Raw genomic sequence first — 57671 nt, 5'->3', positions numbered from 1 at the left:
GCCGTCGAGGATCACGTAGTCCACGCCCAGGTCCAGGGCGGCGTCGAGATCGGCCTCGACGTGCTGGGCGGACATCTTGACCCCGACCGGGATCCCTCCCGACCGTTCGCGGACCCGGTCGACGACGGCGCGGGCGTCGAGCAGGGTCGTCCAGTCGGTGAACCGGGCCGGCGACACGGCGGCGGCGCCCTCCGGCAGGCCGCGGACCTGCGCGATCCGGCCGACGACCTTGTGCCCGGGGAGGTGCCCGCCGGTGCCGGTCTTGGCCCCCTGGCCGAGCTTGAGGTGCAGCGCCTGCACCCGGTCCAGGCAGGCCTCGGCCCAGCCGAATCGGCCCGACGCCAGCTCGTAGAGGTAGCGCGTGCACTCGGCCTGCTCCTCGGGCAGCATCCCGCCCTCGCCGGAGCAGATGGCCGTCCCGGCGCCCTCGGCACCGCGGGCCAGGGCGGTCTTCGCCTCCGCGGAGAGCGCGCCGAAGCTCATGTCCGACACGAAGACCGGGATCCCCAGCCGCAGCGGGCGCGCCGCGGCGGGACCGAGGGTGACGGCGGTGTCCACCGGCTCGTGGTCGAGCCGCGGGAAGCGGTGCAGCTGCGCGGTGAGGATCTGCAGGTCGTCCCAGGAGGGCAGCTCGGGGCGGGGCACGCCCATCGCGGCCACCTGCCCGTGCGGCCCGGACAGCCCGTGGGCGGCGAGCCGGTGGATCTCGGTGACGTAGGGCTCCTCGGCGGTGTCCTGGTGGGGGTCGTCGAAGAGCCGGTCGTAGGTGGAGGCGACCCGCCGCTCCGGCCGCAACGCCCGGTAGTCCGCGAGCTCGGCCTTGTCCACCAGCACCTCGTCGTCGACGACGTGGCAGGTGAACGTGTAGAGCCGCTCGGCCGGGTTGTAGGCGGAGACACCGGTGTCCAGCCGGTAGTCCCAGCCGTGCACCCCGCAGACCAGGTTGGCGCCCTCGACCCGCCCGTCCGCGAGCAGGGCGCCGCGGTGCGGGCAACGGCCCTCGAAGACGTGCGCCCGGCCGTCGCGCCGCACGACGACGAGGTCGATCCCGTCCGCCTCGGCGTGTGCCGGCTCGTCCTCGGCCAGCCCGTCCCAACGGATGATCGGCAGGAAGTTCGTGTCCATGTAACGCTCCCGGCTCGGTCCGACACAGGTGAGAGCACAGAGCCCGCCGGACGGGCGGGCGTTACACGGTCGACGGAACGGGTGGGGAGACGGCATGGACGGGACGGCCGAGCGGTGGACGGCGACCCGGCGGGCGCTGCACGCGGTCGCCGAGTCGGTGATCGCGGGGCCGCAGTACCGGTCGGCGGGCACGGTCCGGCTGCGGGTGACCCCGGGCGGGTTCGGCGGCGCCGTCGCCGACCTGCGGGTCGAGGGGGCGGACCTGGTGTGGGCGGACGGCCGGGTCCCCCTGAGCGGGACGTGCCGGCAGCTCGCCGATGCGGCCGGGGTGCAGGTCGGGCCGCCGGAGGGGGTCTACGCCGACGGCGCCGGCGTGGGCCCGGACGAGGCGTTCGTCGTCGACCCGGCGGCCGCCGCGGACCTGGCGGACTGGTTCGCGCGCGGGGACGCCGCACTGCGTCGGTTCGGCGACCCCGTGCTCTGGCCGGAGCACTTCGATCTCGGGGTGACGGTCGACCGGATCAACTACGGGATCTCCCCCGGCGATGCGGCGCACCCGGCCCCGTACGCCTACGTGGGGCCCTGGGAACCGCGGACGGGGCCGTTCTGGAACGCCCGGTTCGGCGCCCTGCGGGCGGCCTCGGAACTGCCGGACGCCGAGGCGCTCGCGGCCTTCCTGGCCGCGGGCCGGGCGGCGGCGGAGCAGGACCCGGTGGCGGCCGGCTGACGCCGGGCACGCCACGTGCCGCCGGCGTCCGCCGGGCCCCGGTTCAGCCTGTTCAGCCTGGTCAGCTCTGCCGGACGAGGTCCGCGAAGAGCGCGTGCACCCGGCCGTCGCCGGTAAGCTCGGGGTGGAAGGCGGTGGCGATCACCGCGCCCTGCCGGACCGCGACCGGGCGGCCCGCGGCGGCGCCGGGGTCCTCGCCGAAGCTGGTGACGGCCGGGACCGCGGCGAGCACCTCGACGTCGTCGCCGGTCTTCTCGACCCAGGGCGCCCGGATGAAGACGGCCCGGACCGGGCCGCCGTCGACGCCGGTGAACGCCAGGTCGGTCTCGAAGGAGTCGACCTGGCGGCCGAAGGCGTTGCGGCGCACCACGACGTCGAGCCCCCCGAGCTGCTTCTGGTCCGGCCGGCCGTCGAGCACCTGGCCGGCGAGCAGGATCATGCCGGCGCAGGAGCCGTAGGCGGGCATGCCGTCCGCGATGCGGTCGCGCAGCGGGTCGAGCAGCTCGAAGACCTCGAGGAGCCGGCTCATCGTGGTCGACTCGCCGCCCGGGATGACCAGGCCGTCGACCGCGGCCAGCTCCGCGGGGCGGCGGACCGGCACGGCCTTCGCACCGGTCGCCTCGAGGGCGGCGGTGTGCTCGCGGACGTCGCCCTGGAGGGCCAGGACGCCGATCGTCGGGGAGGCTCCGGTCACTGCTCGATCACCACGTCTACCAGGGTAGACGCCGACGCACCGGACCTCCGCGGAGCGGGCCCGGAGGTGCCGCGACTCACGGCGACCTCCCTCGCGCTGCCGGAACCCCCGACTCGCGCAAGCGCACAGCGCGACTCGCCGAAGCCCACAGCCCGACTCGCGGATGCCCACAGCCCGACTCGCGCAAGCTCACAGCGCGACTCGCGGAAGCCCACAGCGCGACTCGCGCAAGCTCACAGCGCGACTCGCGGAAGCCCACAGCGCGACTCGCGGCTACCGGCCCGCGGCGACCTCGCCCGCGCGGGCGGCCTCCTGGGCGGCGTGCCGGACCGCCTCGGCGACCGCGGGGGCGACGGACGGGTCGAACACGCTGGGCACGATGAACGACGCATTGGGCTCGTGCACCACGTCCGCGATCGCGGCCGAGGCGGCCAGCAGCATCCGGTCGGTGATGTCGTGGGCCTGGGCGTCGAGCAGTCCGCGGAACACCCCGGGGAAGGCCAGCACGTTGTTGATCTGGTTCGGGTAGTCCGAGCGGCCCGTGGCGACGACGGCCGCGTGGTGCATCGCGACCGACGGGTCGATCTCCGGGTCCGGGTTGGCCAGTGCGAACACGATCGCGTCGTCGGCCATCGTCGCGAGCTCGTCGGCCCCGAACAGGTTCGGCGCCGAGACCCCGATGAACACGTCCGCGCCCACGAGCGCGTCGGCCAGCGAGCCGCGCCTGCCCCGGTGGTTGGTCTGCGCGGCGATCGAGGCCAGGTTCTCGTCGAGCCCGGGCCGCTCGGGGTGGACGATCCCGTCGATGTCGACGGCGAGCACGTCGCCGGGCTTCTCCGACTGCAGCAGCCGGATGATGGCCGAGCCCGCGGCGCCCACCCCGCACACCACGATCGTGCAGTCGGTCATCTTCTTGCCGACCACGCGCAGGGCGTTGCGCAGCGCGCCGAGCACCACGACGGCGGTGCCGTGCTGGTCGTCGTGGAAGACCGGGATGTCGAGCATCTCGCGCAGCCGGCGCTCGATCTCGAAGCAGCGCGGCGCGGCGATGTCCTCCAGGTTGATCCCGCCGTACGCCGGCGCGATCACCTGCACGGTGCGGATGATCTCCTCGGTGTCCTGGGTGTCGAGCGCGACCGGCCAGGCGTCGACCCCGGCGAAGCGCTTGAACAACGCCGCCTTGCCCTCCATGACCGGCATCGCCGCGGCCGCGCCGAGGTTGCCCAGCCCCAGCACCGCCGAGCCGTCGGTGACCACGGCGACGGTGTTGCGCTTGATCGTGAGCCGGCGCGCGTCGGACGGGTTGGCCGCGATCGCCTGGCAGACGCGGGCGACGCCGGGGGTGTAGGCACGGGAGAGGTCGTCGCGGTTGCGCAGCGCGACCTTCGACTGCACCTCGAGCTTCCCGCCGAGGTGGATCAGGAACGTCCGGTCCGACACCTTGCGCACGTGCACGCCGGACACCGCGCCGAGGGCCTCGGTGATCTCGTCGGCGTGCTCGGAGTTGAGGGCGTTGCACGAGATGTCGACGACGATCGTGGCCGTCCGGGCTTCGACGACGTCGAAGGCGGTCACGACCCCGCCGACGTTGCCGACCGCCACGGCCAGATCTCCGGCGGCGCTGGCGGAGGCCGGGGCCTCGACGCGGACGGTGATGGCGTATCCGGGACCGGGAATGGGCACGGCCACGGACCCTACTCGCGCCCTCCGCGCGACCTCGATCGCTCGCCTCCGGATTGGGCAAGGCTTGAGGCGGACCCTGTGCGCGGGGTTGTGCCCGCGCGGTGAGGGGAGTGGAATCGCCTGTGACCCGCAGCACATCGGAGTGCACCCCAGCGGAGGTGGTCGCAGTGACCGTCAGATCGGACCCCAAGGCCGGCCAGCGCGGAGCGTCAGACGGGATCGGGGCGCCGGTCACCGATCCCTCGCTCATCCGGAACGTCGCCCTCGTCGGGCCGTCCGGATCGGGGAAGACGACGCTGGTGGAGGCGTTGCTCGCGCACACCGGCGTGATCCCCCGGCAGGGCAGCGTGCTCGACGGGACGACCGTGTGCGACCACGACCCCGCCGCGGTCCGCCAGCACCGCTCGGTCACCCTCGCCGTCGCCCCGCTGCGGCACGGCGAACACAAGATCAACCTCATCGACACGCCCGGGTACGGCGACTTCGTCGGGGAGCTGCGCGCCGGCCTGCGGGCCGCGGACGCCGCACTCTTCGTGGTGCCGGCCATCGCGGGCGCGGACGGCGAGGGCATCGACGCCGGGACGATCGCGCTGTGGGAGGAGTGCGCCGCGGTCGGGATGCCGCGGGCCCTCGTCGTCGCGCGGTGCGACCAGGCGCGGGCGGACGTCGAGGCGACCCAGATCGCGTGCCAGGAGGCGTTCGGCGGGGTCGCGCCGCTCTACCTCCCCATCGAGGACGGCTTGTACGGCCTGCTCAGCCAGACCCCCGAGGGCGCGGCGCCGGCCGGGGCGGAGGAGGCCCGGGCCAGGCTGATCGAGGGGATCATCGAGCAGTCCGAGGACGAGACGCTCATGGACCGCTACCTCGGCGGCGAGGAGATCGACACCGCGGCCCTGATCGAGGACCTGGAGACGGCCGTCGTGCGCGGGGCCTTCCACCCCGTCGTGCCGGTCTGCGCGGCCAGCGGGGTGGGGCTCGACGCCCTGCTCGAGGTGCTGTCCCGCGGGTTCCCCTCGCCGCTGGAGCGACCACTGCCGGCCGTCACGACGATCGACGGCGGCCCGCACGACCCGCTCACCGCCGACCCCGAGGGCCCGCTGGCCGCGGAGGTGGTCCGGACCTCGGCCGACGCGTACGTCGGTCGTGTGTCGCTGGTGCGGGTGTTCTCCGGGACGCTCCGGCCGGACACGTCGGTGCACGTCAGCGGGCACGTCCCCGCGCCCCGCTCGAGCCCGGAGGACGCCGACGGGTTCCCGCCCGGGCACGACTCCGACGACCGGCTCAGCCACCTCTACAGCCCGCTCGGCTCCACCCTGCAGGAGACCGAGGCGTGCGTGGCCGGCGACATCTGCGCGCTCACCAAGCTGTCCGGGGCGGAGACCGGCGACACCGTCTCCGCCGCCGAGCACCCGCTGCTGCTGCGCGCCTGGGACCTGCCGGTACCGTTGCTGCCCGTCGCGGTGGTGGCCAAGGAGCGCAGCGACGAGGACGCGCTGGCACGCACGCTCGGCAAGCTGGTCGCGGCGGACCCCGGGCTGATCCTGGAGCGCAACCCGGAGACCCACCAGACGGTGCTGTGGTGCACCGGCGAGGCGCACGCGGACGTCGTGCTCTCCCGGCTGCGCGAGGCCGGGGCGAACGTGGACACCGAGCCGGTGCGGGTGCCGATGCGGGTCACGCTCGACCACAAGGCGAAGGTGACCGGCCGGCACGTCAAGCAGTCCGGCGGGCACGGGCAGTACGCGATCTGCCACGTCGAGTTCGAGCCGCTCCCCCGCGGGTCCGGCTTCGAGTTCCGGTCGGCGGTGGTCGGCGGAGCGGTGCCGACGCAGTACGTCCCGAGCGTCGAGAAGGGCATCCGAGCCCAGCTCGAGAAGGGCCTGGTCGCACCGTCGGAGGGGCCGGACGCGCCGCCGCACCCGGTCGTCGACGTCCGGGCGACCCTGGTGGACGGCAAGGCGCACAGCGTGGACTCCTCCGACGCGGCGTTCCAGACCGCGGGCGCGCTCGCGCTGCGCGAGGCCGCCGAGGCGTGCGGGGTGACGCTGTTGGAGCAGGTCGACGAGGTCGCGGTCCGGATCCTCGACGACCACCTGGGCGTCGTCCTCGGGGATCTCTCGTCGCGCCGGGGCCGGGTGCTGGGTACCGACCCGGCGGAGACGCCCGGGCGGACCGTGGTGCGGGCCGAGGTGCCGTCCGAGGAGCTGCTGCGCTACGCGGTGGACCTGCGGGCGATGACCTCCGGGACGGCCACCTTCACCCGGGCCTTCGCCCGGTACGGGGAGCGGTAGCGGCCGGCCGTCGCGAGCGGCGCCGGTGGGCGCCGCCCGCGACGGCTCCTGGCGGACCCGGCGGACCGTCGGGGGCCGGTCCGGCCGGGCGTGGCCGTTGCGGGGAGCGGACGGCTGCGGCGAATGCTCTCGGTGACGAGCAGGCCCGGTCAACCCCGGAAATCTCACCGCGTGCAGCGGTAACGACAGGCGGGTGCGCGACGCTCCCGGACGATCACACCCTTTCCGGGTGTTGCGCTGCGTCGTTCGGCGGTCCGGGTTGCGCCGCCCGGCGCTCCGCCTCGAACACGACCATCCGGGCCATCACGCCGAAGACCAGGTCGTGTCCCGGTTTCTGCGCGTACCAGTAGAGGCGCCCCGCGAGCCCGCGCGGACGGAACGTGACCGTCTGCGTGTACCGGCTCGCGCCGCGTCCGGCCGGCTCGACCGTCATCCGCAACCGCGCGACACCCGGCAGCCGCGCCTCCGCCCGGAGCGCGAGCAGCCGCCCCCGCTCGATCTCCTCGACGCGCCACCAGTCGACGGGCGCGCCCGGTTCGAGCCGGGCCGGGCGGCCGCGCCGCAGGCCGACGCCGCCGATCAGCCCGTCGAGCCGCTGCCGCAGCTCCCACGCCCCGGGCACGGTGCGCCAGCCCTCGTCGCCGCCGAGCCCCGCGACGACGGACCAGAGGACCTCGGGGGGTGCGTCGACCTCCTCGACGTGCCGGCCGCTCAGGGCGGGCGGGCCGGAGCCCGCCGGGTCGGTCGCCGCCGACCCCGCGGCCCCCTCCTCGGCCAGCGCCCGCCGCACCGCCTCGCGGTAGCGGGTCGGACCGCCCGGCGGCTCCCCGACCAGGGCCGACAGGTCCGACTCGCGGCAGACGAGGTCGTAGGCCATCGACTCCAGCAGCGGGCCCGCGAGCTCCCGGTCGACCGGGGTCAGCGCCTCGACCGCCCGGGCGCCGAGCCGCGGCGCCGCGACCGGGACCGGGACGGTGAGCGCGCGGGTGAGGCCGGCCTCGCGGGCGTACCCGCGGAGCAGCTCGACGTAGCTGGGCGCGTCCGGGCCACCGACGTCGAACGCCCGGTTCACCTCGGGCGGCAGCCGCAGGCAGGCGGTCAGCCAGTACAGGACGTCGTCGATCGCGATCGGCTGGACGCGGTTCCACGCCTGGTCGGGCAGCGGGAGCACGGGCGGGCCGCCGAGGACGGTCTCGGCGAGGTGGCGGATCATCTCGAAGCTCGCCGACCCGTGGCCGACCACGATCCCGGCCTGCAGCACGGCCGCCGGCACCGGAGCGCCCAGCAGGATCTCGCCGACCTCGCGCCGCGAGCCCAGGTGGGCCGAGTTCCCGGCCGCCGCGGAGGGCTGCAGCCCGCCGAGGTACACGATCCGCCGCACCCCGCCGGCCGCGGCCGCCGCGGCGACCGCGCGGGCCGCGACCCGGTCCCGGTCGGCGAAGTCCGGGCCGTCCATCGAGTGCACGAGGTGGACGACGGCGTCGACGCCCCGGCACGCCTCGCCGGTCGCCGCGGGATCGGCGACGCTCCCCCGCACGACCTCGACCCGGTCGGCGAATCCGGCGCGCGCCAGCCGGTCCGGGGACCGCACGAGGCAACGGACCGGGTGCCCCTCGTCGAGGAGCCGCGGCACCAGCCGGGTGCCCACGTAGCCGGTCGCGCCGATCACCAGAACTCGCACGGGCCGATCGTCCCCGGAACCGCTCGTCCCCGCCCGCCGAGCCCTCCGGCGCCACGATCGGGCGGCCCGGCGCGCCGGGCTCCGTCGATCACACCCCGTCGGGTATGTCTGTTTCATGGTCCCACCACGCACCCTCCACCGCCTCGCCCTGTCCGCGCTCGCCGTGCTGTCGGCCACGCTCGTCGGCTGTTCCTCGCCGTCCCAGGCGCCCTCGACCGAGACCGGCACCCCCGCGGTGCCGACGGCCCAGGCCGCCCCCGCACCGGACGCCGCCGGGGGCCAGGGCGACGCCGAGGCCGACGTCGCGGTCGAGGCCACCTTCGGCACCGAGGGCGAGGCCATCACCTACGACCCCGAGCTCGTTCCGGCCGGGGCCACGGCCCGGGTCACGTCGTCGACGGAGGGCACCAGCTCCACCGTCACCCTCGCCGTCACCGGCCTGGTGCCCGAGCGCACCTACGGCTCGCACGCGCACCAGAAGCCCTGCGGCCCGGCCGCCGCGGACTCCGGCCCGCACTTCCAGCACGTGCCGGACCCGGTGAACCCGAGCGTCGACCCGGCGTACGCCAACCCGCAGAACGAGGTCTGGCTGGACTTCACCACCGACGCGCAGGGCGCCGCCTCGGTCACCGCCAACCAGGCCGAGTGGGCCTTCACCGACCAGGCCGCGCCGCAGTCCGTCGTGATCCACGCGATGCCGACGGCGACCGAGCCCGGCAAGGCCGGCACCGCGGGCGACCGCGTCGGCTGCGTGACGGTGGACTTCGTCTGACCGCGGCACCTCCCCCGAGGTCGACGGGCTACGGCACGCCCAGCGCGCGCAGGCCGGCCGTGGTGCCCGCGGCGAGCACGACGACCAGCAGGAACGGCACCCTGCGCCACGCCGCCACGGCCCCGACCAGCACTCCGGCCGGGCGGGCCCAGCCCGCGAAACCGCCGTCCTCGGTGAAGGTGGCCGTCGCGACCAGCGCCAGCAGCAGAGCGGTCGCCCCGAGGTCAGTGAGCCGGGCGAGCCGCGGCGGCAGCGTGACCCTGTCCCGCAGCAGGATCCCCGCGAGCCGGACGAGGTAGGTGCCGGCGGCGAGGGCCAGCACGGCGGACCAGGTCATCGCTCCGCCTCCGTCCCCCGGGCGAGGACGAGCGCGACGAGCGCGACCAGGACGGGCAGCCCGGCGGGGAGGAAGGGCGTGGCGGCGAGCGCGAGCACGGCCGCGCCCAGGCCCACACGCCGGGCGTCCCGGGCGCGCAGCGAGGGCAGCAGGAGGGCGAGCAGGGCGGCCGGGAACGCGGCGTCGACCCCGAACGACGCCGGGTCCGGCACCGCCGAGCCGGCCAGCAGCCCCACGACGGTCCCGGCGTTCCACCCGACGAACAGCAACGCGCCGCAGGTCCGGTAGGCCGCCCGGGCCCGCGGGCCGCTCCCCCGCGCCCGGGTGAAGGCGACGTTCTCGTCGATCAGGATGTGGGCACCGAGAAGGCGTGCCGCCGTCGTGCGACCCGCGAGGTCGCCGATGGCCAGGCCGAACGGCAGGTGCCGGAGGTTGAGCAGCAGGCCGGCCAGGACGGCCGCGACCGGCGCCCCGCCCGCGGCCACCACCGCGACCGCGAGGAACTGCGACCCGCCCGCGAAGACCAGCACCGACAGGGCGACGGTGAGCAGCGGCGGCACCCCGGCGGCGGCCGCCAGCGCACCGAAGGACATCCCGACCACTGTGATCGCCGCCCCGAGCGCGAGCGCGTCCCGGAGGTCGCCACGCTCCAGCGCCGTTCGCCCTGCCGAACACATGGCCGTTAGGATGAACACCGTCGAGGCGTTCGTCAAACCGGATAGGGAGACCGATGAACCGAACGGACGGGACCCCCCTCGCGGCCATCGCCTCCGCCGTGCGGCGCGAGCGGACGCGCCATGACCTGTCGCTGGGCGAGCTCGCGCGCCGGGCCGGGATCGCCAAGTCCACGCTCTCACAGCTCGAGGCGGGGGCGGGGAACCCGAGCGTCGAGACCCTGTGGGCGATCGCCGTCGTGCTGGAGGTCCCGTTCTCGCGGCTGGTCGACCCGCCCGCCCGGGCGGTGCGGGTGGTGCGGGCCGGGGAGGGCGTGGTCATCCCGAGCGAGCACTCGCCGTTCACGGGAACCCTGCTGGCCGCGTGCCCGCCCGGGGCGCGCCGGGACCTGCACGTGATCACCGCCGAACCCGGTCCGCCGCGCAGCGCGCACGCCCACATCCCGGGCACGACGGAGCACCTGGTCGTCACGGCGGGACGGTGGCTCGCGGGCCCGGAGGGCGAGGAGGTCGAGCTCGGCCGCGGCGACTACGCCTGCTTCCCGGGCGACCGCCCGCACGCCTACCAGGCCCTCGAACCCGGCGCCGCCGCGGTGCTGGTGATGGAGTACGCGTGACCCACCCCCGCGAGTCGCGGGCCCCACCCCCGCGAGTCGCGGGCTCCACCCCCGCGAGTCGCTGGCTCCACCCCCGCGAGTCGCGAGACCCACCCCCGCGAGTCGCGAGACCCAGCACCCCGAGTCGCGAGACCCAGCACCCCGAGTCGCGAGCTCCAGCACTCCGCGTCTCGAGCTCCAGACTCAGGCCGATGGGCCGGCGAGGGAGAGCGCCGCGGCCGCACTGAGCGAAGACCGCTCTCCCGGCGCACTCAGCCGGCGCGGACCGCGCGCGGGACCAGCCCGCGCGGCGGGGCCGGGATGTCGGCGCCGGGGTCCACACCGGCCGGGCCGAACAGCGCGTCCGGGACGCCCTCGGCCAGTCGACCCCGCGGCCCGACCGCCTGCACCGCGGTGGCCGCCGTGTCGACCGCCCCCTCCGTCGCGGCGGAGGGACCCTCCGCGAGACCCTTGGTGGCGTCGACGACAGTACCGGGCGTGGCCGCCGCGCCGCGGGTCGGTGCGCCCCTCGTGCCGGACGTGCCGTCCAGCGCCTCACCCGCGGCGCTCTGCGGGAGATCCTTCCCGCGCTCGACCTCGCGGTCCGCGGCATCGGCGTCGGCATCGGCATCGGCAGCAGCAGCGGCAGAACCATCGGCAACGGCAGCGGGACCGGCAGCAGCGGCAGAACCTTCGGCAGCGGCAGAGCGAGCGGCAGAGCCATCGGCAGCGGCAGAGCGAGCGGCCGCGACATCGGCCGCGGCTGCGGGACCGGCAGCGGAGCCCTTCCCCCGAGCCGTCCCGCCGGTGATGGTGTCCGGTGTGCCGGTCCCGGTGAGGACGCCGTCGTCCATCGGGAATGCCTCGGGCAAGCCGCGCCCTACGCCGTCCTGGCCGGCAGCGTGGGGGCCGGCAGCGTCGTGGCCGGCACCGTCGTCGGGCGCGGCCGGCTCGGTCCCGCCACCCTCGGCGGGCGCGGCCGTCACGGCCGGAGGTGTGCAGTCCGTCCGGGCCGGGGCCGCCGGCGCGGCGAACGCCGCCGCCGAGCCCGCGATCATCACCGTGGCGACGACCCCGCCGATGAACACACAACGCCTCACCCGGCTCCTCCGCCCCTCGAACCCCAGCTGTCACACTGGACCCTAGAACGCGTACGGTCACCAAGCAGCTCTCGTTCACCCACTCGTGGGGCAGAGAAGCGCAACCGGGTGACACCGTGCGTGATCAGCGACCGGGACGAGCCACGCCATCCGGTTCACGCAGCGCGACGAACGGCAACCCACCGGCCCGAGCGTGGCCCCGTCGAGGACGAAACCTCGGCTCCACGAACGGCACCACGGTGAACGGCGGCCAGGGCGGGTACGGCGACCAGCAGGATCCGCGCCGTTCGAGCGCTCCCAGGCGGGTACCACCGGGTGAGCACGGCCATGTACGCCGTGGCGCCCTGGTCGTACAACCAACGCGCCGGGTCGGTGGGCAGGTGCAGCAGCCCCGTCATCCCGGGGCAGTTGGCGCCGACCTGCTCGTACCCGGCGACCGACCACCCTTCGTGCCGCCACCCCGGACCCGGCGACCGGCCCCGAGAACGCCGGACGCCCCGCACGAGGCGGGGCGTCCGGGAGCTGTCAGCTCACCAACCGCGGCCGGCGTAGCGCTGCTCGGCCGGCAGGTCCGCGATGTTGATCCCGACCATCGCCTCGCCCAGCCCCCGCGAGACCTTCGCGATCACGTCCGGGTCGTCGTGGAAGGTGGTCGCCTTGACGATCGCCGCCGCGCGCTGCGCCGGGTCACCGGACTTGAAGATCCCGGAACCGACGAACACGCCTTCGGCGCCGAGCTGCATCATCATCGCCGCATCCGCCGGGGTCGCGATCCCGCCCGCGGTGAACAGCGTGACCGGCAGCTTGCCGGCCTGCGCGATCTCGGCCACCAGCTGCACCGGCGCCCGCAGCTCCTTGGCCGCGATGAACAGCTCCGCCTCGTCCATGGTGCCGAGCCGGCGGATGTCCGCGCGGATCTGGCGCATGTGCCGGGTCGCCTCGACGACGTTGCCGGTGCCGGCCTCACCCTTGGAGCGGATCATCGCCGCGCCCTCGGAGATCCGGCGCAGCGCCTCGCCCAGGTTCGTCGCCCCGCACACGAACGGCACGGTGAACGCCCACTTGTCGATGTGGTGCGCCTCGTCGGCCGGGGTCAGCACCTCGGACTCGTCGACGTAGTCCACACCCAGGGACTGCAGCACCTGCGCCTCGACGAAGTGCCCGATGCGCGCCTTGGCCATCACCGGGATCGACACCGACTCGATGATCCCCTGGATCATGTCCGGGTCGCTCATGCGCGCCACGCCGCCCTGCGCGCGGATGTCCGCCGGCACCCGCTCGAGCGCCATCACGGCCACCGCCCCGGCGTCCTCGGCGATCTTCGCCTGATCCGGCGTGACGACGTCCATGATCACGCCGCCCTTGAGCATCTCGGCCATGCCGCGCTTGACGCGGGCCGTGCCGAGCTCGGTGCTGGCGGTGCCGGCGGCGGTGTCGGTCTGGGCCTGCTCGGACGACACTTTCGGTGCTCCTCCTCGGTACGCTTCCCGGGACCCCGGGATGCCGCCGCCGCTGGTCGGCGGCCCGTCCACCGATGGTACGCGTCGGCACCGGCCGGTCACGCCCTCAGGTGTCGCAGCCCTCAGCGGACCGTCAGCCGACCGGATCGGCCGGGCGCGGCGTCCACCCCACGGTCGTCACCGGCGCCGGGAGCGACTCGGCGATCTCGAAGTAACCGGGCAACGGCGCCGTGCCGTGCAGCCGCAGCCACCGGACGAGCCGGCGTGACCGGAGGTCCAGGGTGTCCCGCACCGCGTCGTTGTGCACCCGCCGCGCGAGGACCACGAGCCGCTCGGCGTCGGCGAGCTCGGCCCGCAGATCCGCGTCGAGCCGCGACCGGTCGACGACGGCGAGGGCCCGGGACAGGGTGTTCTCGACGAGTTCGCGCGCCTCGGTGCCGTCCGCACTGCGCGGCAGCGGGCGGACGGAGCCCGCACCGGCGGCCCGGGCCGCCCCGTCGAGCGTCGCCGGCGCGCCGGGCCCGAGCGCGCGGGTGACCCGGGTCGCGACCTCCGCGCGCCGCGCCAGGGACCGTTCCAGTCCGACCCGGGCCGCGTCCGTCCGCTGGTGCAACCGGTCGAGCCGGCGGCTCCGCGCGACACACAGCACCGTGACGGCCACGACGACGGCCACCACGACGAGCAGGACGACCAGCAGCGGCCACGTCATGCCGCACCTCCGGGGTAGGCGTCCCGGCCGGCGACGACCTGGCGCGGGTCCGCCGCGATCGCGGCCTGGTAGACCTGCAGCACCTGCGCCGCGACGACCGGCCAGTCGAAGGCGGCCGCCCGCACCCGTCCGGCGGCCGACAGCGCCGCCCTGCGCGCCGGGTCCGTGAGCAGGGCGCCCAGGGCGCCGGCCAGCGCGGCCGCGTCCCCCGTGGGCACCAGCACCCCGGCCGGCTCGGGCTCGCCCAGCACCCGGCGGAAGGACTCCAGGTCGCTCGCGACCACCGGTGCGCCCGCGGCCATGGCCTCGGTCAGCACCATGCCGAAGCTCTCCCCGCCGAGGTTGGGCGCGCAGAAGACGTCGACCGAGCGGAGCGCGGCGGCCTTCGTGTCCTCGTCGACCGCGCCGAGCACGTCGAGCCGGTCGGCCACCGGCCCGGCGTCCCGCCGCAGGTCCACGGGGTCCCCCCGGCCGACGACGAGCAGCCGCGTGTCGAGCGTCCGCAGCGCCTCGAGCAGGACCGGCATGCCCTTGCGTGGCTCGGTGAACCGGCCGACGAAGCCCACCGTCGGGGTCCGCGGGTAGCCGGGGAGGTGCGGGCCGGCCGCGAACCGGGCGACGTCGACGCCGTTGGGGATCTCGATCGCGTCGCCACCCAGGTGCTCGACCTGGACGCGGCGGGCCAGCGTCGACACCGCGATCCGGGCGGTGACCTTCTCCATGAGCGGGCGGAGCACCCCGCCGAAGGCGTGCAGCGTGCGGGAGCGCTCGGTGGAGGTGTGGAAGGTGGCGACGATGGGGCCCTCGGCGGCGAGCAGGGCCAGTACGGAGATCGAGAACGTGGTGGGTTCGTGCAGGTGGAGGACGTCGAAGGCGTTCTTCTCCAGCCACCGCCGCGCCCGGGCGTAGGTGACCGGGCCGAAGGTGACCCGCGCGACGGAGCCGTTGTAGGGCACGCCGAGCGCCTTCCCGGCGGAGGTGACGAAGTCCGGGACCGGCGTCTCCTCGTCCGCCGGGGCGAGGACGGAGACCGCGTGCCCCAGCTCGCGCAACGCCCGGGCGAGCTCGACGACGTGCGTCTGGACCCCGCCCGGCACGTCGAGCGAGTAGGGGCACACGATGCCGATCCTCACCGGGCCACGGTCCTCATCCCCGGCTCCCGGGTGTCAGCTCCTGGAGCATGTGCCAGTCCTCGAGGTGCGCCGCGACGTACTCCTCGAAGGCGCGCGCCAGCTCGAGCGTCGCCTTCGGCACCGCGGTGCGGTCGGGGACGGCGATCGCCGGCGAGACCGTGGCGCCCCAGCCGCCCCCGGGTGGGAAGTAGGTGACCGCGGCGTGCAGCTGCGCGCCGGTCAGCGCACAGAGCGACGCCGGGCCCGACGGGAGCCGGATCGTGTCGCCGAAGAAGGGGACGTCGATCCCGGTGCCCGTGAGGTCCCGGTCGGCGATCAGGCAGACCAGCCCGCCCGCCCGCAGCCGCCGGGTCAGCGCGAGGTGCGCGCGGCGGCCGTCGTCCTGCGCGACGATCTCGAAGCCGAGCGACTCCCGGTACTCCACGAACCGCCGGTACACCGGGTCCGGCCGCAGCCGCTCGACGACGGTGGTCATCTCCGCCGGGAGCCCGTGCCGGCGCAGCTCCTCGATCACGTGGACGCCCGCGACGTCCCAGTTCCCCACGTGCGGCAGGGCCAGTACCACCCCGCGGCCCTCCTGCATCGCCGCCACCGCGACGTCGAGCCCGGTCGTCGCCGGGCGCATGCGGGCGTGGATCGCGGCGGGATCGAGGGCCGGGAGCCGGAAGGCCTCGAGCCAGTACCGGGCGTAGCTGCGCATGCCGGCGCAAACGAGCCGGTCCAGCTCGGGCTCGGACGCCTCGGGTCGGACCCGGCGCAGGTTGCGGCGCAGCCGCCGCACCCCCGCTCCCCCGCGCCGCCACGCCAGGTCGGCCCCGGCGCGGAACCCGGCTCCGGCCAGCGGTGCCGGGACGTGCCGCAGCAGCCGCCAGGCCGCCGTGTACCCGAGCTCGGCGGCGTTCACGACGGAGGCTCCGGCGGTGGAGCGTCCGCCTGCGCCCGGGCACTGCGGTACACGAGCACGATCCGCTGCCCCACCGTCCACACGGACGCGGCGGCGAGCCCCCACAGCAGCACGTGCAGCGCGTACGGCACACCGATCCCCTGCAGGAACACCCCGAGCAGGACGACGATCAGCCGCTCGGCCCGTTCGACCAGCCCGCCGTCCGCGCTCAGGCCCGCGCCCTCGGCCCGGGCCTTGACGTAGGAGATCAACTGCGCGGAGACCAGGCAGATCATCGCCGCGATGCCGAGCACGCGCTCCTCGCCGACCCCGAGGCACCACCACGTGACGCCCGCGAAGAGGGCACCGTCGGCGATGCGGTCACAGGTCGAGTCGAGCACCGCGCCGAACGCGGTGCCCCTCCCCCGGGCCCGGGCCATCGCCCCGTCGACCAGGTCGAGCAGCACGAACAGCGTGATCACGAACGGCGCGACGACCAGCTCGCCGCGGGGCAGGAACCACAGCGCCGCCGCCGACGCCCCGACCGTGCCGACGACCGTGACGGTGTCCGGCGTGATCCCACGCCCGACCAGCGCACGACCGATCGGGTCGGTGACCCGGTTGACGTGGACTCGGGCGACGACGTTCAGCATCGGGTGGGGCCGACTCCTGCCGGTCTCGTGCGGCGCCCCGCCGCGGTCGGTGTGCGGAGGGCCAGCCTAGTCCGCGGGGTGCTCACTCCCCGTGTCGGGCTCGCCTGCGTCCACGGTGCCGTCCGTGTCGTCCGCGCTGTCCGTGGGTTCCCACTCCGGCTCCCAGGCTCCGGCGAGCAGCTCGCGGGTCTCGGACAGCAGCTGCGGGATCACCTTCGTCTGCCCGACGACCGCGATGAAGTTCGCGTCGCCGCCCCAGCGGGGCACGACGTGCTGGTGCAGGTGCTCGGCCAGCGAGCCGCCCGCGACCGTGCCCAGGTTGAGCCCGGTGTTGAACGCGTGCGGCGCGGCGACCTTCTTCATCGCGCGGATCGCCCGCTGGGTGAACAGCGTGAGCTCCGCGGACTCGGCGGCCGTGAGGTCCTCGAGGTCGGCGACGTGCCGGTACGGCAGCACCATCAGGTGCCCCGGGTTGTACGGGTGCAGGTTGAGCAGGGCGAACACGCTCCGCCCCCGCGCCACGACCAGCCCCTCGGCGTCGGGCAGCGCCGGGATGCGGCAGAACGGGCAGCCGCCCTCCCCGGCCTCCTTGATGTAGGCCAGCCGATGCGGCGTCCACAGCCTGCGGAACCCGTCCGGTGTGCCGACCCCCTCCATGCCCTCGATCTCCGGGGCTGCGGGCTCGGGCTCGGACACGCCGTCGATCCTAGTCATGACGCCGCGCGGCCCTCGTGCCCGGCGATCGTCGCCGACCACCGGTCACGGTGCGAAGCTCTCCGCCGTCGGGTTGGCGTTGGAGCGGCCGGCGATCCAGCTCGTGATCGCCTCGACCGCACGTGCCACCGGCACGCCGTTGGTCTGCGACCCGTCGCGGAAGCGGAAGCTGACCGCACCGGCCTCGACGTCCCGCGCGCCCGCGAGCAGCAGGAACGGCACCTTCTGCAGGGTGTGCGTGCGGATCTTCTTCTGCATCCGGTCGTCCCCGGAGTCGAGCTCGACCCGCACGCCCTTCGCCCGCAGCTGCGCCACGGCCTCCTCGACGGCCGGGACCTGCTCGTCGGTGACCGGGATCGCGACGACCTGGGTCGGGGCCAGCCACGCCGGGAAGGCGCCCGCGTAGTGCTCCAGCAGCACGCCGAAGAACCGCTCGATCGACCCGAACAGCGCGCGGTGGATCATGACCGGGCGCTTGCGGGAGCCGTCCGGTGCCGTGTACTCGAGGTCGAAGCGGTCCGGCAGCATCAGGTCCACCTGGATGGTGGACATCTGCCAGCTCCGGCCGATGGCGTCCTTGGTCTGGACGCTGATCTTCGGGGCGTAGAAGGCGGCGCCGCCCGGGTCGTCGACGAGGGTCAGGCCGGTGTCCTCGGCGACCTTGCGCAGCACGTTCGTGGCGCGCTCCCAGTCCTCGTCGCTGCCGATCGACTTCTCCGGGTTGCGGGTGGAGAGCTCGAGGTGGAAGTCGTCCAGGCCGTAGTCGCGCAGCAGGCCCAGCACGAAGTCGAGCAGGGAGGCGATCTCGCCCTCCATCTGCTCCTCGGTGCAGTAGATGTGCGCGTCGTCCTGGGTGAAGCCGCGGGCGCGGGTCAGGCCGTGCACCACACCGGACTTCTCGTACCGGTACACCGTCCCGAACTCGAACAGCCGCAGCGGCAGCTCGCGGTAGCTGCGCCCGCGCGCGTCGAAGATCAGGTTGTGCATGGGGCAGTTCATCGGCTTCAGGTAGTAGTCCTGGCCGGGCTTGCGGACCGTCCCGTCGGCGTTCAGCTCCTCGTCGAGGACCATGCCGGGGTACATGCCCTCCTCGTACCACTCGAGGTGGCCGGAGGTGCGGAACAGCTGCCCCTTGGTGATGTGCGGGGTGTTGACGAACTCGTACCCCGCCTCCTCGTGCCGGCGCCGGGAGTAGTCCTCCAGCTCCTTGCGGATCACGCCGCCCTTGGGGTGGAAGACCGCGAGGCCGGAGCCGATCTGGTCCGGGAACGAGAACAGGTCCAGCTCGGCGCCCAGGCGGCGGTGGTCGCGGCGCTCGGCCTCGGCGACCCGCTCCAGATGGGCGTCGAGCGCCTCCTGCGACTCCCACGCGGTGCCGTAGATGCGCTGGAGCTGCGGGTTCTTCTCGCTGCCCCGCCAGTACGCCGCGGCAGACCGGGTGAGGGTGAACGCCGGAATGTACTTCGTGGTGGGCAGGTGCGGGCCGCGGCACAGGTCCGACCAGACCGTCTCGCCGGTGTGGGCGTGGACGTTGTCGTAGATGGTCAGCTCGCCGCTGGCGTCGACCTCCATGACCTCGCTGTCGGCCTCGGTGCCGGTGCCCTTGAGGTCGATCAGCTCGAGCTTGTACGGCTCGTCGGCCAGCTCCTTGCGGGCCTCGTCGAGCGAGTCGAAGCGGCGGCGGGAGAAGCGCTGGCCGGACTTGACGATCTTCTTCATCGCCGACTCGAGCTTCTTCAGGTCCTCCGGCGTGAAGGGCTTCTCCACGTCGAAGTCGTAGTAGAAGCCGTCCGTGATCGGCGGGCCGATGCCGAGCTTGGCCTCCGGGTACAGCTGCTGGACGGCCTGCGCGAGCACGTGCGCCGCGGAGTGCCGGATCACGCTGCGGCCCTCGTCCGAGTCCGCGGTGACCGGGCGGACCTCGGCGTCCGCCTCCGGGGCCCAGGCCAGGTCCCTCAGGTTCCCCTCGGCGTCCTCGACGACGACGATCGCCTGCGGGCCGCTGGTCGGCAGGCCCCCCTCGCGGACGCGGGCCCCGGCCGTCGTCCCGGCCGGCACCAGGATCGGCGCGGACGCGGGCGGGGCGGGTACAGCGGACACGAGGTGCCTCCAGGGAGTGCCGTGCGGGTGGTTCCCCGATGCTAGAGGTCGGGGTCGAGGCGGTTCCGGCTGGCACCCGCGCGGCGCCCGCCCGGGCCCGCCGCACTCCGGCGCAGCTCAGGAACGGTGGGGCAGGCCCACGTGGACGCGGGTCCCCTCCGGCTCCGGCACGGCCCTGCGCAGCGGGGGCGGGCTGCCGGGGGTGACGGGGGTGAACCAGTCCACGGCGCTCAGGTCGGGGCGGTCGGCGAGCCCGGCGAGCTCGGGGCCGGGCAGGGGCGGGCCGCTCACGGACGGGGCCTCGACGGACGCATCCGCAGCCGTCCTCCGGCCGGAGGGCGGTTCGCTTCCCGACGGCCCGCTCGGCGACGGCTCCCGTGGCGTCCCGGCCGGTGCGATCCCACTCGGTGACGCCTCGGCGGCCGGCGTCGGCGGCGGGGTCGCGGACGGGCCGTCGGCGGGGGTGTGCTCGGGACCGTCGCCGGCGGTGACCAGGCCGCCCGGGAAGAGCCCGGCCAGGTCGCTCGCGGTGACCGGCGCGGACAGCCGCCCGTTCGCCGGGCCGGTTCCGTCCGAGGGGTGCCGGGCCGCGGGCCGACCGGGCGGTCCGCCCGGCGACACGGGGCGGGACAGGTGAGCGCCGGACCCGTTCGGAACGGGCGCCGGCCCGGATTCGTTCGGACCCTGCGCCGCAGCGGACCCGTTCGGCCCCTGCGCCGCAGCGGACCCGTTCGGACCCTGCGCCGCAGCGGACCCGTTCGGCCCCTGCGCCGCAGCGGACCCGTTCGGCCCCTGCGCCGCGGCGGACCCGTTCGCGACGGGTGCCGGCCCGGCCCCGTTCAGCCCCTGCGCCGCGGCGGACCCGTTCGCGACGGGTGCCGGCCCGGCTCCGTTCAGCCCCTGCGTCGCGGCGGACCCGTCCGGGACGGGTGCCGGCCCGAACCCGGGCGGAGTGTGGCCCGAGCCGGATCCGTTCCGGCCGTGCACCGGGCCGAAGCCGTTCCGGCCTGGCTTCGGGCCGGATCCCTTCGCACCCGGCGCGGACGCGACCGAGGCGGCCGACCAGGCCGGGACGGGGGCCCCGGCCCGGTCCGCGGGCGGACGCACCTCCGATCCGACCGGGGGCGGACCCGGGACCGGTGCGGCCACGGGGCGCGCGGCGGTGCCCGCCGGGGCGGTGCCCGGTGCAGGCGCGGCAGCCGGGTGAGCGGGAACACCCGGTGCACCCGCGACGCCGGGGGCCGGGACCGCGTCCGCGGCCTCGTGCGGGGGCCGGTGCGCCGATGCCGCGGGCCGCCCCGCCCGCGGGCGGGGCGGCACGAAGGCCGCCGGGTCGACCCGGTCCAGCACGCGCCGGACCTTGCGCAGGTTGCGCTCCGGCGTCAGGACCAGCACCGAGAGCACGAGACCGGGGCCCACCGGGTCCGGCAGCAGCCGGACCAGGTGCAGCACCGCGGACCCCTGCTTGACGACGACCTCTGCCGGCGCGCCGCGCACGACCTGGGCCAGGGCCTGTGCGGCACGCATCACCTCGGCCTGCGCAGCGGCCACCGCCTCGGTGTCGAGCCGGGCGCGGTCGGCCGTCTCGGCGTCGAGCGTCAACCCGCTCTCGACGTCGACGAGGGCGCACGCCAGCACGGACGGCTGGCGCAGGACCTCCTTCGCGGCGGCGCGCAGGACTCCGGGACTACCGGGGATGCTCAGCACGCCACTGTTCTATCGGGACGGTCGCGGACCGCGATCAGCGGTGGGCGTTGGTCTGGAAGTACTGGCTGTCTCCCTGCGGTGCACGGGCGCCGGCGTTGGGGTGCGACATGTAGAACTCCTGCTCGATGACCCGCAGGTCACGGCGGGCCATGGCCAGGTTGGCCTGCGCCCGGTTGAGCACCAGGTAGAAGAACAGCTTCTCGTCCGGCAGACCGCGGATCAGCCGGATCAGGTGGTACTGGTTGTCCAGCGTGATCAGGATGTCCTCGATCTGCTCGCGCAGGCCGAGCTTCTGGGCGACCTCGATCTTGGTCTTGACCACGTCGCTGTTGCCGGGGGCCGCGACCTCGAGGTCGAACTCCGCACTGCCGCCGCGGGAGCCCAGCATCATGCCGCTCTCGTAGTCGACGACGGCGACCGCGAACGCGCCCTTGATGTTGGCGGCCATGTCCAGGGAATGCTCGATGGAGCTCATCGTGTGCCTCCGACCACCGGGTACGGGGAACGGTTTCCGGCGGTCTCGAAAAGGTGGGACGGGGGAGACCCCAGGTTATCGCAGAATCGTTGCCGGGGGCAGCGGGGGCTGTGTTTCCGGACGCTGCTCACAGCGCGGCGCGAAAGGCGGGTCACGGCGACCGCGCGGCACGTACGCCCGTGTCCGGATTCAGCGCAACCGCTTCCGGAGCCCGTCGGCCAACCGGCGCAGCGTGTGCAGGTCCGTGGGCCAGCGCCGCTCCTGCTCGCCGTCCCGGGGCTCCCGCGGGGGCGGGATCACGGTGTCACCCCGGCGGCGTGGCAGGGCGCCGGGCGCCGGGCTCAGCGGGGCGACGTTCGCGTCCTTCGTCGAGTCGGGTTCCTCACGGTCGGACGGCGTGCCCCGACCGATGTCGGGCGACGCACCGGGCGAGGGCCCGTCGGCCGGGCCGTCGTGCTCGGCAGGTCGGTCGGCGGTGCCGGCGCGCTCGGCGGTGCCGGCGCGCTCGGCGGTGCCGGCGCGGTCGGCGGTGCCGGCGCGGGCGGTGGGCGCAGCGTGATCGGGCGGCGCGGCGCGGTCGGCGAGCGCAGCGCGGGCGGCAGGCGCGACGTGGTCGGGCGGCGCGCCGTGGTCGGGGGGCGCGGGGCGGTCGGCGGGCGTGGCGCGATCGGGCGGCGCGGCGCGGTCGGCGGGCGTGGCGCGCCCCTCCGGCTCGGCAGGCTCGGCGCGATCGGCCGATGCAGGGCGGCCATCGGAAGCGGGGCGGCCATCGGAAGCGGGGCGGCCAGTCGAAGCGGGGCGGCTAGTCGAAGCGGGGCGCTCGGTCGAAGCGGGGTGCGCGCCGACCACAGTCCGGTCGGCCGCAGTCCGGTCGGCCGCAGTCCGGTCGGCCGCAGTCCGGTCGGCCGCAGTCCGGTCGGCCGCAGTCCGGTCGGCCGCAGTCCGGTCGGCCGCAGTCCGGTCGGCCGCAGTCCGGTCGACCGCAGTCCGGTCGACCGGCGCGGCCGGGTCGGCCTGGACGCCGTCCGGCCGGACGGTGCGGGACGCAGATCCGGTCGGCTCCCCCGGGTCGCTCGGAGCGGACCGCGGCGCCGGGACGGGACGGGGTCGTCGGGCTCCGGGGGCCGCCGACAGCCGCTCGGTCGGCGGACCCGGACGGAGTTCACCGCCGGATCGCCCGCGCCGCGCTCCGCCGGCACGCCCCGCCGAGCCACTCTCCGAGCCGCTCGTCCGGCCGCTCTGCGACGCCTCCCGCAACACCTCGGCAGCCCCGGCGGGATCGGGCGGCAGGGGTGGCCGGGCCCGGTGCGCCGCCGCGAAGAACTCCGCCGCCAGGGACGGGGTCGGGGCCCTGACCAGCCCGTCGTCTCGATCCCGGGCCGGTGCCCGGCGTGCGGCCGCGGCGCTCGCGGAGGCAGGGGGCGGCTGGTCGGGCGCCGCCGGGTCGGCCTCTGCCGCGCCGTCCGGGGGCGACGGGTCCGGACGACCGGGCGCCGATGCACCGGCGGCGGCCCGCGTCGCCGGGACGGTCGCCACGGCCGGTGCCACCGCTGCGCGCGGCGGCGTCAGGAGGGCCACCGACGGGAGAGCAGCCGCCGGGGACGCCGGCGGCGGGGTGGCCGACGGAGCGGCCGCCGGGGACGTCGACGACGTGGACGACGGAGTGGCCGACGAAGAAGACGTCGACGAGGCGGCCGAGGCGGACGGGACGACCGCTGGAGCGGCCGAGGAAGTCGCCGACGGCGCGGACGGGGCCGACGGCGCGGACGGGGCCGACGGGGCGGACGGGGCGGACGGGGCGGCCGACGAGATCGCCGACGGGGATGCCGATGGGCATCTCGGCGAGGGAGCGGGTCGGACGGGGGTCGACGGAGCGCCGGCCGGGCGCGTGACGGGTGCGGCCGCGGAGCGTCCGTTCGGCCGCGCAGCCCTCGGCGCGCCACCCGCGGCCGGCGTCGACGGTCGGGGCGCGGCGCCGGGGAGCGCCGCCGGCACGGCGCTGCGCCCCGCCGTGGGCATCGCGCCGAACCCGCCCTGGCCCTGCCCGCGCGGGCTCGGGCCACGCCCCCGGGTAAGACCCTCCACCTCGCGGAGCGCGGAGGCGAGGTTGGCGCGGGCCCGCACGAGCCGCAGGTACAGCACGCCCGTCGAGCCGTCGCCGAGCGGGAGCCCAGCGAGCACCTGCACGACCCGACTGCCGGTCACGACGACCGTTCGCAGCGCCCCTGCCTGCGCACCGCCGACGCCCGCGGCGCTGTCGAAGGCGTCGACGATCTCGTCCGCAGGAAGCGCGGGATCGACATTCCCGACGGCCGCGAGAATGAGCCGGGAATCGCGCTCCAGAACGCAGCCGTACGAGACCCCGGACATTTTTCCCAGGATATCGGTCACATTGTCCGGAACGGGCACGAGAAAGTGTCTCACACGCTGAGAGAACCATTGCTCCCGCACCTTCTCGGCCCATTCCGACAGGGCCGGGTGATCAACGCGCCTCGGCCGTACGGCGCAGCGGGGAGGACGGCCGTTCGCGTAGGACGCCCGCTCGTGGGTGCGCGTCCCGTCCGGGACGGCCGCATCCTGCCGGAGGCCGCGCACGGGCGGCGCCGACCCCGACCACCCGGCATCCACGGCTGGGCCCGACAGGCGCACAGCAGGCCGCCACCCGGCCCGACCGGTGCTCAGTGACGTCGCACACTCGTCCGCACCTCGGGCCAGGCGGGGGCTCGGCGCATCCCGCGCCCGCGTCGGCGTGCGGGGGACCGGAACGGGCGCGGACCCTGGGGCAGGAGCGGATGGCGGCCCTCATCGGCCCCCGACCCTCATCGGCCCCGACCCTCATCGGCCCCTGAGCCACCCGGCACCCTCGCCGGCCCCTGAGCCACCCGGCACCCTCGCCGGCCCCGACCTTCCTCGAGCTCGATCCTCCTCGACCTCGACCCTCCTCGGGCCTCACCGTCCGCCCTGACCGACGCGGCCCAGACCCTCCGCACCCCCGCCTGCTCAGGCGGTCGGCGCCGTCGCCCTCGCGTGGACCGCGGTGAGGAAGCGGTGCACGGCCCGCACCGTGTACGCCGTGCGCGCGGTGGGGAGGCCGTCGAAGCCGTGTTGGGCGTGCGGCAGCTCCGCGTAGCAGACCGGCTGCCCGGACACCTCCTGCAGCCGTGCGACCAGCCGGCGCGACTGCCCCACCCCGGCGACCGTGTCCGTGTCGCCGTGCACCACGAGGAAGGGCGGCGCGCCGGGCCCGGCGCGGTGCACCGGCGACGCGGCGCGGTACGTCGCCTCGTCCTCGGCGTAGCTCGTTCCGATCACCTTGCCCTCGAGCAGCTTCCACAGGCCCTGGTCGTCGACGGTGAAGTCGTGCACGCCGTACAACGGCACGGCGGCCTGCACGGCGGTGTCGACCTCCTCGAACCCCGGCTGGTAGGCCGGGTCGTTCGCGGTCAGCGCGGTGAGCGCGGCCAGGTGCCCGCCCGCGGAGCCACCGGTGACGGCGACGAAACCGGGATCGCCGCCGAACCCGGCGACGTGCTCGCGGATCCAGCCCAACGCCCGCTTGACGTCGACGATCATCGCCGGCCACCGCGCCGCGGGCGCGAGCCGGTAGTCCACCGTGACGCACATCCAGCCGCGCGCGGCGAGGTGCGCCATGAGCGGCACCGCCTCGGTGGTGCGCGAGCCGAGCGTCCAGGCGCCCCCGTGCACCTGCAGCAGCACCGGCGCCGGCCCGCCGTCGCGCAGCAGGTGCAGGTCGCGGCGCGCCCAGACGTCGAGCCGGTGCTCCGGCTCGGGCCCGTAGGCGACGTCGCGGGCCACGACGTAGCGGCCCGCACCCTGCATCCGGTCCCGGATCCGCCGCGCGGCGCCGGGGACCGGGCGGTCCAGCCCGGTGACACCGAGCGGGGCCAGTGCCTCCTGCAGCACGACGGCCGAGCGGCGGGCGTCGGTCCGCAGCCCGGTCAGAGCGGCCACGGCGGCGACGTTCGTCCCGATCGTCGCCAGGGCCGTGGCCCGGCCCGGACGCGAACCCCGCACCAACCCCACCACCCCGCCCACCGCCAGCGCCGCGTGACCCAGAGCCCCGGCGAGGGGCATCTCGGAGGCCGGGGTGCACAGACCCATCTGGGCCACGGAGGTCGGCCAGCGCCGCAGCACCGGGCGGCGGGCCCCCGCCGCCGTCAGAACGCCCATGATCCCCGCCGTCGTGCCGGCACGTCCCATCCGAGCTCCCTCGCTCCCCTGATCCTCGTCGACCCCGTGATCCTCCCGCGAGACCGCCCCCGGATCTCCCCCGCCTCCGCGCTCACCTCCGTCCGGCCCAATCCGACGGCAGGCTCGTCACGCACCGTCGCGGACCGGCCGCACGACACGCGTCCGTGATGCCGTCGTTCGGGTGAGTTCGATCCCCGGCCGCACCGTGCCCGTGGGGTCCCCCGTTGACCTGCAAGACGGTCGTGCGGGGGCCGAACGGTCTCGGCGGGTGCTCCGCACGGCCGAGCCGGCCCGGCCGCCGTCCCGCACGGCCACCGGGTCGGGGCGGACGGCGGACGGCGGACGACGGGAAGGACGAGCGAGTGCCCGGAGGAGGTCATGGACCGGCGCAGCGGGCAGGCCGGCCGCCGCAGCAGCCCCGCGCCCGGACCACCGCACCCGCCCGCCCCGTGCCGGCCGCGGCGCCGGGCGCACCGGCCGCTGCACCGACCCCCGCGCCGACCCCCGCGCCGTCGGCGGCGCACCGGACTCCCCCGCGGCCCGCCTCGCCGACTCCCCGGGCTGCACAACCGCCCACCCAGTCGCCGACCCCGGCGCCCGGCCGACCGCCCGCCCGCCGTGAGGCCCCTGGTCCGCTCGCCGGTCCCCCCGGCTCCGGCCGTCCGACGCCGCCCCCGCCGCGGCGCGCCGCCGGCCCGTCGCGCTCGGTCCCCTCCCGCGGGTCCGAGGGCCCGTCCCGCAGGTCCGAGCACCCGTCCCGCAGGGCCGAGCACCCGTCCCGCGGGGCCGAGCACACGTCCCACGAGGCGGAGCTCCCCTCCGGCGGAAGGACCCGCCCCGGTCCGGTCGACCGCTCCCGCAGCGCCTCCGGGCAGGCGGCCCGCACGGGCGACCGAGGAACGAGCGACGCCGGCGGGGGCAGCCCGACCGATCGCTCCCGCAGCCGCGGGACGGCTGCGCGCAGCGAGTCCGGAGCGGCCCGGACCACGGGCCGGACCACGGGCCGGACCCGGGCCTCGGCCGTCCCGCGATCCCGCAGCCGTCGCTCCCGCGGGCGCACCGGCGTCGGCTGGTGGCAGACCCCGGACCCCAGGAAGGCGACCGCGCCGGGCACCGGGCCGACCCCGGCACCCGAGACCGCCTCGCAGGGCCCGCTCGCGCTGCTGCGCCGCGCCAACGGCAGCTCCGCCCACCGCCGGCCGCTCACGCCCGCCGAGCGCACCGCCCGCCGGCGCCGGCGGATCACGCGGGGCCTCCTCGGCGGGGCGGCCGCGTTCGTCCTGCTGCCCCTGCTGGCGCTCGGGATCGGGTGGCTCGGCTTCTCCGTGCCGACCGTGGACGACGCCGTCAACAACCAGGTCGCCACCATCTCCTACGCCGACGGCTCCGACCTGACGCGGCTCGTGCCCGAACAGGGCAACCGGACGAAGGTGACGGTCGACCAGATCCCGGTGCACGTCCGGGAGGCCGTGCTCGCCGCGGAGGACCGCAGCTTCTACTCCAACCCGGGCTTCGACCTGACCGGGATCCTGCGCGCCGCCTGGAACCAGCTGCAGGGCGGGATCGGCGGCGGGTCGACGATCACCCAGCAGTACGTGAAGAACGCCCTGGTCGGCGACCAGGTCTCCTTGTGGCGCAAGTACAAGGAGCTGATCGTGTCGCTGAAGGTGAACCAGGAGAAGTCCAAGGACGAGATCCTCACCGACTACCTGAACACGATCTACTTCGGCCGCGGCGCCTACGGCATCCAGTCGGCCAGCCAGGCCTACTTCGGCAAGGACGTCAGCCGGCTGACGGCGGCCGAGGGCGCCCTGCTGGCCGGGGTGATCCAGTCCCCGTCGCGCTGGGACCCGGCGATCGACCCGCAGAAGGCCGTGCAGCGCTGGGACTTCGTGATGGACGGCATGGTGGGCCAGGGGTGGCTGTCCCCCGGCGACCGCGCGGCGGCGACGTTCCCCGCCACCCAGCAGCGCAAGGCGGCACCGGGCAGCGGCGCCTACTCGGACAGCCGCGGGCACCTCGTCACGGCCGTCAAGGCGGAGCTGGACTCGCTGGGCATCACCGACCAGGACCTGGCCCAGGACGGCCTGCGGATCACGACCACGATCGACCCGGAGCAACAGCGACGTGCGGTCGAGGCCGCGCAGAACGCCCTCGACGGGCAGCCGGACAACCTGCGGGCGGCAGTCGTCGCGATCGATCCGAGGACGGGCGGGGTGCGCGCCTACTACGGCGGGGACAACGGCGTGGGGCTCGACTACGCCCGGGTGAGCAAGCAGCCCGGCTCGACCTTCAAGCCGTTCGTGGTGCTCGCCGCGCTCAGCCACGACCCGCCGATCGGGCTCGGCACCGTGTTCGACGGCAGCGAGCGGACCGGGCTGCGCAACGCCGACGGCGCCGACTGCGCGCGCTGCGACATCAAGCAGGCCATGACGATCTCGAACAACGTCGTGTTCACGAGGCTGGCGGCCGAGGTGGGGCCGGAGAACGTGGCCGCCGCCGCCCGGGCCGCAGGCATCACCTCCCCGCTCGACGACCCCGACGCGCGGATCGCGCTGGGGAACAAGGAGGTCACGCCGCTGGAGCTGGCGTCGGCCTACGCCACGATCGCCGGGGGCGGCGTCTGGCACGCCCCGCACTTCATCTCGAAGGTCGTGACCGCGGACGACCGGGTGCTCTACGAGGCCCCGGACTCGTCGGGCGAGCGGCGGTTCAGCGAGCAGGTCGCGCGCAACACCGTCGAGGCGATGCTCGGCGTGGTCCCGAACGACGGGCTCGGCATCGGGCGGCCCGTGGCGGGCAAGACCGGCACCGTCCAGTCCCGGTTCGAGGGGGAGAACAACGACGCGTGGTTCTCCGGCTTCACCCCGGACCTGACCACCGCGGTCTGGATCGGCACCGACATGAATTCGCCGATCCGGACGGCCTCGGGCACCCCGGTCGAGGGCAAGTCCCTGCCCGGCGAGATCTGGCAGACCTTCATGAGGCAGGCGGCCGAGGAGGACCCCGCGCCGGAGAGCTTCGGGACCTACCGGCCGATCGGCGAGCCCGCCTCGGACCTGCCGCCCAACGCGACACCCTCCCCCACGCCGACCCCGAGCGCGCCGCCGAGCGCCTCGTCGGAGGTCCCGCCGCCCCCGTCGGTGCCCGTGACCCCGACCAGCGAGCCGCCGCCGGGCAGCGGCGCCCTGCCGGACGCGGACGACCCGCTGTTCCCGGACGAACCCCCCACCACCCCCGGCGCCCCACCGGCGAGCCGAACCGAGGACTGCTCGATCACGCCCTGCGGCTGAGCTCGTCGTCGGCCGCCGCTCCGCGAGCCGGCGGCGGCCGGCTGAACCGCTCGACGTGGATTTTCATGCCACCGTCTCCGGCGCGCGCCGCCGGCCGCCCTTCATCGTGACGGCCCTCCCCTGCCGTACCGACCAGACCGTCCCCCGGCACACCGCCTCCTTGATGCGTGCCGCCGTCCTGCCGGCGATCACGAGGCCGGTGGGGGTGTCGTCCCGGCGCGACACCTGGATCGTGCCGGCCCGCCGGCCCAGGCTGAGGCAGGTGCCGGCGTAGGCCGGGTCGAGGGTCCCGGGCTCGGTGCCGGCGAGCCGGCTCAGCACCGTCCGTGCGGCGTGCTGGCCCAGGGGTAGCGCGGTCTGGCAGCTCATCCGCAGCGGCCGGCCCGACGGGGCCGCGGCGTCCCCGGCGGCGACGACCCGGTCGTCGTCGAGGCTGGTGAGGGTCTCGTCGGTGAGCAGCCTGCCCAGCTCGTCGGTGCGCAGGCCGCTGCGTGCGGCGAGCTGCGGCACCGCGAACCCGGCGGTCCAGACGGTGACCGCGCTCGGCCGGACCCCGCCGGCCAGTACGACCGCGTCCTCCCCCACCTCGACGACCACGTCGTCGAGCACGGTCACGCCCAGCTCCGCCAGGGTCGTCGCGACCCGTCGCCGCCCCCGCTCCGACAGGGTCGGGGCCAGCGTGCCGCCGGTCACCAGGGTGACCGCACGGCCCCGCTCCGCGAGTTCCGCGGCGGTCTCGATGCCGGTGGGCCCGCCCCCGGCGACGGTGACGGGCGCGCCCGCGGGCAGCTCCGCGAGCGCCGCGCGGAGCCGGCGGGCCTGCTCGATCCCGGCCACCGTGTAGGCCGCGGCCGGGACGGGGGCGGTGCTGCCGACGGCATGGACCAGGTAGTCGTAGCCGAGGGCCGCGCCCGAGGCCAGGTCCACCCGACGCGCGGGCGCGTCGATCCGGATGGCCTCGTCGACCACCAGCCGGACACCCTCGCCGAGGATCGTGCCGAAGTCGATCCCGGCGACGTCGCGGGTGCCGGCCGCCAGCTCGTGCAGCCGGATCCGTTCGACGAACTCGGGGCGGGGGTTGACCAGCGTGACGTCCACGTCGGCGCGGGTCCGCAGGTGGTTGGCGGCGAGGGTTCCCGCATATCCCCCGCCGAGGACGACGACCTTCGCGAGTGCGTTCATGCCCTCGGGACTCCGCACCCCCACCGCGGCGTGACGCGGTGTGAGCACCGTCACCACCGGCACACGCGACTGGAGTTCCGGGCTCCCGCGAGTCTCGCTCCCCACTCCCGCCGGTCGGGGTGCGTGGTCCGTAGGCCCGCGGTCCGACCCCGGCGGTCCTCCGGCGCGGAGCTGCCCGGTCGCCCCGGGACGACTACCGTGGGGCGGGTGAGCACGTCGCGGCACTTCGCGGTCGACGCCTGGCCGTCGGACCGCAGCCTGGTGCTCTACGTCCCGGAGATCGAGGCCGCCACCTCCGTCCGGGACCTGTGCGACGCCGAGGCGGCCGCCCGCGACCTGATCGCCGTGCTCACCGGGCTGGACCCGGCCGGGATCGAGTGCGACGTCCGGCTGTCGCGGCGCGCCCGGTCCGCTCCCTGGCACTGACGCCGCCCCCGGCGGCGACGCCCCGACCGATCACGGGCCGAAGGTCTCCGGCACTGCTCGGTCGCGGGAGATCGCCGGTCCCGGATCGCGGCGACCCGTTCGGGACGCTCGTGCCGCAACCCCGCCGCGCCGGCGTTGCCGAGCGACCCCCGCCCGGGCGGAGGGCCCCTCCGGAGCGACCCGGTCGATCCTCTCGCGGAAAGCCTTGCGGTTGCCGCGGCGGCAACTCCTCGCGTCGCCCGGACGGAAGGAGCGCCATCACGCCTGGATCCGCCGCTTCTGGGAGCCCGACGCCGAGGCCTCCACCGCCCTCGGCCGCATGTACCTCGAGGACGAGCGGTTCACCACGACCATCGACCGGCACGAGCCCGGGCTCGCGGCCTACCTGCGGGACGCGATGGCCGTGTACGCACGGGCCACGCTCCGCTGAGCCGCGCCGCCGGTCAGGCGCGGTAGCGCACCGCCAGCACGACGACGTCGTCGCCGGTGTCGGCCGGCGAGCCGGACACCAGGTGGTCGCAGAAGGCCTCCAGGTCCAGCCCCGCTCCCGCGGCCGCGAGCCCGAGCAGCTCGCGGGCGCCGCGGTCGTCGACGTCGTCGCGGCGCTCGGCCAGCCCGTCCGTGTAGAGCACGAGGGTGGCGCCCGGGACCAGCACGATCTCCTGGTCGTGGCGCAACCGGTCCGGGTCCACCCCGAGCACGACGTCGACGGCGCCGCTCGCGTACCGGGCGGTGCCGTCGGCCGCCACGAGCAGCGGGAGCGGGTGTCCGGCGTTCGACCAGCGGAAGACGCGCTGGTCTCCCCGCAGCAGCACCCGCCCGTGCAACAGCGTGGTGAACCGGGTGACGTCGAGCCGGGAGGCGACCCGGTCGAGCCGGCGCAGCACGTCCGACGGGGAGCCGTCGCTGTCGAACGCCAGCGCGCGCAGCATGCTGCGCAGCTGACCCATGGTGGCGGCGGCCGCCAGGTCGTGCCCGGCCACGTCGCCCACCGCGAGGGCGAGGTCGCCGAAGGGCAGCCGGAAGACGTCGTACCAGTCGCCGCCGACCTCCAGCTCCGCGGCGGCCGGCCGGTACCGCGCGGCGATCTCGATCCCGCCGATCCCGACCTCGGCCATCGCGGGCGGCTCGGTGAGCATCGACTCCTGCAGCGCCAGCGACACCTGTCGGGTCTGCTGGAACCGCCGCCCGTGCTCGACCGCCGCCGAGGCCCGCGCGGCCAGCTCGGTGACCAGCGCGAGGTCGTCGGCGGTGTAGGGCACGCGGTCGCCGCAGCTCGCGAAGAGCAGGGCGGCGATCACCTCGCCGCCGGAGATCACCGGGGCGACCAGCCGGGAGTTCATCCGGACCGCCCGCGCCCACGAGTGCATCTCCGGCGTGCCGGCCCAGTGCTCCGCCGCGAGCGGGTCGAGCTCCAGCTCCGGCCGCCCGGTCCGCACCGACCGAGCGAGCGGGTGGTCCGGCCCGAACACGAACCGCGCGGCGCCGTCGCCGCCGATGTCGCCGGGCACCGGCGGCAGCCCGGGGGCGGCCCGGGTGACCGAGCGACGGCCGTGCACCGGGTGCCCGGGTTCGAGCGGCCGTGCCTCGTCGACGAGGTAGACCCGGCAGAGATCGGCGAACTCCGGCACCACGGCGTCGGCCAGGGCGAGCAGTTCGGTCTCCGGGTCGAGCGCCTTGTTGACGGCGAGGGTGGCCCCCGCCAGGACGTCGAGCCGGTGCCGGGACCGGAACTCGTCGTCGATGTCGGTCTCGGTGCCGACCCACTCGACGAGCCGCCCGCCCTCGCGCACCGGGACCGCCCGCGACCGGAACCACCGGTAGCGCCCGGTGTCCGTGCGCAGCCGGTGGACGTGCTCGAAGCTCGCGTCGTGGCCCGCCCGGACCCGGCCGACGGCCGCCTCCCACGCCGCGCGCTTGCTGCACCGGTCCTCCGGGTGGAGGGCGTCGAGGAACCCCCAGCCCGTGTACTGGTGCGGGGCCTGCCCGGTGACGGCCCGGTAGCTCGGCGAGTCCTCGCGCGCGCTGCCGTCGGGTTCCCGGATCCACACCGCGGCCGACGTGGCGTCGACCAGACTGCGGTAGCGGCGCAGCAGCGACTCCCGGGCCGCCGCCAGCTCGGCCAGCTCGCGGCGGGTGTGCTCGGCCTCGGTGATGTCGACGACGACCAGGCCCACGCCGAGCACCGAGCCGTCACGGTCGTGCACCGGGTAGCAGTTGACCATCCAGGACTGCTCCGGGCCGCGCCCGTGCCACAGCCGCCCGGTGAACGGGGTCCGGGTGAGCGGCCGGTCGTCCTCGAGCACCTGGCGCAGCAGCCGGGTGAGGCGCGCGCCCGTCTCGCCGTGCACGTCCTCGAGGGTGCGGCCGACCCGGTCGTCCGAGGTGCCGCCGTCGATGCTGGTCACGGCGGCGTTGACCCGCCGGTACCGCAGGTCCCGGTCGAAGTAGGCCAGCCCGACCGGGGCGTTCTGCCAGAGGGCGTCGAGCAGCGAGAAGGCCTCGAACCCGATGCGCGCGTCCGTGGCGTCCTGCAGCACCCCGACCACCGCGACCTCGCCGGTGCCGGGCGCGGCGTGCACGTAGAGGAGCCGGCCGGTGGGCACCGCGGCGGGCAGCGGGTCGCTCACCCGCCCGGACCGGGCGCGGGCGAGCATCTCGCGGGCGGCGGCCAGGTCGACGGGCGGCCGGACGGCGTCGATCCCGTTGCGACCGAGCACCACGTCGGCGGACCAGCCGGTCAGCCGGGCCGCCTCGGCACTCCACAGGAGCACACCGCCGCCGGCGTCGAGCGCGAACAGGCCGACCGGCAGGTCGGCGACGACGTCCGCCGCGAGCTGTGCCTGCGGCCCGTGCATCCGCGCATTATGGGGTCTCGCCCGGATCGGGCGATACGGGCCACACTCGGCGGGTGGAGGCCGGCGAGTACGTGGTCAGGACGGCGCACCCCGCGCTGCGCCGGTACGTCCGCCGCCTGCAGGGCTACCGCGAGTACAGCGCGCGGCCGCTGCGCCGGCTGCAGGCCCCGGTCGGGTCGTGCGCGCTGATCCTCGGCTTCGGCGAGCCGCTCCGGCTGTACGGGCCGGCCGGGCCCGCCGCGCCGCGCTCGTTCCTGGCCGGGATGCAGACCTCGGCCGTGCACACCGAGTTCCGCGGGCACCAGCACGGCCTGCAGGTGGACCTCACGCCGCTCGGGGTGTTCGTGCTGCTCGGGCGGCCGACGGCCGAGCTCACCGGCGCGGTCCCGGCCCTCGACGAGCTCGACGACACCGAGCTCGCCGCCCTGCCCGAGCGCCTCGCCACGGACCCGGACTGGCCGCGGCGGTTCGCCCGGGTCGAGGCGTTCCTCGCCGCGCGGCTGCTCGCGGACCCGGCCCGGACACCGGATCCCGAGGTCGCGTGGGCGTGGCGCACCCTGGTCCGGCGGGCCGGCGGGGTCGGGATCGCCGAGCTCGCCGCCGGGACGGGCTGGAGCCGCCGACACCTGCTCGACCGGTTCCGCGCGCAGGTCGGCCTGGCCCCGAAGACCGCGGCCCGGGTGCTGCGCTTCGAGCGGGCCGCCGGCCTGGTCGTCGGCGGCGGCCCGTTCGGGACACCGGGCCCGCGGCAGGACCTCGCCTCGGTCGCCGCCGAGTGCGGCTACGCCGACCAGGCCCACCTGACCAGAGAGTTCCGCGCCCTCGCGGGCGTGACCCCGACCGCGTACCGGTGCGCATTCGTTCAAGACCCGGCGCTCCCGACTCCCTAGGTTCTCCGGCATGGGCATCCACGTGACACTGCGCTACGCCGACCCCCGCGCCGCCGTCGAGTTCCTCACCGGCACCCTCGGGATGACCGCGGGCCACGTCGCCACCGCCGACGACGGGTCGCTCGGCCACGCCGAGGTGTTCTGGGACGACAGCGCGGTCATGATCGGCGCCCGGTCCGGCGGCGACGACCGCTTCGACACCGGGCGCGCGGTCCTCTACCTCACCACCGACACCCCGGACGCGGTGCACGACAAGGCCGTCGGGGCCGGGGCCGAGCTGGTGTACGGGCTGACGGACCAGCCCTACGGGTCCCGCGAGTTCGCCGTCGCCGACCCGGAGGGCAACGTCTGGTGCTTCGGGACCTACCGGCCGGCTGCCCCGTGACCGCGGGCGGCACCGGGAGCGGCCCGCAGGGCGCGGCCGCCGCGCTGCAGCGGCTCCGCGCGCTCTGCCTCGCGCTGCCCGAGGTCATCGAGAGGATCAGCCACGGCGAGCCGACCTGGTTCGTGCGCCGCACCTTCGTGACCTTCGCCGACCACCACCACGACGACCGCCTCGCCTTCTGGTGTGCGGCCCCGCCCGGCGTGCAGGAGGAGCTCGTCGCGGCCGCCCCGGAGCGGTTCTTCCGGCCACCTTACGTGGGCACCCGAGGCTGGGTGGGCGTGCGGCTCGACGTCCCGGTCGACTGGGACGAGATCGCCGAGCTCGTCACGGACGCCTACCGCACCGTGGCCCCGCGGAAGCTGGTCGCGCTCCTGGACCGGGCCCGCTCGTAGCGCTCGGTGCGCTCGGTGCGCTCGGTGCGCTCGAAGGCTCGGCGCGCTCGAAGGCTCGGCGCGCTCGAAGGCTCGGTGCGCTCCCGGAGTCCCTGCGCTCCTAGACTCCGGGGACGTGAGCGAGCTCCCCCGGGTCGAGGTCGACGGCGCCGCGTACGAGTACGAGGACGTACCGGGAACCGGCTCCGGCGCTCCGCTGCTGTTCCTGCACGAGGGGCTGGGGTCGGTGGGCCTGTGGCGCGGCTTCCACCGGCGCGTCGCCGAGGCCACGGGACGCCGGGCGGTCGCGTACTCGCGTCTCGGCCACGGCTTCTCCGACCTCCCGCCGGCCAAGCGCACGATCCGCTTCGCGCACGAGGAGGCTGCGACCGTCGTCCCGGCCCTGGTCGAGGCGCTGGAGCTGGCCGACCCGGTCCTCGTCGGGCACAGCGACGGCGGCTCGATCGCGCTGCTCGCGGCCGCGGCCCTGCCGGTGTCCGGGCTCGTCGTGCTGGCCCCGCACGTGATCGTGGAGGAGATCGGGCTGCGGGCGATCGAGGAGGCCAAGCGTGCCTTCGAGTCCGGCGACCTCGCGCGGCGGATGGCCCGCCACCACCGCGACGCCGAGGTCTGCTTCTGCAACTGGAACGACGTCTGGCTCGACCCGGCCTTCCGCGACTGGGACCTGCGCCCCGAGCTCGGCGGGATCTCCTGCCCGGTCCTGGGGATCCAGGGCGACGCCGACCCCTACGGCACCGCGGTGCACGTGGGGGCGGTGCAGGAGGCCGTCCGCGGCACCACCGACCTGCTCCTGTGCCACGGCGGCCACGCCCCGCACCTCGAACGCCCGGGCCTGGTCGCCGCCACCGTCGCGGGCTGGCTGCGGGACCGCTGAGTGGCGGTGGTCGCCGTGCCGACCGCTCACGACGCCGACCAGCCGCGGATCGCCGTCGGTGTCAGGACCAGCACGGGGCCGCGGGGCCGGGCGTCGCGGTAGGGCGGGTACTTCGCCTGCAGGGCGTCGAGCGCACGCTCGCGCAGGTCACCCTCCTCGTGGACGGCGGCCGTGGCGTCGACCCGGACCCACCACAGCCGTGCCCAGTCGTCGGTGTACTCGTCGACGACGACGGCGGCGCGGGGGTCCCGGGCGACGTCGGCGAGCCGGGCCAGCCGTGGCCCGCGCTTCGGTTTGACCTCGTCGACGGCCGAGCACACCAGGCCGTCGACCAGCGCGAAGGTGATGGGGACGAGCCGGGGCGTACCGTCGTCGCGCAGGGTGGCCAGCCGGGCGACGGGGTGCGTCGCGAGCCGTTCCCGGCACGCGCGCTCGTCGAGGGACGGCACGGCCCGACCCTGTCCGTCAGCTCGCCAGCGGCACCGCGACGCGGGTCGCCAGCAGCACCGCGTCCCGGGTGTCGCGGCGCTCGTGCTCGAGGAAGCTCGGGGCGCAGGCCAGGAAGAGGGTGCGGCCGTCCTCGCCGCCCAGCGCCACGGCGTAGGTCTGCAGATCGTCGAGGACGACCTCCTCGACGATCTCCCCGCCCTCGCGGACCCGTACCGCGCGGTGGTGGTCGGCGTCGGCGACCCAGATGGCGCCCTCGGCGTCGGGCTCGGCGATCCCGTCGGGCGCCACGGCCAGTCCGGGCAGCATCTCGGCGATGTCCCGGGTCGTGGGGAGGTCGCCGAACCGGGCCCAGTCCCGGCGCCCGCCGAGGGAGCCGTCGGGGCGGATGTCGAAGGCGGACATCCGGTTGCCGAAGCTCTCCGCGACGATCAGCGTGTCGTCCCGGACCACCGTGCCGTTCGGGAAGTACATCCCGTCGGCGACCACCTCGGCCGCGCCGTCCGGGTCGACCCGCATGACGATCGCGGTCTCCAGGTCGGCGCCCGCCATCAGGTCGAAGCCGAAGCACCCGACCCAGCAACGTCCCTGCCGGTCGACCGCCATGTCGTTGAGCATGCCGCGGGAGAGCCCGCTCAGGTCGGCGTGGGTGACCAGCGTGCCGTCGTGCTCGCGGCGCAGGATCTTCTGGTCCCGCATCGACACGATCAGCATCCGGCCGTCCGGTAGCAGCCCGGTCCCCGACGGCTGGGCGGGCACGGTGGCCTCGACCCGCAGGTCGGTCCCGTCCGGCTCGGCGCTGAGCACCCGGTGGGTGTAGAAGTCGCTCACCCAGATCCGGCCCCCGCGCCAGCGCGGGCCCTCCAGGAACGACAGTTTCTCCAACACGACGGTCGGCTCGGCCACGCTGCCCCCTCCGGTCCGGCCCCCGCAGCGGTGCGGGTGCGACCGGGTCAGTCTGGTCGGGCGCGGGCGGTCGGTCGAGACCGCCCGACGATCACGTACGGAGATGCTTCCAGAGCACCATCGTGTGCCGGGCGGGAACCGTGCCCGCACGGCGGGGAACAGCTGCCGGCCCGCTACGGTTGAGCACGGTACTTGCGAGCTCAATCAGATGCCCGCCGACCCGGGAGGTCCCGATGCCCGCCGTCACCGTCGCCGACGTCACCACGCTGCCGCGCGTCCCCGAGCCCGGTCCCACGGACCTCGACCGGGGCGTCCGGTCGATCACGACCGCGCCGCAGGGGTACGAGGGCGAGGGCTTCCCCGTCCGGCGTGCCTTCGCCGGGGTCGACCTGCGCGATCTCGATCCCTTCCTGCACATGGACCAGATGGGCGAGGTCGAGTACGCGCCGGGCGAGCCGAAGGGCACCTCGTGGCACCCGCACCGCGGCTTCGAGACCGTCACCTACATCATCGACGGCGAGTTCGAGCACCAGGACAGCCACGGCGGCGGCGGGAACATCACCAACGGCGACACGCAGTGGATGACGGCCGGGGGCGGGCTGCTGCACATCGAGCGGCCGCCGGAGGCGCTGGTGGCCAGCGGCGGCCTGTTCCACGGCCTGCAGCTGTGGGTGAACCTGCCGAAGGCGCAGAAGTGGCTGGAGCCGAAGTACCAGGATCTGCGGGCGCGCGAGTCCGCATTGCTCACCACGCCCGACGGCGGCGCCCTCATCAGGGTGATCGCCGGCGAGCTGGCCGGGCACGAGGGCCCGGGGTCGACCTACACGCCGATGGCGATGATGCACGCGACCGTCTCCCCCGGCGCCCGCATGCGGCTGCCGTGGCGGCGGGACTTCACCACGCTGGTCTACGTGCTGTCCGGCGCCGGGACCGTCGGGAAGGACGACCGGCCGATCCGCGGGGGGCAGCTGGCGCTGTTCGGGCCGGGCGACCTGATCACGGTGGCCGGCAACCGGGGACAGGACTCGCGCACCCCGGCGCTCGACGTCGTCCTGCTCGGCGGGCGGCCGATCCGCGAGCCGGTCGCGTGGGGCGGCCCGTTCGTGATGAACACGCGGGCCGAGGTGCTGGCCGCCTTCGAGGACTACCAGAAGGGGAAGCTCGGCGTGATCCCGGCCTCGTACGTGCCGCACGGCTCCCTGGGAGGATCGACGGCATGAGTGAACCCCTGATCCTCGACGTCGCCGAGTGGTCCCGATTCGAGATCCACGTCGACGGGAGGCTCGCGGGGTTCACGAACTACCGGGCCGAGCCGGGAAGATCACCTTCACGCACACCGAGATCGACTCGATGTACGAGGGCCAGGGGCTGGGCGGGACGCTCGTCCGGTTCGCCCTGGACGACGCCCGCAAGCGGGGCCTGTCGGTGTACCCGGACTGCCCGTTCGTCCGGGGCTGGATCGAGAAGCACCCCGACTACGTCGACCTCGTCCCGGTCGAGGCCCGCCCGCAGTACGGCCTCTGAGTACAACTCTGAGTACAACTCTGAGGGCGGTCGGGCCCGGCGACCCCCGCGAGTCGCGACCTGAACACCGCGGCTCGCGGGAGTTCGTTCCCGCGAGTCGCGCCGTGAGCTCCCGCGAGTCGCGCCGTGAGCTCCCGCGAGCCGCGCCGTGAGCTCCCGCGAGTCGCGCCGTGAGCTCCCGCGAGTCGCGCCGTGAGCTCCCGCGAGTCGCGCTGTGAGCTCCCGCGAGTCGCGGTGTGAGCTCCCGCGAGTCGCGCCGTGAGCTCCCGCGAGTCGCGCCGTGAGCTCCCGCGAGTCGCGCCGTGAGCTCCCGCGAATCGCGGTGTGAGCTCCCGCGAGTCGGGGCTTCCGGCGCCGCGAGTCGGCAGTTCCGGGGCACCGAGTCGCACATATCGGGAAGTCCGTCCATGATCATCATGTCGATGCAGCGAGGGCGGTCCGGCCTGCACCATGTGCATACCAACGGCGATCATGACTGCGCGGCGAGCCTCCTCCAGCTCCTTTGATCGTCGCCCGCGTGCACCCACGGCATTCACCACCGCCCCACACGCACGCTTCCGACGATCATGCACAACCGGGAGCGGCACACCGACGCCGGCGCTCGCGAGTCGGCGCTCTCCGACCCCTGAGTCGCACATCTCCGTAGCCAGGAGACGACACTCGGTGTCTCGGAACCGCCGACTCGCGGAATGATCACGGGGGTCGGAAACTGTCGGGGGTGGCTCGTAGCCTGATCCCGTGCTGGTCGTTCACGCCCTCTGGTGTCCCGCCCGGGGTGTCGTGCTCTGGGCGGAGGACGGCGAGCGCCCCGCCACCACCTCGCGCCGCTCGTTGCGCAGCGCGCGGCCGCACCCGTTTGCCGTGCCGGCGTCGCTGCTGGCCGGGATCCACCCCGGCAAGCAGACCTCGGTGACGCTGCTGCTCCCCTCCCGCGCGAGCGGCCCGGTCGAGTCCCCCGAGCTCGTCCGCCGCACAGCGCCGCGGCGGCGGTCGTCCGAGGTGTCGTTGACGCCCTGGACGGTCCCGGCCGTCGTCGTCGAGCCGGGTGAGCTGGCCGACCCGGCGGACGACGTACGCTACGGTGCCTCCGTCGCCCACCTGCGGGCCCTCGCGGCGTTCGCGGACGATCTCGCCGCCCGCGGGCGGGTCCTGCCCACCCTGCGCCCGGGACCGGAGGCGCGCTGGCGGCCCGTCGTCCAGGGGCTCGACGCGGTGGCCCGCCGATCGCTGGTCGAGGCGCTGCCCCCGATCGGGCGCGCCGCGCAGCGGCGTAGCGGCGACACCGCCGGCCACTCCCCCGACCTGCTGGTGGATGCGGCACTGGACGCGCTGGTCGACGCGGCGGTGCGCGAGCGCCTCGCCCGCGCCGACGCGCCCGTCGCCCTCGTGCCGCCGCGTCGCGGTCGCGCGCCGAAGGCGCTGCCCGCCACCGAGGCCTGGCTGGCCGCGCTCGCCGGGCCGGACCCGCGCTTCGTGGCCGCCGAGCGGGAGCTCGCCACGCTGGCCGACGCGCTGGGCGCCTGGGACGCCGTCACCACCGAGGAGACCGGACCCGCCCGGGCGACCTTCCGGCTGTCGGAGATCAGCACGCTGCACGATCCCGCCGATCCGGGGGACGATCCGCTGGACCAGACCGGCGACGGCACCCAGTGGGTGCTGGAGTTCCAGTTGCAGTCGACCGAGGATCCCAGCCTGGTCCTCCCGGCCGACGACGTCTGGGCGGGCCGCGCCGACCGGCTGATCACCTCGGCGCAGGAGCTGCTGCTGGCCGAGCTGGGCCGGGCCGCGCTGGTCTACCCGCCGCTGACCGGTGCGCTGCGCCAGGCCCGGCCCGAGGAGCTCGACCTCGAGCTCGACGAGGCGCACCGCTTCCTCACCGAGGACGCCGCGCGGCTGCTCGCGGCGGGCTTCGGCGTGCAGCTCCCGGCGGGGTGGAACGGGCGGCGCCCACTCGGGTTGCGACTGTCGGTGTCCTCGCCGCCGGCCCCGGGCGTCGTCACGCGCGGCGGGCTCGGCCGGGAGGAGCTCGCGAGGTTCCGCTGGACGCTGGCCGCCGGCGACGAGGAGCTCGACGAGGAGGAGATCGCCGCGCTGGTCGCGGCCAAGGCCAAGCTCGTGCGGATCCGCGGTCGGTGGGTCAGCGTCGACGCCGACGCGCTGTCCCGCGGCCTCGAGTTCCTCCGCCGGCAGAACGGCCGCCGGGGCTCCGGAACGGTGGCCGACGCGCTGAGCCTGGCCCAGGGCGCCGTCGACACCCCCCTGCCGATCACCTCGGTCGCGGCCGAGGGCTGGATCGGCGACCTGCTCGGCGGCACGGCGGACCGCACGCTCGAGCCGCTCGACCCGCCGCCGGGATTCCGGGCCGAGCTGCGGCCCTACCAGAAGCGTGGGCTGTCCTGGCTGGCGTTCCTGTCCTCGCTCGGGCTCGGCGCCTGCCTGGCGGACGACATGGGCCTGGGCAAGACGATCCAGCTGTTGGCCCTCGAGGCCCTCGAACGCGATCGAGGCTCGTCCGGCCCGACCCTGATCCTCTGCCCCATGTCCCTCGTCGGTACCTGGCAGCGGGAGGCGGCCCGGTTCGCGCCGGACCTGCGCGTGCATGCCCACCACGGCCCCACCCGGCCCCGCGGGGAGGCGTTACGGGAGCGGTCGGCGGAGGCGGACGTCGTGGTCACGACCTACGGCACCGCCTCCCGCGACATCGAGGAGCTGGAGTCGCTGCCATGGCACCGGCTGGTGCTCGACGAGGCACAGGCGATCAAGAACAGCAACGCGTCGCCGTCGAAGGCAGCCCGGCGTATCGTCGCCGGCCACCGCATCGCGCTCACCGGCACGCCGATGGAGAACCGGCTGGCCGAGCTGTGGTCGATCATGGACTTCCTGAACCCGGGCATGCTCGGCACCCCGGAACGGTTCCGCCAACGGTTCGCGGTGCCGATCGAGCGGCACGGCAGCCCCGAGGCGGCGGAGGCGCTGCGCCGGATCACCCGCCCCTATCTGCTCCGCCGGCTCAAGACCGACCCCGCCGTGATCGACGACCTGCCCGAGAAGATCGAGATCAGGCAGGAGTACCACCTCACCCGCGAGCAGGCCTCGCTCTACCGCACGATCGTCGACGACATGATGGAGAAGATCGAGGACTCGGTCGGCATCCAGCGGCGCGGCAACGTGCTGGCCGCGATGGCCAAGCTCAAGCAGGTCTGCAACCACCCGGCCCAGCTGCTGCACGACGGCTCGCCGATCGGGAAGCGCTCGGGAAAGGTCGCGCGCCTCGAGGAGCTGCTGACCGAGATCCTGGCCGAAGGCGACAAGGTGCTGCTGTTCTCGCAGTTCACCGAGTTCGCGTCGATGCTGGTCCCCCACCTGTCGGCGCGGTTCGACCAGGAGGTGCTGCATCTGCACGGGGGCACGCCGAAGCAGCAGCGGGACGCGATGGTCGAGCGCTTCCAGTCCGGCGACGGCCCGTCGATCTTCCTGTTGTCGCTCAAGGCCGGCGGCACGGGGCTCACGCTCACCGCCGCGAACCACGTCGTGCACCTGGACCGCTGGTGGAACCCGGCCGTCGAGGAGCAGGCCACGGACCGGGCGTTCCGGATCGGGCAGAGCCGTACCGTCCAGGTGCGCAAGTTCGTGTGTCCCGGCACCGTGGAGGAGCGGATCGACGCGCTGCTCGAGTCGAAGAAGGCGTTGTCGGACATGGTGATCAGCGACGGCGAGGGGTGGCTCACCGAGCTGTCCACCGGCGAGCTGCGCTCGGTCCTCGCCCTCGGCGCCGACGCGGTGGAGGACGAGTGAGCGATCAACCCTTCTGGGCGCAGGAGGACCACCCGAAGCGCCCGCTGCGCGTGGAGAACGGCATCCAGATCCACTCCACGCGCGGTACCGTCGCGCGCACGTGGTGGTCGAAGCGGTTCGTCGCGGTGCTGGAGTCGCTCGGCGTCGGCGGGCGCCTGCACCGCGGCCGCAGCTACGCCCGCTCCGGGCAGATCGTGTCCTGCGAGGTCGACGCGGGCGCCGTGGTCGCGCTGGTGCAGGGCACCCGACCCACCCCCTACAAGGTGCGCATCGGGATCCCGGCGTGGGGCAAGCAGGAGTGGTCGCGGGCGGAGCAGGCCCTGGCCGACGACGCCTGGTACGCCGCCACGCTGCTGGCCGGCGGGATGCCGCCGGAGATCGAGGAGCTGTTCGCCGGTCTCGGCCTGGCGCTCTTCCCGGCCTCGCAGCGCGACCTGGCCATGGACTGCGCCTGCCCTGATCCGACGGTCCCGTGCAAACACGTCGCGGCCGTGTTCTATCTGCTCGCCGAGCGTTTCGACGCCGATCCGTTCGAGGTCCTCGCCCTGCGCGGACGCGACCGCGAGACCCTGCTCGCGAACCTTCGCCACCGCCGCGGCAGCGGCGGGGCTCCCGAGCCGGTCCCGGAGGAGACTGCCCGGCCCCTCGGCGAGCTGCTCGACACCTTCTACTCGGCCGGCGAGCTCGATCTCACCCGGTTCACACCGGCCGAGCCCGAGCCGGGCGCGCTGCTCGACCAGGTGCCGGAGCTGCCGATCCGGGTGCGCCGGCACGAGGTCCGCGACCTGCTCCGCCCGGCGTACGAGCAGTTCCCCGACTGACATCCACTACGGAGTCGCTTCGCGCGGAGGCCGTCCGTCCGGAGCGCATTATGGAACCATAGTGCGCGGAACGGCGCTCCGGGCGCGCATTATGGAACCATAGTGCTCGGAACGGCGCTCCGCGAGCAGGGCGAGCGGTTGCGGGACACGCTCGTCGGGGCGGCCGACGGTCGTGCTCACCGCCAAGCCCCTGATCACCTACGCCGAGCACCATCCGTGCCCGATCGAGGGCGGCGGCACGGTGGCCGAACGACGCTCCGGGCACGCATTCTGGGACCATAGCGCCCAGGACGGCGCTCGAGGTACGCACTGTGGAACCATGGCACACCAGGGCACCGCACTAGATGCGCGTCATGGGGCCATAATGCGCCCGGACGCCACACCCAAGAGCGTTATGGAACCATAATGCGCCGAGGCATCAGGCCCGACACGCGTTATGGAACCATGTGCAGCAGAGTGCCGGGCCGGACGTCACCACGGAGCCACGGTCCTCGGCGGCTCTAGCCGCTGCTGAGGCCGGCGTTCGGTCCCCAGCGCGTCAGTGCTGCCGCCTCGAGGAGGGTCGCCAGCTCGTAGAGCACGATCGAGGCGATGACGGCGAGCGCGACGATCGTCCAGACGCCGCCGTAGTTGCCGGACCCCTTGTACCCGGACAGCACGCCGCCCATGCCCGCGAAGCCCACGAGCCACTCGGCCAGCATGGACCCGACGATCGCCCCGGGCACGGAGATCCGCACCGAGGCCAGGAACTCGGGCAGCGCCGAAGGGATCCGGACCTTGACCAGGGCGGTGAGCGCGGAGCCGCCGTTCACCGTGATCAGGTCGAGGGACTGCGGCGGGGCCGAGTTGAGCCCGACGACGACGTTGACCAGGACCGGGAAGAGCACCACGATCGCGGCGATCACAGCGATGCCGAGCTTGCCCTGGCCGAAGATCAGCAGCAGCACCGGCGCCATCGCGACCAGCGGCACGGAGCGCAGCAGCATGGCGATCGGCATGAACGCGAACTCCACCGGCTTCCACAGCACGAACCCGATCGCGACCAGCGTCGCGACGACCATGCCCGCGACGAACCCGATCAGCGCGTTGAGCAGCGTCGTACCGAGTGCACCGAAGCTGTCCGCCCGCGCCTGCTCCGCGCTCATCGAGGCCGGCCGGACCCCGCGGGGCGGGTCGTCGGAGAACAGGTACTGCACGACGTTGTGCGGCGACTTCCCGACGAACGACGACACGTCGAACACCAGCAGCAGCACCTGCCACAGCAGCGCCAGCACCACGAGCGCGATGACGATCGTGACCCCGGCCCGGCCCGTGCGACGCAGGAGGGCTCGGGTGGTCTCGGCACCGCCCGCCGTGCTGGTCACCTCGCCCGCGGGCGCGGCGGTGGTCGTGGCGGTCATGTCGCTCCTGCCGGGACGTCGGTGCCCGCGGTCCACGGCGTGACCAGCTTGGCGATCAGCCCGACCACGACGAAGCCGAGGCCGGAGACGATCCCGCTGACCAGCGCGAGGTACCAGAGCTGGGGCGCGTCGGACTGGGACTGCGCGGCGATGACGGCGCGGCCGAGCGTGGAGTCGCCGCCGCTGCCGAGGTACTCGGCGAGGATCGCGCCGAGGAACGCCGCCGGTGCCGCGATCTTCAGCGCGGCGAAGAGGCTGGGCAGGGCCGAGATCAGCTGGACCTTGCGCAGCGACGTCCATGCGCCGCCGCCGTACGCCTTGATCAGGTCGATGCTGGTGCGGGGCGCGGCACGCAGACCGAGCAGGCAGCCGACGGCGGTGGTGAAGAAGCAGCTCATCGCGGCCAGCACGACGGAGGCGCCCGACGGCGCGTCCCGCCCGGCCACGATGACGACGACCGGCCCGATGGCGACCAGCGGGATGCAGTAGCTGACCACGGCGATCTGGTGGGCCAACGCCTCCAGCGGCGGCACCAGCAGCACGATCACGGCCAGCACGATCGCCGCGAGGTTGCCCCACAGGTAGCCGAGGGCGGCCGACCCCACGGTCCCGCCGGCGTTGCTCAGGGTGGCCGACCACTGCCCGGCGTCGAAGAACCTGGCGACGACGGACGGCGGGGTCGGGATCGCCCCACTGCCCTGGTAGAGGGTGAGCGACGCGATCCACCAGACGCCAATGATCATGATCACGCCGACGATCCCGCCGACCCACGGCGGCGCCCCACGCACGGCCGGGAACCGGCCGCCCTCCTCCGCGGCGGAGCCGGGCGTGACGGTGGGCGCCGCCATCAGTGCGCCCCGGCGGGCGCCCCGCCGCGGCCGAAGAGGATCTCGGAGAGCCGGTCCACGTACTCGTGGAACTCGGGGGTGCGCTGCAGCTCGGGCAGCCGCGGCCGCGGCAGGTCGATCTCGACCACCTCGGCGATCCGGCCGGGCCGCGGGCTCATCACGGCCACGACGTCGGACAGGAACACCGCCTCCGAGATCCCGTGGGTGACCATCAGCGTGGTCGCCGGCCGCTCGGTCCAGATCCGCAGCAGCTCGACGTTCAGCCGCTGGCGGGTCATGTCGTCGAGCGCGCCGAAGGGCTCGTCGAGCAGCATGACCGTGGGCTGCACGGCCAGGCAGCGCGCGATGGCCACGCGCTGCCGCATGCCGCCGGAGAGCTGCGCCGGCTTGGCCTTCTCGAAGCCCGACAACCCGACCAGCCGGACGAGCTCGTCGATCAGCCCGGGCCCGGGGGCGATACCGGCGACCTCCAGCGGCAGCCGGATGTTGCTCGTCACGCTGCGCCACGGCAGCAGGGCGGCCTCCTGGAAGGCGATGCCGAGCTGGTGGTCACGCTGGATCTCCCGGGTGGACCGCCCGTTGATCAGCGCGGTCCCCCGGGTCGGCGTCTCCAGCCCGGCGAGGATGCGCAGGATCGTCGACTTGCCGCAGCCCGACGGGCCGAGCAGCGAGAGGAACGAGTTCTGCGCGGTGCCCAGGCTGGTCGCCGCCAGCGCCTGCACCGACCGGCGACCCAGGGTGAAGACCTTCTCGAGGCCCTGGATGTTGATCCCGGTCGCCGCACGCGGTTCGGCCTTCGGGTCCGTGGTGGACCGGCTGCCCGCGTGCTGGTCGAGGGGTGTCCCCGTCACAGCCGTCTCCTCCCGCTGCTCGTTCGTGCCGCCGGTCAGGCCTTGATCAGGCCCGGGTCGGACGCGTAGATCTCGTCGAGGAGCGTGAGGTCGAACAGATCGGCGGCGACGATGGTGATGCCGATGTTCCCCAGGGCCTCGACGATGTTGTCCTGCAGCTGCGGGGTGAGCGTGAACAGGCCGTTGGCCTTGGTGTCCGCGCTGACGACGAGCTCGTTCTGGGCCTGCATCTGCTCGGTCTGGCCCGGGACGTCGAGCCCCAGGTCCTTGCCGTAGGTGTTCACGGCGAGCTCGGCCGAGCCCTGCGGGTCCGCGACGGCGTCGTTCCAGCCCTTGATCTCCGCGGTCAGGAACGCCTTGAGCTTGTCGCGGTCGTTCTCGATCGTCTCCTGCAGCACGGTGAAGGTCTCGGCCGTGAGCGGGAGCCCGTTGTCGGCGAAGGGCAACGTGACGGGGGTGAAGCCGTCCGCCTTGATGAGGAACGGCTCGTTGGTCGTGTACGCCATGAACCCGTCGACGCTCTTCTCGGTGAGCGGGGTCGGCTCGTACTGCACGACGACCTGCTGGACGCTGCCCGGGTCGATGTCGTTGGCCTTGAGGAACCCGGCGAAGATCTGCTGATTCGTGCCCGCCTGGATGCCCAGCCGCTTGCCGACCAGGTCCTGCGGGGTACGGATCGGGACGCCCTCCTCCATCGACAGGATGCAGAACGGGTTCTTCTGGAACGTGCTGCCGATGATCTTCAACGGCGCGCCCTGCTCGGTGACGAACCGGGCGGTCGCGTCGGGCGCGGACAGGCCGACGTCGACGTTCTTGGCCAGGACCAGCGCGTCGGCGCTGTCGACCGGGCCGGTCACCAGGTCGACCGACTCGAAGCCGGCGTCGCGGTAGTAGCCCTTGGAGTCCGCCATGTACTCGCCGGCGAACTCGATGTTCTTGATCCACGACAGCTGCAGGGCGAGCGTGCCGTACTGGCCCGGGGCGGCGGAGGCCGCGCCCGCGGCCGACGAGCTCCCGGAGCCACCGCCACCACAGGCGGCGAGGGCCGCCCCGGCGGCACCCACGCCGACGCCCAGGCCGGCGAGGCGCAGGAAGCCGCGCCGGCTGGTGCTCGGACCGGTGGGGCGCTGGTGGGGCGGCGGGACGAGCAGCGTCATGTGGCGTTCTCCTACGACGAACGGTCGCCGTCTCGGGGCGGGACGGCTGCGGGCGCATCGGCGGTCTGTCGGTGGTCGGCACCGACGGTCCCCGACGCGCCGACCCGCAGAATCTAGGAAGATCCGGGTTCGTCGCGGTTTCGCCGTCGTTACGGCGGTGATGCCGGTCGGTCGCGCTTGTGCAACACGAGTGGGTGATGCCACGGTTGCTCACCGTGGGCTGACTGCCACGAACGCAGCGTGCCCGGGGCCACCGCGGCGACCCCGGGCACGCCCGGTCGGAGTGACGACGCTCAGCTCGCGGCGACGGCCTTCTTCCGCCGGGTGCGCCGGAGCGGGGCCGCCGGCGCCACCAGGTCCTTGAGGAACAGACCGGTGTAGCTGCCCTCGGTGCCCGCGACCTCCTCGGGAGTGCCCTGGGCGACGACCGTGCCACCGCCCGAGCCGCCCTCGGGGCCCATGTCGACGACCCAGTCCGACGTCTTGATCACGTCGAGGTTGTGCTCGATGACGACGACGGTGTTGCCCTTGTCGACCAGGCCGTTGATCACCATCAGCAACTTGCGGATGTCCTCGAAGTGCAGGCCCGTGGTCGGCTCGTCGAGGATGTAGATCGTCCGACCGTTGGACCGCTTCTGCAGCTCGCTGGCCAGCTTCACGCGCTGCGCCTCGCCACCGGACAAGGTGGGCGCCGGCTGCCCGAGCCGGACGTAGCCCAGCCCGACGTCGACGAGCGTGGTCAGGTACCGGCTGATCGAGGTGATCGGCGCGAAGAACTCCGCCGCCTCCTCGATCGGCATGTCCAGCACGTCGGCCACGGTCTTGCCCTTGTAGTGCACCTCGAGGGTCTCCCGGTTGTACCGGGCGCCCTTGCAGACCTCGCAGGGGACGTACACGTCGGGCAGGAAGTTCATCTCGATCTTGATCGTGCCGTCGCCGGAGCACGCCTCGCAGCGCCCGCCCTTGACGTTGAACGAGAAGCGGCCGGCCTGGTAGCCCCGCACCTTCGCCTCGGTGGTCGACGCGAACAGCGTGCGGACCTTGTCCCACACCCCGGTGTACGTGGCCGGGTTGGACCGCGGCGTGCGCCCGATCGGTGACTGGTCGACGCGCACGAGCTTGTCCAGCTGCTCGATGCCGGTGATCCGGGTGTGCCGGCCCGGCACCTGGCGGGCGCCGTTGAGCTTGTTCGCCAGCACGGTGGCCAGGATGTCGTTGATCAGCGTGGACTTGCCCGAGCCGGACACACCGGTGATCGAGACGAGCCCGCCGAGCGGGATGTCGACATCGATCCCCCGCAGGTTGTGCTCGCGCGCGCCGACGATCGTGAGCCTGCGCTCCGGGTCGAGCGTGCGCCGCACGTCCGGCACCGGGATGCTCCGCCGGCCCGACAGGTACGCCCCGGTCAGCGAGGTGTCGTGCGACTCGAGCTCGGCGACCGGGCCGGAGTGCACGACCTCGCCACCGTGCTCGCCCGCGCCCGGGCCGATGTCGACGGCCCAGTCCGCGGCCCGGATGGTGTCCTCGTCGTGCTCCACCACGATCAGCGTGTTGCCCAGCTCCTTGAGCCGGGTCAGCGTGTCGATCAGCCGGCGGTTGTCCCGCTGGTGCAGCCCGATCGACGGTTCGTCGAGCACGTAGAGCACGCCGACCAGGCCGGAGCCGATCTGCGTGGCCAGCCGGATGCGCTGCGCCTCGCCGCCGGACAGGGTGCCCGCGGCGCGGTCGAGCGACAGGTAGTCCAGCCCGACGTCGAGCAGGAACCCGAGGCGGGCCTGGATCTCCTTGAGCACCCGGCCCGCGATCATCGCCTGCCGCTGGTCGAGCACCATCCCGTCGAGGAACTCGGCGCACTCGGCCACCGACATGGCCGACACCTCGGCGATCGACCGGTCGCCCTGCTCACGGTGCGCCAGCGTGACGGCCAGGACCTCCGGCTTGAGCCGCGCCCCCTTGCACGCCGGGCACGGGACGTCCCGCATGTAGCCCTCGTACCGATCGCGCTGCGACTCGGACTCGGTCTGGTCCAGCCGGCGCTCGAGGAACGGGATCACGCCCTCGAAATTGGCGTAGTAGGCGCGCTCGCGCCCGTACCGGTTCCGATAACGGACGTGCACCTGGTCGTCGCTGCCGTGCAGCACCGCCTTCTGTGCCTCGGCGGGCAGCTTGCGCCACGGTGTGTCCATCCGGAACCCGACGCTCGTGGCCAGCCCGGACAGCAGCCGGCCGAAGTACTCGGCCGTGTGTCCGTTGTTCCACGGCGCCACGGCCCCGTCGGCCAGGCTGAGCTCCGGGTCGGGGATGACGAGCTCCGGGTCGACCTCCTTCTTGATGCCGATGCCCGAGCACTCCGGGCAGGCGCCGTACGGCGAGTTGAAGGAGAACGTGCGGGGCTCGAGGTCGTCGAGCGTGAGCGGGTGCCCGTTGGGGCAGGCCATCCGCTCGGAGAACCGGCGCTCGCGGTGCGGGTGCTCGTCCTCCAGGTCGACGAAGTCCAGCACCACCAGCCCGTCCGCCAGGCGCAGCGCGGTCTCCACCGAGTCGGTGAGCCGCTGCTTGGCGCTCGGCTTGACCGACAGCCGGTCGACGACGACCGCGATGTCGTGCTTCTCCTGCTTCTTCAGCGTCGGCGGGTTGCTCAGTTGGTGCACCGAGCCGTCGACCAGCACGCGGGAGTAGCCCTGGCCCTGCAGGGTGGTGAAGAGGTCCACGAACTCGCCCTTGCGGGTGCGGACCACCGGGGCGAGCACCTGGAAGCGGCTGCCCTCCTCCATCGCCAGCACCTGGTCGACGATCTGCTGCGGGGTCTGCTTCTCGATGACCTCCCCGCAGACCGGGCAGTGCGGGACGCCGGCCCGGGCGTAGAGCAGTCGCAGGTAGTCGTAGACCTCGGTGATCGTGCCGACGGTCGAGCGCGGGTTGCGGTTCGTGGACTTCTGGTCGATCGACACCGCGGGCGAGAGCCCTTCGATGAAGTCGACGTCGGGCTTGTCCATCTGGCCGAGGAACTGCCGGGCGTACGCCGACAGCGACTCGACGTACCGGCGCTGACCCTCGGCGAAGATCGTGTCGAACGCGAGGCTCGACTTGCCGGAACCGGACAGCCCGGTGAACACGACGAGGCTGTCCCGGGGCAGGTCGAGATCGACCCCACGCAGGTTGTGCTCGCGCGCGCCGCGCACGACCAGCCGGGGAGCGTCGTGCGGGGTGCGGACCTGTGCCACGAGGGCGCCTCCTATCGGGTCACCGGTGATCGGCGGGCCCGGTCCGCGGCAGACCGGGGACCCGCGATCGATGCTAGGCCGGGGGCCCGACAGAAAGGTGCGCACCGTCCGGCCCGGGAGCCCCGGTCGACGGTTGCGCACCGGCGAGCGCCGGGCGACCGACGGCCGCCGGGCACGTCCGGCACCGTGGTCGGCGCCGGGAGCCCGTCCGGCCACCCGGCTCAACGCCGTGAACCGCCCGCTGCTTCCCGGCGACGTCCGCCGGACCAGGTGACCACTGTCGCACACATGTTCGACGGCGGCCCGCCCGACCCTCCCACCGGCGCCCGTCCCGCCGGGCGGCTCACCACCCGCGCTCGCGCCACTCCTTCAGCGACGGTCGCTCCCGGCCCAGGGTCGTGTCGTCGCCGTGGCCGGGGTAGACCCAGGTGTCGTCGGGCAGCTCGCCGAACACGCGGGACTCCAGGTCGTCCATCAGCGAGGCGAAGTCCTCGGCCGACCAGGTCTTCCCGGGGCCGCCCGGGAACAGCGAGTCACCCGTGAACAGGTGCGGCCGGTCCGGCCCGCGGTAGAGCAGCGCGATCGAGCCCGGCGTGTGCCCGCGCAGGTGGATGACCTCGAGGGTGATCTCGCCGAACCCCACGGTGTCGCCGTGCGAGACCAGCTCGTCCATCGGGATCGGCAGCTCGGGGGCGTCGAGCGGGTGCGCGATCTGTCGGGTCTGGAACATCCCCGCCACCGCGCCCAGCGCCTGCCAGTGGTCCTGGTGGCGGTGGGTGGTGACGAGGTGCCGCAGCTCGGGCCGACCGTCCTCGGCCCCGACCAGGTCGGCGATCCGCTCGGGCTCGTTCGCCGCGTCGACGAGCAGCGCCTCGTTCGTCGCGGTGCAGGTCAGCAGGTAGGCGTTGTTGTCCATCGGACCGACGGACAGCTTGCTGATGGTGAGCGGGCCGAGGCTCCGCCGGATCGCCGCGCCGCCGGGGTCGGTGTGCCCGCTGTACTCGTCCAGGACGTCCACGCGGGCACCCTAGTGCGGCCGACCCGACCCGTGCCCGGGTGCGGGGCCGTCAGCCGGCCGGCGGGAAGAGCCGTGGGAACGTGTCCACCGCGTCCTGCACCAGGAGGTATCCGTACACGACCAGCGCGATGAACAGCAGGCTCGCGAGCGAGGTCAGCACGTAGGCGCAGACCCGCAGGACGGTGAGGGCGCGCCCGTCCCCCGCCGTGGGCAGACGCCGACCGCGCGGCGGAGTGTGCTCCGGCGAGGGGCGCGGGGCGGAAGCCCATCCGGCGCGCGCCGCCTGTTCCCCGACCGTGCTCGGCGGGGCGGCCGGCGGGGCGGCACCCGCGGCGCCGCGCTGGTGCGGGACCGGGGGCTTCTGCCCGACGGCCCGGAAGCCGCCGCTGCCCGACGCCCTGTGCGTGCTCACCCCGTCGACCCCCTGCCCGTGTCCCGACCTGCCCAGCCAGTGTGGTCGGTGCAACCACAGTTGGTCACTCCGGTCGGGGCCGTCCACCCGTTCGGGCGATACGCGGCGCGGCCGAGAGCGTGTGCTGAGTGCCTCCGGGCGTGGCACCGTTCTCGAAGCACGGTATGGCGCGTTCAGTCGCGGCCCCACGGCCGTCGTCGCGCCGTGATCGTGGTCTCCGCCCGGGGGCGGTCGGAAATCTCGACCGGGCCGGTCCAGGACGAACGACCATGGTCGGGGGATCGGAGTGCCGGGGATCGGAGAGCCGGGGATCGGAGAGCCGGGGATCGGAGAGCCCGGGGGCGGAGAGCCCGGGGAGCGGGGCGCCCGGGGAGCGGGGCGCCCGGGGAGCGGGGCGCCCGGGGAGCGGGGCGCCCGGGGGTGGAGAGCCCGGGGAGCGGAGAGCCCGGGGAGCGGAGAGCCCGGGGGTGGAGTGCCTGGGGAGCGGAGTGCCCCAGGGGTGTGCCCGGGGGCCGGGGAGGCGGCGTGCCCCGGGGCTCCGGGTGCCCGGGGCGTCATCGCGGTGGCCCGGTGTTCGACGCGTTCGTGGCCGGGGTGTGCGGCAGGAGGCGATCGGCGCGCCGGGCGTAGTCAGCCGGTCAGGTTCACGGTCCCCACCGCGAGCAGGTAGCCGCCGAGGAGGCCGAAGAACACGACCGTGATGGGCCGGCGGCGCCCAAGGATCCAGGAGACCAGCCGTTCCAGCACCTCGCGCGCGAGGGTCGGCCGGTACGTCGCGAGGGCGAGCGCCAGGGCCGGGGTGCTGAACCAGATCGCGTTGTAGACGACGACCTGGACCACGCCGTCCACCACTCCCGAGGCCGTGGCGACGACCGCGTTGAGCGCGGCCAGGTACGTCACCCCGGGCAGGTGGGTGAGGGCACCGGCGCCGGCGGCCCCCGGCACGGTGAGTCCCTGGAGTCGCCGCTGGATCCAGCTCGGCCCGTCCGGATGCCGCTCGGTCTGCCTGCTCAGCGGCCAGGGCGAGGGCCAGCGGGCCCAGGCCGCCACCGCATAGGCCAGCGCGGCGAGCCCGAGGACGACGTCGAGGACCGGCCGGCTCGTCGTCGTCGACGTGCGGGCGTTGAGGCCCTGCAGCAGCACGACGACCAGGACCCCGACGGCGAGGGTGAAGGCGAGCCCGCCCGCCAGGTACGCGACCAGCAGCCGCCGCGGATCCCGCGAGGCGAGGATCGCGAAGAGCGCCGCGAGTGCGGTCGGCCGGAGGATCGCGGAGAGCGCCAGGACCAGCGCCTCGGGGCTCACGGCTCGGCGCTCACGGCTCGGCGCTCACGACTCGGCGCTCACGACTCGGCGCTCACGACTCGGGGCTCACGACTCGGCGCTCACGACTCGGCGCTCACGACTCGGGGCTCACGGCTCGGGGCTCACGACTCGGGGCCCCCACGGCGCCTCGACGCCCCGGGCCTCGGCGCCACCTCCCGCGCCCCACGACTCGGCGCACGCGAATCGGCGCGCCACGACTCGGCGCCAGGTCCCGCGCCCACATCTGAGCCACATCTCAGCGAGCCACGACTCGGCGCTCACGACTCGGCGCTCACGACTCGGCGCTCACGACTCGGCGCTCACGACTCGGCGCCCCACGGCGTGGCGACGCCCCGCGCCTCGGTGCCACATCCCGCGCCTCACGTCCCGTGCCCACATCTCAGCACCCCACGACGGCCCGCCACGACTCGGCGCCCCAGGGCGTCTCGACGCCCCGTGCCTCGTGCCACACCCTGTACCCCACGACCCGGCGCTCACCACCCCGCGCTCACCACCCCGCGCCACGTCGCGCGACCCCCCCACACCTCGGCGGGCCCCACGTCTCGGCGCGCCTGCCTCGGTGACACGCCCCGGCCCCACATCCCGACTCCCGGCCGCGCCCCAGCCGGCGCGCCGCACGGCCTAATGCTCATCGACGGGTGTTCGCCGCATGCCCGCCGGGTGCTTGCTCAGCGGCCGCCGCCGCAGCTCACGGCGTGACCTTCGGGTCGCTGCGCGCGGGCGGCTCGGGCGGCTCGGCGGGCCCCGCCCCGGGCGCGGCGCCCCCGCCACCCCCGACGCTCCCGCCATCCTCGACGCTCCCGCCATCCTCGACGCTCCCGCCATCCTCGACGGTCGCGCCACCTCCGACGCTCCCGCCATCCCCGGCGGTCCCGCCACTCCCGACGCTCCCGCCGCCCTCGACCGTCCCCACGTCCCCGCCGGTCCCACTGGTGACGCCGGCCGGCTGACGGTGTCGGGCCTTGCGGGCCTCCTTGCGGGCGGCTTTGCGCGCGGCCTTGGCGGCGTCGTCGGCGGCCGCTTCCTCCGCGCCCTTCGGCGTCGCCCGCAAGAAGGCGTCCGCCCAGCCCGCTTTCGGGTCGACGTCCACCAGCAGCGCCTTCACCAGCAGGGTCAGCGGGATCGCGAGGATCGCCCCCAACGGCCCGAGCAACCAGGCCCAGAAGACCAACGCCACGAACGTGACCGTGACCGACAGACCCACCGCGTCACCGATGAAACGCGGCTGGATGATCGACTGGACCACGAAGTTCAGCACGCAGTACACGACGACCACCAGCAGAGCCAGCTGCGGCCCCCCGATCAGCAACCCCAGGACGGCCGGCGGGATCACCCCGAGGATGAACCCGACGTTGGGAATGTAGTTGGTGACGAACGCCAGCAGCCCCCAGGTGACGGCCAGCGGAATGCCCATCAGGGCCAGGGCGATCGTGTCCAGCACCGCGACGATGAACCCGAAGACCGTGGTCACGAGCAGGTACTGCCGCGTGCCCCAGGCGAAGTGGCCCAGGGCCTCGGTGATCCGCGGCCGGTCCGCGCCGATCGACGCCAGACGGTGGGTCGCCCCGCCCGCCTCGACGCTCAGGAACAGCAGCAGCGCCAGCAGGAACACGAGGTTCGAGGCGAGCCCGGCGACGCTGCCCAGCAGCGCGCTCAGGACCCCGGCCAGTTTGCCCAGGTCGAGCGAACTCGCCGCCTGCCGCAGCTGCTCGGGGCCCACCCCGAACTGAGCGAGCGTGGCGGTCAGTGACGAGACGAGCCCGTCCGCCTGCGACGCGTACTTCGGCAGCTCGGTCGCCAGGCGCGCGATCGAGACGATGATCGCGAGGGCCAACGCGATGAGGACGGCGTAGACCAGCAGGACGAGGACCAGCGTCGTCGCCCAGCCCGGCCAGCCCCTGCGGCGCAGGCGGCTCTGCACCGGCGCCACGGCGATGACGATGATCAGGGCCATGAAGGCCGGTCCGACCAGCCAGGCGACCGCCCGGGCCCCGGCGAGCACCACGACGACCGCCGCGGCGCCGATGAGTACGACCAGCGCGCGGGGCAGCGGCGGCACACGCCGCGCCGACCCGTTCGCCGGAACGTCGTCCGGGGGGTGGGCAGGAAGTGGCACCGATGTCGACACGCGGCGACGCTAGGTCCGGCCGGACGACCCCGGCCTCACCCGCTGCGGGCGAACGAGCACCTCGTCGCAGCTCGGGCCGGTCGGGTCCGGTGTGGGGGCCGGGCCGGTCGGGTGGAGATGATCACTCGCCCGGCACGGCGCGTGCGCAGGCCTTACGCTCGACGGGCGGACCTGCTGCCGCGTCTCCCCTGGATGGTCCCGACGTCGTGACGTGCAGTGTTCCCCGTGCGTGAGAGGAACGGATGGCGACACCGTCACGGCCCGGCAGGCCCCGGCGCGTCCTCGCCGTGGCCGCGCGGACCGGCATCGCCCTGCTCGCCCTCGCGGTCCTCGCCGGCACCGGGTACGTCTGGGCCATGTCGCGGATCTTCACCGCCGGCCTCACCACCAGCTCCGTCCTCGCGAGCCCGGCGCCCGCGCCGCCCGCCGCGCCGCGCCGCAGCTACACCGCGCTGCTGGTGGGCCTGGACAGCCGTACGGACGCGCAGGGCGAGCCGCTGCCGTCCGACCTGCTCACCCGCCTGCACGCCGGCGACGACGACGGCCAGCTGCACACCGACACGATCATGCTCGTCCGCGTCCCGGCCGACCCGCGCTCCCCCGTCGTCGCCGTCTCCTTCCCGCGCGACTCCTACGTCCCGCTCGCCGACGGCAGCGGCAGCCACAAGATCAACTCGGCGTACGGCCGCGCCTACCGGGCCGAGGAGGAGAAGCTCGAGGCGCAGGAGGTCACGGGCGCCGAGCTGGACCGGCGCAGCCGCGAGGCCGGCCGGGCGAACCTCGTCGCGACCGTCGAGGCGGTCGCGGGGACCACCGTCGACCACTACGCGGAGGTCAACCTCGCCGGGTTCGTCGAGCTCACCAGCACGCTCGGCGGCGTGGACGTCTGCCTCACCCAGCCGGTCGACGACCGGGCCTACTCCGGGGTGGACCTGCCCGCCGGGCGGCAGACGGTGAGCGGCACCGCGGCGCTCGCGTTCGTCCGGCAGCGACACGGGCTCGAGGGCGGCGACCTCGACCGCATCACCCGCCAGCAGGCGTTCCTGGCCGGGCTCGCCCACCGGGTCCTCGCCGCCGACACCCTCGCCGACCCCGCCACCGTGGCCGACCTGCTCGGCATCGTGACCCGGCACGTCGTGGTCGACTCGGGATGGAACCTACGGCGGCTGGTCGGCCGGCTCGGCGCGCTCGCCGGCGACGACATCGTGTTCCGGACGATCCCGTCGATCCGCCCCGACCTCTGGACGCCGGTCGACGGAGTGGCCGTCGAGATCGACGACGACCAGGTCCGGGACTTCGTGCACACCGTGCTGTTCGTGGACGCCCGCGCCGAGGAGATCGTCCCGGAGACCGAGGGGCCGGACGCGTCGCCGGTCCGGGCGAGCGGGCCCACGACGTCGACCCCGGCCGCCCCGCCCACGACCGCCGCCCCGTCCACGACCCCAGCCCCGCCCACGACCCCAGCCCCACCCACGACCCCAGCCCCGCCCACGCCCCCCGCCCCGACCGGGAGCGCCACCGGACCGACCGCCGGGCCGGCCCCCGTGCCGACCTCGCAGGTCCCCACCCCCGACGAGCCGTGGCAGCACCGGCCGGTGCTCGACGCCGCCGCGGTGCCCTGCGTGAACTGAACCGCTCAGCCGGCCGCGTCCCGCTCGATGCGGGTCGCACGATCCCGGATCCGCTCCGGCGGCCAGGTCGCGACCTCGCGCAACTGTTCGACCAGGGCGATCTCGACGGCCGCGTGCACGGCCGCCGGCAACACGCCCGGGTCCACGGCCCGCGCCG

The 57671-nt window shown here is 74.7% G+C and carries 47 protein-coding genes (2 of these 47 running past the window's edge); 16 read left to right on the top strand and 31 right to left on the bottom strand.

Annotated features, from left to right (window positions below):
- Positions 1-1125: the 5' portion of a glutamate synthase-related protein gene (locus ACL02T_RS03390; protein ID WP_412829144.1), read on the bottom strand. 489 nt of this gene lie to the left of the window's left edge; 1125 of the gene's 1614 nt are visible here — the first part of the coding sequence; it begins with the start codon at positions 1123-1125; the stop codon falls past the left edge of the window.
- 94 nt (positions 1126-1219) lie between these two features.
- Here ACL02T_RS03390 and ACL02T_RS03385 point away from each other — a divergent pair, with 94 nt between their 5' ends.
- The gene (locus ACL02T_RS03385) at positions 1220-1852 is read left to right on the top strand and encodes a hypothetical protein (RefSeq protein WP_412829143.1); all 633 of its coding nucleotides are present in this window, start codon (positions 1220-1222) and stop codon (positions 1850-1852) included.
- A gap of 61 nt (positions 1853-1913) precedes the next feature.
- On the opposite strand, the gene pdxT is transcribed toward ACL02T_RS03385, so the two are convergent.
- Together pdxT and ACL02T_RS03375 are read right to left on the bottom strand one after the other, a co-directional pair.
- Positions 1914-2546, bottom strand: a complete 633-nt coding sequence (gene pdxT / locus ACL02T_RS03380) for a pyridoxal 5'-phosphate synthase glutaminase subunit PdxT (RefSeq protein WP_412829142.1) — start codon at positions 2544-2546, stop codon at positions 1914-1916.
- A 273-nt stretch (positions 2547-2819) separates the two neighbouring features.
- On the bottom strand, positions 2820-4229 hold the full coding sequence (locus tag ACL02T_RS03375) for an NAD-dependent malic enzyme (RefSeq protein WP_412829141.1): 1410 nt from the start codon (positions 4227-4229) through the stop codon (positions 2820-2822).
- Positions 4230-4387: 158 nt separating this feature from the next.
- On the opposite strand from ACL02T_RS03375, the gene ACL02T_RS03370 reads away from it, so the two are divergent.
- Positions 4388-6520: an elongation factor G-like protein EF-G2 gene (locus tag ACL02T_RS03370; protein ID WP_412829140.1), complete on the top strand. Its 2133-nt coding sequence runs from the start codon at positions 4388-4390 to the stop codon at positions 6518-6520.
- A 214-nt stretch (positions 6521-6734) separates the two neighbouring features.
- On the opposite strand, the gene ACL02T_RS03365 is transcribed toward ACL02T_RS03370, so the two are convergent.
- The gene (locus tag ACL02T_RS03365) at positions 6735-8201 is read right to left on the bottom strand and encodes an SDR family oxidoreductase (RefSeq protein ID WP_412829139.1); all 1467 of its coding nucleotides are present in this window, start codon (positions 8199-8201) and stop codon (positions 6735-6737) included.
- Between the two features lie 115 nt (positions 8202-8316).
- On the opposite strand from ACL02T_RS03365, the gene ACL02T_RS03360 reads away from it, so the two are divergent.
- Entirely contained in the window at positions 8317-8973 is a 657-nt protein-coding gene (locus ACL02T_RS03360) for a superoxide dismutase family protein (RefSeq protein ID WP_412829138.1), read from the top strand.
- Positions 8974-9001: 28 nt separating this feature from the next.
- Here ACL02T_RS03360 and ACL02T_RS03355 read toward each other — a convergent pair whose 3' ends face one another.
- Entirely contained in the window at positions 9002-9310 is a 309-nt protein-coding gene (locus ACL02T_RS03355; RefSeq protein WP_412829137.1) for an AzlD domain-containing protein, read from the bottom strand.
- Complete coding sequence (locus tag ACL02T_RS03350) at positions 9307-9987, bottom strand: AzlC family ABC transporter permease (RefSeq protein WP_412829136.1); 681 nt, start codon at positions 9985-9987, stop codon at positions 9307-9309. The genes ACL02T_RS03355 and ACL02T_RS03350 overlap by 4 nt, the downstream gene beginning before the upstream one ends.
- A 53-nt stretch (positions 9988-10040) precedes the next feature.
- Between ACL02T_RS03350 and ACL02T_RS03345 the strand changes: the two genes are divergently transcribed.
- The gene (locus tag ACL02T_RS03345) at positions 10041-10601 is read left to right on the top strand and encodes a helix-turn-helix domain-containing protein (protein ID WP_412829135.1); all 561 of its coding nucleotides are present in this window, start codon (positions 10041-10043) and stop codon (positions 10599-10601) included.
- Positions 10602-10852: 251 nt separating this feature from the next.
- On the opposite strand, the gene ACL02T_RS03340 is transcribed toward ACL02T_RS03345, so the two are convergent.
- From ACL02T_RS03340 to ACL02T_RS03290, 11 genes are all read right to left on the bottom strand, one after another.
- Positions 10853-11680, bottom strand: coding sequence for a hypothetical protein (locus ACL02T_RS03340; RefSeq protein WP_412829134.1), 828 nt, complete (start codon positions 11678-11680; stop codon positions 10853-10855).
- A 530-nt stretch (positions 11681-12210) separates the two neighbouring features.
- The gene (pdxS, locus tag ACL02T_RS03335; protein WP_412829133.1) at positions 12211-13140 is read right to left on the bottom strand and encodes a pyridoxal 5'-phosphate synthase lyase subunit PdxS; all 930 of its coding nucleotides are present in this window, start codon (positions 13138-13140) and stop codon (positions 12211-12213) included.
- A gap of 133 nt (positions 13141-13273) precedes the next feature.
- On the bottom strand, positions 13274-13849 hold the full coding sequence (locus ACL02T_RS03330; protein WP_412829132.1) for a LemA family protein: 576 nt from the start codon (positions 13847-13849) through the stop codon (positions 13274-13276).
- Positions 13846-14982: a glycosyltransferase family 4 protein gene (locus ACL02T_RS03325; RefSeq protein WP_412829131.1), complete on the bottom strand. Its 1137-nt coding sequence runs from the start codon at positions 14980-14982 to the stop codon at positions 13846-13848. Before ACL02T_RS03325 ends, ACL02T_RS03330 begins: the two co-directional genes overlap by 4 nt.
- A 13-nt stretch (positions 14983-14995) precedes the next feature.
- Entirely contained in the window at positions 14996-15886 is an 891-nt protein-coding gene (locus tag ACL02T_RS03320; protein WP_412829130.1) for a phosphatidylinositol mannoside acyltransferase, read from the bottom strand.
- Entirely contained in the window at positions 15883-16518 is a 636-nt protein-coding gene (gene pgsA / locus ACL02T_RS03315; protein WP_412829129.1) for a phosphatidylinositol phosphate synthase, read from the bottom strand. The genes ACL02T_RS03320 and pgsA overlap by 4 nt, the downstream gene beginning before the upstream one ends.
- A 66-nt stretch (positions 16519-16584) precedes the next feature.
- Positions 16585-17232 (bottom strand): HIT family protein, encoded by a 648-nt coding sequence (locus ACL02T_RS03310; RefSeq protein ID WP_412829128.1) that lies wholly within the window; start codon positions 17230-17232, stop codon positions 16585-16587.
- Positions 17233-17277: 45 nt separating this feature from the next.
- The gene (gene thrS / locus ACL02T_RS03305; RefSeq protein ID WP_412829127.1) at positions 17278-19332 is read right to left on the bottom strand and encodes a threonine--tRNA ligase; all 2055 of its coding nucleotides are present in this window, start codon (positions 19330-19332) and stop codon (positions 17278-17280) included.
- A gap of 117 nt (positions 19333-19449) precedes the next feature.
- A complete protein-coding gene (locus tag ACL02T_RS03300; RefSeq protein ID WP_412829126.1) occupies positions 19450-21039 on the bottom strand; it encodes a hypothetical protein in 1590 nt (529 codons plus the stop codon).
- Between the two features lie 34 nt (positions 21040-21073).
- Complete coding sequence (locus ACL02T_RS03295; RefSeq protein WP_412829125.1) at positions 21074-21514, bottom strand: hypothetical protein; 441 nt, start codon at positions 21512-21514, stop codon at positions 21074-21076.
- A 3000-nt stretch (positions 21515-24514) separates the two neighbouring features.
- The gene (locus ACL02T_RS03290; RefSeq protein ID WP_412829124.1) at positions 24515-25735 is read right to left on the bottom strand and encodes an alpha/beta hydrolase fold domain-containing protein; all 1221 of its coding nucleotides are present in this window, start codon (positions 25733-25735) and stop codon (positions 24515-24517) included.
- Positions 25736-27060: 1325 nt separating this feature from the next.
- Between ACL02T_RS03290 and ACL02T_RS03285 the strand changes: the two genes are divergently transcribed.
- Positions 27061-29019, top strand: a complete 1959-nt coding sequence (locus ACL02T_RS03285) for a transglycosylase domain-containing protein (protein WP_412829123.1) — start codon at positions 27061-27063, stop codon at positions 29017-29019.
- 63 nt (positions 29020-29082) lie between these two features.
- Here ACL02T_RS03285 and ACL02T_RS03280 read toward each other — a convergent pair whose 3' ends face one another.
- Entirely contained in the window at positions 29083-30201 is a 1119-nt protein-coding gene (locus tag ACL02T_RS03280; protein ID WP_412829122.1) for an NAD(P)/FAD-dependent oxidoreductase, read from the bottom strand.
- Between the two features lie 207 nt (positions 30202-30408).
- Between ACL02T_RS03280 and ACL02T_RS03275 the strand changes: the two genes are divergently transcribed.
- Positions 30409-30627 (top strand): hypothetical protein, encoded by a 219-nt coding sequence (locus ACL02T_RS03275; RefSeq protein ID WP_412829121.1) that lies wholly within the window; start codon positions 30409-30411, stop codon positions 30625-30627.
- Between the two features lie 205 nt (positions 30628-30832).
- Positions 30833-31057 carry a TipAS antibiotic-recognition domain-containing protein gene (locus ACL02T_RS03270; protein WP_412829120.1) on the top strand — a complete coding sequence of 75 codons (225 nt, stop codon included), beginning with the start codon at positions 30833-30835 and terminating at the stop codon, positions 31055-31057.
- 13 nt (positions 31058-31070) lie between these two features.
- Here ACL02T_RS03270 and ACL02T_RS03265 read toward each other — a convergent pair whose 3' ends face one another.
- A complete protein-coding gene (locus ACL02T_RS03265; protein ID WP_412829119.1) occupies positions 31071-33485 on the bottom strand; it encodes a SpoIIE family protein phosphatase in 2415 nt (804 codons plus the stop codon).
- Positions 33486-33538: 53 nt separating this feature from the next.
- Here ACL02T_RS03265 and ACL02T_RS03260 point away from each other — a divergent pair, with 53 nt between their 5' ends.
- The 4 genes from ACL02T_RS03260 to ACL02T_RS03245 all read left to right on the top strand — a co-directional run bounded on the left by ACL02T_RS03260 (position 33539) and on the right by ACL02T_RS03245 (position 36026).
- On the top strand, positions 33539-34375 hold the full coding sequence (locus ACL02T_RS03260; RefSeq protein ID WP_412829118.1) for a helix-turn-helix domain-containing protein: 837 nt from the start codon (positions 33539-33541) through the stop codon (positions 34373-34375).
- A gap of 10 nt (positions 34376-34385) precedes the next feature.
- Complete coding sequence (locus ACL02T_RS03255) at positions 34386-34760, top strand: VOC family protein (RefSeq protein ID WP_412829117.1); 375 nt, start codon at positions 34386-34388, stop codon at positions 34758-34760.
- The gene (locus ACL02T_RS03250) at positions 34757-35152 is read left to right on the top strand and encodes an MmcQ/YjbR family DNA-binding protein (protein WP_412829116.1); all 396 of its coding nucleotides are present in this window, start codon (positions 34757-34759) and stop codon (positions 35150-35152) included. Before ACL02T_RS03255 ends, ACL02T_RS03250 begins: the two co-directional genes overlap by 4 nt.
- A gap of 115 nt (positions 35153-35267) precedes the next feature.
- Positions 35268-36026, top strand: a complete 759-nt coding sequence (locus tag ACL02T_RS03245) for an alpha/beta fold hydrolase (protein WP_412829115.1) — start codon at positions 35268-35270, stop codon at positions 36024-36026.
- A gap of 26 nt (positions 36027-36052) precedes the next feature.
- Here ACL02T_RS03245 and ACL02T_RS03240 read toward each other — a convergent pair whose 3' ends face one another.
- The gene (locus tag ACL02T_RS03240; protein ID WP_412829114.1) at positions 36053-36475 is read right to left on the bottom strand and encodes a TIGR03668 family PPOX class F420-dependent oxidoreductase; all 423 of its coding nucleotides are present in this window, start codon (positions 36473-36475) and stop codon (positions 36053-36055) included.
- Between the two features lie 16 nt (positions 36476-36491).
- A complete protein-coding gene (locus ACL02T_RS03235) occupies positions 36492-37379 on the bottom strand; it encodes an SMP-30/gluconolactonase/LRE family protein (RefSeq protein ID WP_412829113.1) in 888 nt (295 codons plus the stop codon).
- Between the two features lie 233 nt (positions 37380-37612).
- Here ACL02T_RS03235 and ACL02T_RS03230 point away from each other — a divergent pair, with 233 nt between their 5' ends.
- From ACL02T_RS03230 to ACL02T_RS03215, 4 genes are all read left to right on the top strand, one after another.
- Positions 37613-38599 carry a pirin family protein gene (locus ACL02T_RS03230; RefSeq protein ID WP_412829112.1) on the top strand — a complete coding sequence of 329 codons (987 nt, stop codon included), beginning with the start codon at positions 37613-37615 and terminating at the stop codon, positions 38597-38599.
- 130 nt (positions 38600-38729) lie between these two features.
- Positions 38730-38903: a GNAT family N-acetyltransferase gene (locus ACL02T_RS03225; RefSeq protein WP_412829111.1), complete on the top strand. Its 174-nt coding sequence runs from the start codon at positions 38730-38732 to the stop codon at positions 38901-38903.
- A 738-nt stretch (positions 38904-39641) separates the two neighbouring features.
- A complete protein-coding gene (locus ACL02T_RS03220; RefSeq protein ID WP_412829110.1) occupies positions 39642-42698 on the top strand; it encodes a DEAD/DEAH box helicase in 3057 nt (1018 codons plus the stop codon).
- Positions 42695-43519 carry an SWIM zinc finger family protein gene (locus ACL02T_RS03215; protein WP_412829109.1) on the top strand — a complete coding sequence of 275 codons (825 nt, stop codon included), beginning with the start codon at positions 42695-42697 and terminating at the stop codon, positions 43517-43519. The genes ACL02T_RS03220 and ACL02T_RS03215 overlap by 4 nt, the downstream gene beginning before the upstream one ends.
- 500 nt (positions 43520-44019) lie before the next feature.
- Here ACL02T_RS03215 and ACL02T_RS03210 read toward each other — a convergent pair whose 3' ends face one another.
- The 9 genes from ACL02T_RS03210 to ACL02T_RS03170 all read right to left on the bottom strand — a co-directional run bounded on the left by ACL02T_RS03210 (position 44020) and on the right by ACL02T_RS03170 (position 55883).
- Complete coding sequence (locus ACL02T_RS03210) at positions 44020-44919, bottom strand: ABC transporter permease (RefSeq protein ID WP_412829108.1); 900 nt, start codon at positions 44917-44919, stop codon at positions 44020-44022.
- The gene (locus ACL02T_RS03205; RefSeq protein ID WP_412829107.1) at positions 44916-45767 is read right to left on the bottom strand and encodes an ABC transporter permease; all 852 of its coding nucleotides are present in this window, start codon (positions 45765-45767) and stop codon (positions 44916-44918) included. Before ACL02T_RS03205 ends, ACL02T_RS03210 begins: the two co-directional genes overlap by 4 nt.
- Positions 45767-46618: an ABC transporter ATP-binding protein gene (locus ACL02T_RS03200; RefSeq protein ID WP_412829106.1), complete on the bottom strand. Its 852-nt coding sequence runs from the start codon at positions 46616-46618 to the stop codon at positions 45767-45769. Before ACL02T_RS03200 ends, ACL02T_RS03205 begins: the two co-directional genes overlap by 1 nt.
- 35 nt (positions 46619-46653) lie before the next feature.
- Complete coding sequence (locus tag ACL02T_RS03195) at positions 46654-47775, bottom strand: ABC transporter substrate-binding protein (RefSeq protein WP_412829105.1); 1122 nt, start codon at positions 47773-47775, stop codon at positions 46654-46656.
- Between the two features lie 293 nt (positions 47776-48068).
- Positions 48069-50999 (bottom strand): excinuclease ABC subunit UvrA, encoded by a 2931-nt coding sequence (gene uvrA, locus ACL02T_RS03190; RefSeq protein ID WP_412829104.1) that lies wholly within the window; start codon positions 50997-50999, stop codon positions 48069-48071.
- Between the two features lie 343 nt (positions 51000-51342).
- Positions 51343-52017, bottom strand: a complete 675-nt coding sequence (locus tag ACL02T_RS03185; protein ID WP_412829103.1) for an MBL fold metallo-hydrolase — start codon at positions 52015-52017, stop codon at positions 51343-51345.
- Between the two features lie 49 nt (positions 52018-52066).
- Positions 52067-52429 carry a hypothetical protein gene (locus ACL02T_RS03180; RefSeq protein WP_412829102.1) on the bottom strand — a complete coding sequence of 121 codons (363 nt, stop codon included), beginning with the start codon at positions 52427-52429 and terminating at the stop codon, positions 52067-52069.
- A 630-nt stretch (positions 52430-53059) separates the two neighbouring features.
- Positions 53060-53734, bottom strand: coding sequence for a GAP family protein (locus ACL02T_RS03175; protein ID WP_412829101.1), 675 nt, complete (start codon positions 53732-53734; stop codon positions 53060-53062).
- Positions 53735-54443: 709 nt separating this feature from the next.
- A complete protein-coding gene (locus ACL02T_RS03170; protein WP_412829100.1) occupies positions 54444-55883 on the bottom strand; it encodes an AI-2E family transporter in 1440 nt (479 codons plus the stop codon).
- A 242-nt stretch (positions 55884-56125) separates the two neighbouring features.
- Between ACL02T_RS03170 and ACL02T_RS03165 the strand changes: the two genes are divergently transcribed.
- The gene (locus ACL02T_RS03165; RefSeq protein ID WP_412829099.1) at positions 56126-57514 is read left to right on the top strand and encodes an LCP family protein; all 1389 of its coding nucleotides are present in this window, start codon (positions 56126-56128) and stop codon (positions 57512-57514) included.
- Positions 57515-57519: 5 nt separating this feature from the next.
- Here ACL02T_RS03165 and ACL02T_RS03160 read toward each other — a convergent pair whose 3' ends face one another.
- Positions 57520-57671 carry the 3' portion of a hypothetical protein gene (locus tag ACL02T_RS03160; RefSeq protein WP_412829098.1) on the bottom strand. 37 nt of this gene lie beyond the right edge of the window, so only the last 152 of its 189 coding nucleotides appear in the window; its start codon lies off the right edge, out of view — the gene reads right to left on this strand; its stop codon occupies positions 57520-57522.

The organism is Pseudonocardia oceanicola, from assembly GCF_047200735.1.
Taxonomy (GTDB): domain Bacteria; phylum Actinomycetota; class Actinomycetes; order Mycobacteriales; family Pseudonocardiaceae; genus Pseudonocardia.
This window is presented reverse-complemented; position numbering and strand designations above follow the sequence as displayed.

Bases quoted from the DNA above. Each gene is read 5' to 3' on its own strand.
- ACL02T_RS03385 (WP_412829143.1), top strand. From the start codon at position 1,220: ATGGACGGGACGGCCGAGCGGTGGACGGCGACCCGGCGGGCGCTGCAC.
- ACL02T_RS03360 (WP_412829138.1), top strand. From the start codon at position 8,317: ATGGTCCCACCACGCACCCTCCACCGCCTCGCCCTGTCCGCGCTCGCC.
- ACL02T_RS03355 (WP_412829137.1), bottom strand. From the start codon at position 9,310: ATGACCTGGTCCGCCGTGCTGGCCCTCGCCGCCGGCACCTACCTCGTC.
- ACL02T_RS03350 (WP_412829136.1), bottom strand. From the start codon at position 9,987: ATGTGTTCGGCAGGGCGAACGGCGCTGGAGCGTGGCGACCTCCGGGAC.
- ACL02T_RS03345 (WP_412829135.1), top strand. From the start codon at position 10,041: ATGAACCGAACGGACGGGACCCCCCTCGCGGCCATCGCCTCCGCCGTG.
- ACL02T_RS03330 (WP_412829132.1), bottom strand. From the start codon at position 13,849: ATGACGTGGCCGCTGCTGGTCGTCCTGCTCGTCGTGGTGGCCGTCGTC.
- pgsA (WP_412829129.1), bottom strand. From the start codon at position 16,518: ATGCTGAACGTCGTCGCCCGAGTCCACGTCAACCGGGTCACCGACCCG.
- ACL02T_RS03310 (WP_412829128.1), bottom strand. From the start codon at position 17,232: ATGACTAGGATCGACGGCGTGTCCGAGCCCGAGCCCGCAGCCCCGGAG.
- ACL02T_RS03295 (WP_412829125.1), bottom strand. From the start codon at position 21,514: ATGAGCTCCATCGAGCATTCCCTGGACATGGCCGCCAACATCAAGGGC.
- ACL02T_RS03290 (WP_412829124.1), bottom strand. From the start codon at position 25,735: ATGGGACGTGCCGGCACGACGGCGGGGATCATGGGCGTTCTGACGGCG.
- ACL02T_RS03280 (WP_412829122.1), bottom strand. From the start codon at position 30,201: ATGAACGCACTCGCGAAGGTCGTCGTCCTCGGCGGGGGATATGCGGGA.
- ACL02T_RS03265 (WP_412829119.1), bottom strand. From the start codon at position 33,485: ATGCACGGGCCGCAGGCACAGCTCGCGGCGGACGTCGTCGCCGACCTG.
- ACL02T_RS03255 (WP_412829117.1), top strand. From the start codon at position 34,386: ATGGGCATCCACGTGACACTGCGCTACGCCGACCCCCGCGCCGCCGTC.
- ACL02T_RS03230 (WP_412829112.1), top strand. From the start codon at position 37,613: ATGCCCGCCGTCACCGTCGCCGACGTCACCACGCTGCCGCGCGTCCCC.
- ACL02T_RS03225 (WP_412829111.1), top strand. From the start codon at position 38,730: ATGTACGAGGGCCAGGGGCTGGGCGGGACGCTCGTCCGGTTCGCCCTG.
- ACL02T_RS03210 (WP_412829108.1), bottom strand. From the start codon at position 44,919: ATGACCGCCACGACCACCGCCGCGCCCGCGGGCGAGGTGACCAGCACG.
- ACL02T_RS03205 (WP_412829107.1), bottom strand. From the start codon at position 45,767: ATGGCGGCGCCCACCGTCACGCCCGGCTCCGCCGCGGAGGAGGGCGGC.
- ACL02T_RS03195 (WP_412829105.1), bottom strand. From the start codon at position 47,775: ATGACGCTGCTCGTCCCGCCGCCCCACCAGCGCCCCACCGGTCCGAGC.
- ACL02T_RS03165 (WP_412829099.1), top strand. From the start codon at position 56,126: ATGGCGACACCGTCACGGCCCGGCAGGCCCCGGCGCGTCCTCGCCGTG.